This is a genomic window from Comamonas humi (assembly GCF_054782535.1).
Genome location: NZ_BAAGSH010000007.1, coordinates 55,575 through 111,810, shown reverse-complemented (window position 1 = coordinate 111,810; position 56,236 = coordinate 55,575). Strand labels below are relative to the sequence as shown.

General features: G+C 65.3%; 50 protein-coding genes and 9 tRNA genes (2 of these 59 only partly in view). 35 read left to right on the top strand and 24 right to left on the bottom strand.

Translation table 11 applies throughout. The annotated features are described in order from the left end of the window. The 16 genes from pgsA to ACYVKR_RS07590 all read left to right on the top strand — a co-directional run. Window positions 1–205, top strand: the 3' end of a protein-coding gene (gene pgsA, locus ACYVKR_RS07665; RefSeq protein WP_460480672.1) for a CDP-diacylglycerol--glycerol-3-phosphate 3-phosphatidyltransferase. The gene continues 362 nt to the left of window position 1, outside the view; only the last 205 of its 567 coding nucleotides appear in the window; the start codon falls outside the window, past its left edge; it ends in the stop codon at window positions 203–205. Window positions 206–516: 311 nt separating this feature from the next. After that, complete coding sequence (locus tag ACYVKR_RS07660; RefSeq protein WP_021026954.1) at window positions 517–789, top strand: HU family DNA-binding protein; 273 nt, start codon at window positions 517–519, stop codon at window positions 787–789. A 16-nt stretch (window positions 790–805) separates the two neighbouring features. After that, window positions 806–881 (top strand) — tRNA-Val (locus tag ACYVKR_RS07655). 69 nt (window positions 882–950) lie between these two features. After that, window positions 951–2,867, top strand: a complete 1,917-nt coding sequence (locus ACYVKR_RS07650) for a peptidyl-prolyl isomerase family protein (protein ID WP_460480212.1) — start codon at window positions 951–953, stop codon at window positions 2,865–2,867. 65 nt (window positions 2,868–2,932) lie between these two features. Further along, a tRNA-His gene (locus ACYVKR_RS07645) sits at window positions 2,933–3,008 on the top strand. Window positions 3,009–3,331: 323 nt separating this feature from the next. Continuing rightward, window positions 3,332–4,642, top strand: a complete 1,311-nt coding sequence (gene tig / locus ACYVKR_RS07640) for a trigger factor (RefSeq protein WP_460480211.1) — start codon at window positions 3,332–3,334, stop codon at window positions 4,640–4,642. A gap of 118 nt (window positions 4,643–4,760) precedes the next feature. Beyond that, entirely contained in the window at window positions 4,761–5,366 is a 606-nt protein-coding gene (gene clpP / locus ACYVKR_RS07635; RefSeq protein WP_460480210.1) for an ATP-dependent Clp protease proteolytic subunit, read from the top strand. A 96-nt stretch (window positions 5,367–5,462) separates the two neighbouring features. After that, window positions 5,463–6,737: an ATP-dependent Clp protease ATP-binding subunit ClpX gene (gene clpX / locus ACYVKR_RS07630; protein WP_460480209.1), complete on the top strand. Its 1,275-nt coding sequence runs from the start codon at window positions 5,463–5,465 to the stop codon at window positions 6,735–6,737. 159 nt (window positions 6,738–6,896) lie between these two features. Continuing rightward, window positions 6,897–9,341 (top strand): endopeptidase La, encoded by a 2,445-nt coding sequence (gene lon / locus ACYVKR_RS07625; protein ID WP_460480208.1) that lies wholly within the window; start codon window positions 6,897–6,899, stop codon window positions 9,339–9,341. 112 nt (window positions 9,342–9,453) lie between these two features. Continuing rightward, window positions 9,454–9,529: transfer RNA gene (locus ACYVKR_RS07620), tRNA-Gly, on the top strand. A 38-nt stretch (window positions 9,530–9,567) separates the two neighbouring features. After that, window positions 9,568–9,641: transfer RNA gene (locus tag ACYVKR_RS07615), tRNA-Cys, on the top strand. Window positions 9,642–9,689: 48 nt separating this feature from the next. Then, window positions 9,690–9,765, top strand: a tRNA-Gly gene (locus ACYVKR_RS07610). Between the two features lie 37 nt (window positions 9,766–9,802). Then, window positions 9,803–9,878 (top strand) — tRNA-Gly (locus tag ACYVKR_RS07605). Window positions 9,879–9,914: 36 nt separating this feature from the next. Beyond that, window positions 9,915–9,990, top strand: a tRNA-Gly gene (locus tag ACYVKR_RS07600). A 101-nt stretch (window positions 9,991–10,091) separates the two neighbouring features. Next, window positions 10,092–10,184: transfer RNA gene (locus ACYVKR_RS07595), tRNA-Leu, on the top strand. Window positions 10,185–10,245: 61 nt separating this feature from the next. Further along, the gene (locus ACYVKR_RS07590; RefSeq protein WP_460480207.1) at window positions 10,246–10,869 is read left to right on the top strand and encodes a DUF6806 family protein; all 624 of its coding nucleotides are present in this window, start codon (window positions 10,246–10,248) and stop codon (window positions 10,867–10,869) included. Window positions 10,870–10,978: 109 nt separating this feature from the next. Here the strand turns inward: ACYVKR_RS07590 and murI are convergent, their stop codons facing one another. Together murI and ACYVKR_RS07580 are read right to left on the bottom strand one after the other, a co-directional pair. Continuing rightward, window positions 10,979–11,848 carry a glutamate racemase gene (gene murI, locus ACYVKR_RS07585; protein WP_460480206.1) on the bottom strand — a complete coding sequence of 290 codons (870 nt, stop codon included), beginning with the start codon at window positions 11,846–11,848 and terminating at the stop codon, window positions 10,979–10,981. Between the two features lie 294 nt (window positions 11,849–12,142). Continuing rightward, on the bottom strand, window positions 12,143–12,709 hold the full coding sequence (locus ACYVKR_RS07580) for a phasin family protein (RefSeq protein ID WP_460480205.1): 567 nt from the start codon (window positions 12,707–12,709) through the stop codon (window positions 12,143–12,145). Window positions 12,710–13,203: 494 nt separating this feature from the next. On the opposite strand from ACYVKR_RS07580, the gene pncB reads away from it, so the two are divergent. From pncB to ACYVKR_RS07555, 5 genes are all read left to right on the top strand, one after another. Then, window positions 13,204–14,457: a nicotinate phosphoribosyltransferase gene (pncB, locus tag ACYVKR_RS07575; RefSeq protein WP_460480204.1), complete on the top strand. Its 1,254-nt coding sequence runs from the start codon at window positions 13,204–13,206 to the stop codon at window positions 14,455–14,457. Between the two features lie 128 nt (window positions 14,458–14,585). Continuing rightward, on the top strand, window positions 14,586–15,965 hold the full coding sequence (locus ACYVKR_RS07570) for a sodium:proton antiporter (protein ID WP_460480203.1): 1,380 nt from the start codon (window positions 14,586–14,588) through the stop codon (window positions 15,963–15,965). A 16-nt stretch (window positions 15,966–15,981) separates the two neighbouring features. After that, on the top strand, window positions 15,982–16,983 hold the full coding sequence (locus tag ACYVKR_RS07565) for a 2-hydroxyacid dehydrogenase (protein ID WP_460480202.1): 1,002 nt from the start codon (window positions 15,982–15,984) through the stop codon (window positions 16,981–16,983). An 81-nt stretch (window positions 16,984–17,064) separates the two neighbouring features. Beyond that, on the top strand, window positions 17,065–18,399 hold the full coding sequence (locus ACYVKR_RS07560) for a DNA recombination protein RmuC (RefSeq protein WP_460480201.1): 1,335 nt from the start codon (window positions 17,065–17,067) through the stop codon (window positions 18,397–18,399). Then, complete coding sequence (locus ACYVKR_RS07555) at window positions 18,396–19,634, top strand: MFS transporter (protein ID WP_460480200.1); 1,239 nt, start codon at window positions 18,396–18,398, stop codon at window positions 19,632–19,634. Before ACYVKR_RS07560 ends, ACYVKR_RS07555 begins: the two co-directional genes overlap by 4 nt. Before the next feature lie 110 nt (window positions 19,635–19,744). On the opposite strand, the gene ACYVKR_RS07550 is transcribed toward ACYVKR_RS07555, so the two are convergent. From ACYVKR_RS07550 to ACYVKR_RS07465, 18 genes are all read right to left on the bottom strand, one after another. Beyond that, the gene (locus tag ACYVKR_RS07550; protein ID WP_460480199.1) at window positions 19,745–20,602 is read right to left on the bottom strand and encodes an LOG family protein; all 858 of its coding nucleotides are present in this window, start codon (window positions 20,600–20,602) and stop codon (window positions 19,745–19,747) included. A gap of 82 nt (window positions 20,603–20,684) precedes the next feature. Then, window positions 20,685–21,083, bottom strand: coding sequence for a fluoride efflux transporter CrcB (gene crcB, locus ACYVKR_RS07545; protein ID WP_460480198.1), 399 nt, complete (start codon window positions 21,081–21,083; stop codon window positions 20,685–20,687). A gap of 9 nt (window positions 21,084–21,092) precedes the next feature. Then, window positions 21,093–22,886, bottom strand: a complete 1,794-nt coding sequence (locus ACYVKR_RS07540; RefSeq protein ID WP_460480197.1) for a M14 family metallopeptidase — start codon at window positions 22,884–22,886, stop codon at window positions 21,093–21,095. Window positions 22,887–22,892: 6 nt separating this feature from the next. Next, on the bottom strand, window positions 22,893–23,264 hold the full coding sequence (gene mnhG / locus ACYVKR_RS07535; protein ID WP_460480196.1) for a monovalent cation/H(+) antiporter subunit G: 372 nt from the start codon (window positions 23,262–23,264) through the stop codon (window positions 22,893–22,895). Further along, entirely contained in the window at window positions 23,261–23,539 is a 279-nt protein-coding gene (locus ACYVKR_RS07530; RefSeq protein ID WP_460480195.1) for a cation:proton antiporter subunit F, read from the bottom strand. Before ACYVKR_RS07530 ends, mnhG begins: the two co-directional genes overlap by 4 nt. Continuing rightward, complete coding sequence (locus ACYVKR_RS07525) at window positions 23,536–24,027, bottom strand: Na+/H+ antiporter subunit E (protein WP_460480194.1); 492 nt, start codon at window positions 24,025–24,027, stop codon at window positions 23,536–23,538. Before ACYVKR_RS07525 ends, ACYVKR_RS07530 begins: the two co-directional genes overlap by 4 nt. Continuing rightward, a complete protein-coding gene (locus tag ACYVKR_RS07520; protein ID WP_460480193.1) occupies window positions 24,024–25,736 on the bottom strand; it encodes a monovalent cation/H+ antiporter subunit D in 1,713 nt (570 codons plus the stop codon). The genes ACYVKR_RS07525 and ACYVKR_RS07520 overlap by 4 nt, the downstream gene beginning before the upstream one ends. Next, window positions 25,736–26,101 (bottom strand): cation:proton antiporter subunit C, encoded by a 366-nt coding sequence (locus tag ACYVKR_RS07515; protein WP_460480192.1) that lies wholly within the window; start codon window positions 26,099–26,101, stop codon window positions 25,736–25,738. Before ACYVKR_RS07515 ends, ACYVKR_RS07520 begins: the two co-directional genes overlap by 1 nt. Next, entirely contained in the window at window positions 26,101–29,046 is a 2,946-nt protein-coding gene (locus ACYVKR_RS07510; RefSeq protein WP_460480191.1) for a monovalent cation/H+ antiporter subunit A, read from the bottom strand. The genes ACYVKR_RS07515 and ACYVKR_RS07510 overlap by 1 nt, the downstream gene beginning before the upstream one ends. A 179-nt stretch (window positions 29,047–29,225) precedes the next feature. Next, window positions 29,226–29,636, bottom strand: coding sequence for an ExbD/TolR family protein (locus tag ACYVKR_RS07505; RefSeq protein ID WP_460480190.1), 411 nt, complete (start codon window positions 29,634–29,636; stop codon window positions 29,226–29,228). Window positions 29,637–29,638: 2 nt separating this feature from the next. After that, window positions 29,639–30,358 (bottom strand): MotA/TolQ/ExbB proton channel family protein, encoded by a 720-nt coding sequence (locus tag ACYVKR_RS07500; protein ID WP_460480189.1) that lies wholly within the window; start codon window positions 30,356–30,358, stop codon window positions 29,639–29,641. A gap of 15 nt (window positions 30,359–30,373) precedes the next feature. Next, entirely contained in the window at window positions 30,374–31,072 is a 699-nt protein-coding gene (locus ACYVKR_RS07495; RefSeq protein WP_460480188.1) for an energy transducer TonB, read from the bottom strand. A gap of 95 nt (window positions 31,073–31,167) precedes the next feature. After that, window positions 31,168–31,446 (bottom strand): (2Fe-2S)-binding protein, encoded by a 279-nt coding sequence (locus ACYVKR_RS07490; RefSeq protein ID WP_460480187.1) that lies wholly within the window; start codon window positions 31,444–31,446, stop codon window positions 31,168–31,170. A 192-nt stretch (window positions 31,447–31,638) separates the two neighbouring features. After that, window positions 31,639–33,705 carry an IPTL-CTERM sorting domain-containing protein gene (locus ACYVKR_RS07485; RefSeq protein ID WP_460480186.1) on the bottom strand — a complete coding sequence of 689 codons (2,067 nt, stop codon included), beginning with the start codon at window positions 33,703–33,705 and terminating at the stop codon, window positions 31,639–31,641. Between the two features lie 380 nt (window positions 33,706–34,085). Next, on the bottom strand, window positions 34,086–35,207 hold the full coding sequence (locus tag ACYVKR_RS07480; protein ID WP_460480185.1) for an alpha-hydroxy acid oxidase: 1,122 nt from the start codon (window positions 35,205–35,207) through the stop codon (window positions 34,086–34,088). Window positions 35,208–35,356: 149 nt separating this feature from the next. Continuing rightward, complete coding sequence (locus ACYVKR_RS07475) at window positions 35,357–36,046, bottom strand: PKHD-type hydroxylase (RefSeq protein ID WP_460480184.1); 690 nt, start codon at window positions 36,044–36,046, stop codon at window positions 35,357–35,359. A gap of 13 nt (window positions 36,047–36,059) precedes the next feature. Beyond that, on the bottom strand, window positions 36,060–38,198 hold the full coding sequence (locus ACYVKR_RS07470) for a TonB-dependent receptor (RefSeq protein WP_460480671.1): 2,139 nt from the start codon (window positions 38,196–38,198) through the stop codon (window positions 36,060–36,062). A 443-nt stretch (window positions 38,199–38,641) separates the two neighbouring features. Beyond that, on the bottom strand, window positions 38,642–38,929 hold the full coding sequence (locus ACYVKR_RS07465; RefSeq protein WP_460480183.1) for an SWIB/MDM2 domain-containing protein: 288 nt from the start codon (window positions 38,927–38,929) through the stop codon (window positions 38,642–38,644). Window positions 38,930–39,243: 314 nt separating this feature from the next. Here ACYVKR_RS07465 and rraA point away from each other — a divergent pair, with 314 nt between their 5' ends. Beyond that, window positions 39,244–39,744 (top strand): RraA family protein, encoded by a 501-nt coding sequence (rraA, locus tag ACYVKR_RS07460; RefSeq protein ID WP_460480182.1) that lies wholly within the window; start codon window positions 39,244–39,246, stop codon window positions 39,742–39,744. A 12-nt stretch (window positions 39,745–39,756) separates the two neighbouring features. Here rraA and ACYVKR_RS07455 read toward each other — a convergent pair whose 3' ends face one another. Further along, window positions 39,757–40,686: a DMT family transporter gene (locus ACYVKR_RS07455; RefSeq protein ID WP_460480181.1), complete on the bottom strand. Its 930-nt coding sequence runs from the start codon at window positions 40,684–40,686 to the stop codon at window positions 39,757–39,759. 479 nt (window positions 40,687–41,165) lie between these two features. On the opposite strand from ACYVKR_RS07455, the gene aceA reads away from it, so the two are divergent. After that, on the top strand, window positions 41,166–42,497 hold the full coding sequence (gene aceA / locus ACYVKR_RS07450) for an isocitrate lyase (RefSeq protein ID WP_460480180.1): 1,332 nt from the start codon (window positions 41,166–41,168) through the stop codon (window positions 42,495–42,497). 168 nt (window positions 42,498–42,665) lie between these two features. Here aceA and ACYVKR_RS07445 read toward each other — a convergent pair whose 3' ends face one another. Further along, window positions 42,666–43,430 carry a hypothetical protein gene (locus ACYVKR_RS07445; RefSeq protein ID WP_460480179.1) on the bottom strand — a complete coding sequence of 255 codons (765 nt, stop codon included), beginning with the start codon at window positions 43,428–43,430 and terminating at the stop codon, window positions 42,666–42,668. 330 nt (window positions 43,431–43,760) lie between these two features. Between ACYVKR_RS07445 and thrS the strand changes: the two genes are divergently transcribed. The 9 genes from thrS (at window position 43,761) to ACYVKR_RS07400 (ending at window position 51,874) form a co-directional block, all read left to right on the top strand. After that, window positions 43,761–45,692: a threonine--tRNA ligase gene (gene thrS, locus ACYVKR_RS07440; RefSeq protein ID WP_460480178.1), complete on the top strand. Its 1,932-nt coding sequence runs from the start codon at window positions 43,761–43,763 to the stop codon at window positions 45,690–45,692. A 77-nt stretch (window positions 45,693–45,769) separates the two neighbouring features. Further along, entirely contained in the window at window positions 45,770–46,378 is a 609-nt protein-coding gene (infC, locus tag ACYVKR_RS07435; protein WP_460480177.1) for a translation initiation factor IF-3, read from the top strand. A gap of 253 nt (window positions 46,379–46,631) precedes the next feature. After that, window positions 46,632–46,835 carry a large ribosomal subunit protein bL35 gene (rpmI, locus tag ACYVKR_RS07430; RefSeq protein WP_460480176.1) on the top strand — a complete coding sequence of 68 codons (204 nt, stop codon included), beginning with the start codon at window positions 46,632–46,634 and terminating at the stop codon, window positions 46,833–46,835. Window positions 46,836–46,859: 24 nt separating this feature from the next. Then, the gene (gene rplT, locus ACYVKR_RS07425; protein ID WP_460480175.1) at window positions 46,860–47,219 is read left to right on the top strand and encodes a 50S ribosomal protein L20; all 360 of its coding nucleotides are present in this window, start codon (window positions 46,860–46,862) and stop codon (window positions 47,217–47,219) included. A gap of 104 nt (window positions 47,220–47,323) precedes the next feature. After that, entirely contained in the window at window positions 47,324–48,376 is a 1,053-nt protein-coding gene (gene pheS / locus ACYVKR_RS07420) for a phenylalanine--tRNA ligase subunit alpha (protein WP_460480174.1), read from the top strand. Window positions 48,377–48,515: 139 nt separating this feature from the next. Next, entirely contained in the window at window positions 48,516–50,963 is a 2,448-nt protein-coding gene (gene pheT, locus ACYVKR_RS07415) for a phenylalanine--tRNA ligase subunit beta (RefSeq protein ID WP_460480173.1), read from the top strand. A gap of 18 nt (window positions 50,964–50,981) precedes the next feature. Further along, window positions 50,982–51,308 carry an integration host factor subunit alpha gene (locus ACYVKR_RS07410; protein WP_460480172.1) on the top strand — a complete coding sequence of 109 codons (327 nt, stop codon included), beginning with the start codon at window positions 50,982–50,984 and terminating at the stop codon, window positions 51,306–51,308. 70 nt (window positions 51,309–51,378) lie between these two features. Beyond that, window positions 51,379–51,762 carry a MerR family transcriptional regulator gene (locus tag ACYVKR_RS07405; RefSeq protein ID WP_460480171.1) on the top strand — a complete coding sequence of 128 codons (384 nt, stop codon included), beginning with the start codon at window positions 51,379–51,381 and terminating at the stop codon, window positions 51,760–51,762. 35 nt (window positions 51,763–51,797) lie between these two features. After that, window positions 51,798–51,874, top strand: a tRNA-Pro gene (locus ACYVKR_RS07400). Between the two features lie 60 nt (window positions 51,875–51,934). Here ACYVKR_RS07400 and ACYVKR_RS07395 read toward each other — a convergent pair. After that, complete coding sequence (locus ACYVKR_RS07395) at window positions 51,935–53,317, bottom strand: heavy metal sensor histidine kinase (protein WP_460480170.1); 1,383 nt, start codon at window positions 53,315–53,317, stop codon at window positions 51,935–51,937. Window positions 53,318–53,335: 18 nt separating this feature from the next. After that, window positions 53,336–54,019 (bottom strand): response regulator transcription factor, encoded by a 684-nt coding sequence (locus ACYVKR_RS07390; protein ID WP_460480169.1) that lies wholly within the window; start codon window positions 54,017–54,019, stop codon window positions 53,336–53,338. 156 nt (window positions 54,020–54,175) lie between these two features. Here ACYVKR_RS07390 and ACYVKR_RS07385 point away from each other — a divergent pair, with 156 nt between their 5' ends. From ACYVKR_RS07385 to ACYVKR_RS07375, 3 genes are all read left to right on the top strand, one after another. After that, window positions 54,176–54,514: a hypothetical protein gene (locus ACYVKR_RS07385; protein ID WP_460480168.1), complete on the top strand. Its 339-nt coding sequence runs from the start codon at window positions 54,176–54,178 to the stop codon at window positions 54,512–54,514. Next, on the top strand, window positions 54,511–55,890 hold the full coding sequence (locus tag ACYVKR_RS07380) for a TolC family protein (protein WP_460480167.1): 1,380 nt from the start codon (window positions 54,511–54,513) through the stop codon (window positions 55,888–55,890). Before ACYVKR_RS07385 ends, ACYVKR_RS07380 begins: the two co-directional genes overlap by 4 nt. 70 nt (window positions 55,891–55,960) lie before the next feature. After that, window positions 55,961–56,236 carry the beginning of a multicopper oxidase family protein gene (locus ACYVKR_RS07375; RefSeq protein ID WP_460480166.1) on the top strand. The gene runs 1,146 nt beyond the window's last position, so the window shows 276 of its 1,422 coding nt (coding positions 1–276); its start codon is at window positions 55,961–55,963; its stop codon lies off the right edge, out of view.

The following is a 56,236-nucleotide window of genomic DNA, read 5'->3' as shown; positions in this document are numbered from 1 at the left end:
GGCGGTCCATATGCTGGGCAAGCTCAAGACCACGGTGCAGATGGTGGCGATTCCTTTCCTGCTCTACGACGGCAAGATCGCCGGCGTGGACACCGGCGTCTGGGGCATATGGCTGATCTGGCTGGCAGCCGTGCTGACGGTGTGGTCGATGGTGTACTACCTGCAGAAGGCCTTGCCGGAGATCAAAGCTAGGGTTGGTTCGTAGTTGGCCGGCGTATCCGGACGTGTAGACTTCCAAGGTTCTGCGTGACCCAATCGGCTTGTCCCCAAACACCTGTGAGGCGCGCGGACACAGGGCGTGGCGAGGGAATTAGGGTCTGAAAAAATCACAATTTTTCAGAATCCAATTCCAAAAAACGTCTAGAATCCATCCCGTTACTGAGGCATAGAGGTTGCTGCAACCTTTCACTCAGGTCGTGTTGTTTTTCGGATTTTTTGCCCCGGGTGCTAGGCACCATGGCGGAAAGGTCGTACAACATACACTTCCATAACTCTCTTGATTGACAGAGGCTGCTTGTGAATAAAACTGAACTCATTGAGCACATTGCGAATAATGCGGACATCTCCAAGGCGGCAGCTGCTCGCGCGCTGGAGTCCACCATTGATGCAGTGAAGAAGACCCTGAAAAAAGGTGGTACAGTCTCTCTGGTAGGTTTTGGTACTTTTGCTGTTGGTAAGCGTGCAGCTCGTACAGGTCGCAATCCTCGTACCGGTGCAGCTATCAAGATCAAGGCTGCCAAGGTGCCTAAGTTCCGCCCCGGCAAAGCATTGAAGGATGCTTTGAACTGATCAGGTATTGCAGGTTGGGTGCTTAGCTCAGTTGGTAGAGCGGCGCCCTTACAAGGCGTAGGTCAGCGGTTCGACCCCGTTAGCACCCACCACAACCGAATTGAACTGAGAAAAGGCGAACGCAAGTTCGCCTTTTCTTTTTGCGCGAAAGAAAATTGACCATGTTTGAATCGATACGCAAGCACTCCAAAGTGGTGATGATCTTGCTGTTCGTGTTGATCATTCCCTCTTTTATCTTTGTAGGGGTCAATCAGAATTATTTTCAGGAAAAGAGTCCGGTCGTTGCCAAGGTCAATGGGCAGGAGATCACGCAGGCTGATTGGGACAATGCGCACCGCATGGAGTCGGATCGCCTGCGCAGCCAGTCGCCCGACATGGATGCCAAGTTGCTCGATACGCCGCAAGCGCGCTATGCGACGCTGGAGCGACTGGTCCGTGACCGCGTGCTGAATGTGGCCGTGCAGAAGATGCACATGTTTGCCAGCGATGCGGCCCTGGCGACTGCGCTGCAGCAGATTCCGCAGATCGCTGCCTTGAAGAAGCCCGATGGCAGCCTTGATGTGGCGGCCTACCGTGCCTTGGTGGGGGCGCAGGGGCTGACGCCCGAAGGCTTCGAAGCCAACATGCGCCGGGATCTGTCGCTGAGCCAGGTGCTCGGTGGTGTGCTCAACACCGCTTTCGTCACGGATGCCGAAACCAAGATGGCCGTGGATGCGCTGTACCAGCAGCGCGAGATCCAGGTGGCGCGCTTCCCATCCAAGGACTTCGCTTCGAAGGTCGTGGTGTCGGATGCAGATGTCGAGGCCTTCTACAAGGACAACTCGGCGCTGTTCCGCCAGCCGGAGCAGGCCTCCATCGAATATGTGGTGCTGGACAATGCAGCGGTCCGTGCTTCGATCAAGCTCAATGAAGATGATCTGCGCACCTACTACAAGGAAAACCTGAGCCGCTTCATGGACAAGGAGCAGCGCCGTGCGAGCCATATCCTCATCAATGCGTCCAAGTCGGCGTCTGCGGAGGATAGGGCTCAGGCCAAGAAGAGGGCTGAAGCCCTGCTGGCTGAGGTCAAGGCGCAACCCGGTCAATTTGCCGATATCGCCAAGAAGAATTCGCAAGACACCGGTTCTGCCGCTCAGGGGGGTGATCTGAACTTCTTCAGCCGCGGCGATATGGTCAAGCCTTTCGAGGATGCCGCGTTCTCCATGAAGCCGGGTGACATCAGCGACGTGATCGAGTCCGACTACGGCTACCACATCATCAAGCTCACCGACGTGAAGACGCCTCGCACGCCGAGCTTTGAAGAGCTGCGGCCCAAGATCGAGAACGAGCTGCAGCAGCAGCAGGCGCAACGCAAGTATGCGGAGGCGGCCGAGGCATTTTCGAACATGGTCTTCGAGCAGTCCGACAGCCTTAAGCCGGTGGCCGACAAGCTGGGCTTGAAGATCCAGTCTGCTGATCATGTAGGGCGCACGCCTGCCGTGGATGTCACTGGTCCGCTGGCCAATGCCACCTTCCTGGAGGCCTTGTTCTCCAATGATTCGCTGAAGAACCAGCGCAACACCGAGGCGATCGAGGTGGCGCCGAGTACTATGGCTGCGGGGCGGATCGTGAAATACCAGGAGGCCCGCGTGCTGCCGCTGGAAGAGGTCAAGGCCAAGGCCCATGACTTGCTGGTGGCGCAAAAGTCGGCGGAGCTGGCGCGAAAGGACGGCGAAGCCAAGCTGGCGGAGTGGAAAGCGAATGCCGCAGTGGCCTCGCTGCAGGCCCCGGTGGTGGTGTCGCGCCAGAATGCGCAGCAGCAGCCTGCAACACTGTTGAATGCGGTCATGCATGCCAAGGTGGATGCCTCCGCTGTGGCCTGGGTGGGTGTCGATCTGGGGGCGGATGGCTATGCCGTGGCCCGGGTGAACAAGATCGTGCCTCGGGCCGAAGATTCTGCCGAGCTGCGTCTTCGCCAAAAGCAGGAGTTTGAGCGCATCGCCGGCTATGCCGAGGCCACGGCCTACTACGAACTCCTGAAAGAGCGGTACAAGGCGCAGACCCTGGCGCCTCGGCCGGCAGCCCAACTCGGTTCGTGATAAAAAACGGCGCTCGATTCCAAAGGGTGCCAGTTTTGCCGCTATAATTGCGGCTTCACCAAACGGTGGCTGTAGCTCAGTTGGTAGAGTCCAGGATTGTGATTCCTGTCGTCGTGGGTTCGAGTCCCATCAGCCACCCCAGATAAATGAACGCACTAGTGCTATAAAAAGCCTAGTGCGTTTTGCTTTACGCCTCTCTCCTTGGTGGCAGCGCTGGCGAAGTCCTGGACTAAGGTGGGGCGGGAATTTTCAGGGCATGCAGATGCTCAATATATAATCACTGGCTTTGGTCTTTTGGCGGGTGGGTGTGTTGCCTGCTACGCACGTGGCAGTGGCCATGCAGACCAAGGAGATTTGCCGGCGTGCCAAACCCCGTTTGGCCGCGCTTTTAACGGAACCTGGCTGGCAAGCAGGTGCAGAGACCGCACCGGGACAAGCGGGTTCACGTCCAACAAGGAAACACCATGGCCGTTACTGTTGAAACTCTTGAAAAGCTCGAGCGCAAGATCTCGCTGAGCTTGCCGCTCGCTTCCGTGCAAACCGAAGTGGATGCCCGCCTGAAGCGCATGGCCCGCTCGGTGAAGATGGACGGCTTCCGTCCCGGCAAGGTGCCCATGAATGTGGTGGCCCAGCGCTACGGCTACTCGGTGCAGTACGAAGTCCTGAACGAAAAGGTGGGCGAGGCCTTCGCCAAGGCTGCCAACGAAGCCGAACTGCGTGTGGCTGGCCAGCCCAAGATCACCGAGAAGGATGGCGCTCCCGAGGGCGAACTGGCCTTCGACGCCGTGTTTGAAGTGTTCCCGGAAGTCAAGATCGGCGACCTGGCTTCGGCCGAAATCGAAAAGCTGTCGGCTGAGGTCGACGATGGTGCCATCGACAAGACCCTGGACATCCTGCGCAAGCAGCGCCGTACCTTTGCCCAGCGTCCGGCCGATGCGGCCGCCGTGGATGGCGACCGCGTGACCGTGGACTTCGAAGGCAAGATCGACGGCGAACCGTTTGCAGGCGGCAAGGCTGAAGGCTTCCAGTTCCTGGTCGGCGAAGGCCAGATGCTCAAGGAATTTGAAGATGCCGTGCGCGGCATGAAGACGGGCGAGTCCAAGACCTTCCCGCTGGCCTTCCCCGAGGACTACCACGGCAAGGACGTGGCCGGCAAGACCGCCGACTTCCTGGTGACGGTCAAGAAGGTCGAGGCAGCGAACCTGCCCGAAGTGAACGAGGCTCTGGCCAAGTCGCTGGGTATTGCCGATGGCTCCGTGGAAGGCCTGCGCGCCGACATCAAAAAGAACCTGGAGCGCGAAGTCAAGTTCCGCGTGCAGGCTCGCAACAAGCAGGCCGTGATGGATGCCCTGGTGTCCAAGGCCGAACTGGATCTGCCCAAGGCCAGCATCGAGTCCGAGGTGGAGCGTCTGCGCGAAGGCGCCCGTGCCGAGCTGAAGCAGCGCGGCATCAAGGATGCGGAAAAGGCCGAGATCCCCAGCGATGTCTTCCTGCCGCAAGCCGAGCGCCGCGTGCGCCTGGGCCTGGTAGTGGCCGAGTTGGTCAAGGCCAACAACCTGGTCGCCACGCCTGAGCAGATCAAGACCCATGTGGACGAACTGGCCAGCAGCTACGAGAAGCCCGAGGACGTGGTGCGCTGGTACTTCGGTGATCGCCAGCGCCTGGCGGAAGTGGAAGCCGTGGTCATTGAAAACAATGTGACCACCTTCGTGCTGGACAAGGCCAAGGTGACCGACAAGGCCGTGTCGTTCGACGAACTGATGGGCCAGGCCTGATCAAGGGCTGCGCTGGCATGCCGCGCAGCGGCCGCAAGAACTGGGGCTTGTGCTTTGGGGCGCAAGCCCCATTTTCATGGAGTACAGTTCGGAGTCGATTTTCCCGATTGGAGATGTGATGAGCGAAGAAATCAAGAACTTGGGCCTGATCCCCATGGTGATCGAGCAGTCGGGGCGTGGCGAGCGCTCCTTCGACATCTACTCGCGCTTGCTCAAGGATCGCGTGGTGTTCCTGGTGGGCGAGGTCAACGACCAGACCGCCAACCTGGTGGTGGCACAGCTGCTGTTCCTCGAGAGCGAGAACCCCGACAAGGACATTTCCTTGTACATCAACTCCCCGGGCGGCAGCGTCACGGCGGGCATGGCGATCTACGACACCATGCAGTTCATCAAGCCCGAGGTGTCCACGATGTGCCTGGGCTTCGCGGCGAGCATGGGCGCGTTCCTGTTGGCGGCCGGTGCCAAGGGCAAGCGTTTCTCGCTGCCCAACTCCAAGATCATGATCCATCAGGTGCTGGGCGGCGCGCGCGGCCAGGCCACCGACATCGAGATCCATGCCCGCGACATCCTGCGTACCAAAGAACAGATGAACCGCATTCTGGCGGAGCGCACGGGTCAGGACTACGAGAAGATCAAGAACGACACCGAGCGCGACTACTTCATGACGGCGGGAGAGGCCAAGGACTACGGCCTGATCGACACCGTCATCGAAAAGCGCCCCTGACAGCGGCTCTCCGGGCGGCGCTTTCCCCCAGGGGAAGTGCCGTCTTTGATTTGAGTATCATTGTTTTCCGTTCCATCGATTGAAGGCGCAGCCCCCATGGCCGACAAAAAAGGCTCTTCTTCCAGCGAAAAAACCCTGTACTGCTCGTTCTGCGGCAAAAGCCAGCACGAAGTCAAGAAATTGATCGCGGGTCCGTCCGTGTTCATCTGCGACGAGTGCATCAACCTCTGCAACGACATCGTGCGCGACGAGGTGGCTGCGGAGGACAAGGAGGGGAGCCGGGCCGTGGGCAGCGAGCTGCCGACCCCGGCAGACATCAAGAGCAATCTTGACAGCTACGTGATCGGGCAGGAGGCCGCCAAGCGCACGCTGGCCGTCGCGGTCTACAACCACTACAAGCGCCTGCTGCACAAGGACAAGGCTGGCAAGGACGAGGTGGAGCTGTCCAAGAGCAACATCCTGCTGATCGGGCCGACCGGCTCGGGCAAGACGCTGCTGGCCCAGACCCTGGCACGCCAGTTGAACGTGCCCTTTGTGATGGCTGATGCCACGACGTTGACCGAGGCAGGCTATGTGGGCGAGGACGTGGAGAACATCGTCCAGAAGCTGCTGCAAAGCTGCAACTACGACGTCGAACGTGCGCAGCGCGGCATCGTCTACATCGACGAAATCGACAAGATCACCCGCAAGGCCGACAACCCGTCCATCACCCGCGACGTGTCGGGCGAAGGCGTGCAGCAGGCCTTGCTCAAGCTGGTCGAAGGCACCATGGCCAGCATTCCGCCGCAGGGCGGCCGCAAGCATCCCAACCAGGATTTCCTGCAGATCGATACCACGAACATCCTGTTCATCTGCGGCGGCGCGTTTGCGGGGCTGGAGAAGCTCATTGAGAACCGGTCCGAGGCCTCGGGCATCGGCTTTGGCGCCACGGTGCGCAGCAAACAGCAGCGCTCGGTCACCGAGGCGTTCCAGGACATCGAGCCCGAGGACCTGATCAAGTTTGGTCTGATCCCCGAGCTCGTGGGCCGTCTGCCTGTGGTCACGGCGCTGGCTGAGCTGACCGAGGATGCGCTGGTGCAGATCCTCACGCAGCCCAAGAATGCCTTGGTCAAGCAGTACAGCAAGCTGCTGGGCATGGAAGGCGTGGAGCTGGAGGTGCGCCCGGATGCCCTGGCGGCGATCGCCAAGAAGGCCCTCGCGCGCAAGACCGGTGCACGCGGCCTGCGCTCGATCCTCGAGCAGTCGCTGATGGGCACGATGTTCGATTTGCCTACGACCAGCAATGTGGCGAAGGTGGTGGTGGAAGAGGCCACCATCAACGAGGGCAAGCCGCCCTTGCTGGTCTATCGAGAAGCCGCCAAGAAGGCCTGATCCCCCTCAATTGCCCTGCGAATCGCCGGGCAATTTTGCTTGGGAGGCTTGCGCCCGCCGCTAAGCTGTACCGTATGGAAGGCCCGCACATTTCTGCGGGCGACGCCTTGAAAAATGGCTTTTGCGAAGCATCTTCGCAAGAACCTGTAAAGGATTCTCATGTCCGAAAACCCATCCACAGAAGTATTCAATCTGTCCATGCTGCCGCTGCGAGACGTCGTCGTCTTCCCGCACATGGTCATTCCCCTGTTCGTCGGCCGTCCCAAGAGCATCAAGGCCTTGGAGATGGCGATGGAGGGCGAACGCAAAATCATGCTGGTGGCGCAGAAGACAGCCGCCAAGGATGATCCGACCGTGGGAGACATGTTCGCGGTCGGCTGCGTGTCCACCATCCTGCAGATGCTCAAGCTGCCCGACGGGACCGTCAAGGTGCTGGTCGAGGGCCAGCAGCGCGCCAAGGTCGCCCACATCGAAGATGCGGAAACCCACTTCGTGGCCCAGGTCAGCCTGGTGCCTGCGGAGGAGCTGGGCGACAAGGCCAGCGAGATCGAGGCACTGCGCCGCGCCGTGATGCAGCAGTTCGACCAGTACGTCAAGCTCAACAAGAAAATCCCTTCGGAGATCCTGTCGTCGATCGCTGGTATCGAAGATGCGGGCCGCCTGGTGGACACCATTGCCGCGCACTTGCCGCTCAAGCTCGAGGACAAGCAGGCCGTGCTGGAGCTCGAGAGCGTGCAGGACCGCCTGGACAACCTGCTGGGCCAGCTGGAGCGCGAGGTCGACATCCTGAACGTGGACAAGCGCATCCGCGGCCGCGTCAAGAAGCAGATGGAAAAGAGCCAGCGCGACTTCTATCTGAACGAGCAGGTCAAGGCCATCCAGAAGGAGCTTGGCGAAGGCGAGGACGGCGCCGACCTGGAAGAGCTGGAAAAGAAGATCAAGCTTGCCAAGATGCCCGCGGATGCGCGCAAGAAGGCCGAGGCCGAGCTCAAGAAGCTCAAGTTGATGTCGCCCATGTCGGCCGAGGCTTCGGTGGTGCGCAACTACATCGACGGCCTGGTGTCGCTGCCCTGGAGCAAGAAGACCAAGGTCAAGAAGGATCTGGTGGCGGCCGAGGACGTGCTCAACGCCGACCACTACGGTCTTGAGAAGGTCAAGGACCGCATCCTCGAGTACCTCGCTGTACAGCAGCGCGTGGACAAGGTGAAGGCGCCCATCCTGTGCCTGGTGGGGCCGCCGGGCGTGGGCAAGACCTCGTTGGGCCAGTCCATCGCCAAGGCCACGGGCCGCAAGTACGTGCGCATGGCGCTGGGCGGCATGCGCGACGAGGCGGAGATCCGCGGGCACCGCCGCACCTACATCGGCGCCATGCCGGGCAAGGTGCTGCAGAACCTGACCAAGGTCGGCACGCGCAATCCGCTGTTCCTGCTCGACGAGATCGACAAGCTGGGCATGGACTTCCGCGGCGACCCTTCGAGTGCGCTGCTGGAGGTGCTCGACCCCGAGCAGAACAACAAGTTCGGCGACCACTACATCGAGGTGGACTTCGACCTGAGCGACGTGATGTTCGTGGCCACGTCGAACTCGATGAACATCCCGCCGGCACTGCTCGATCGCATGGAAGTCATCCGCCTCGCGGGCTACACCGAGGACGAGAAGACCAACATCGCCATGCGCTACCTGCTGCCCAAGCAGCTGGAGAACAACGGCGTGAAGCCGGGCGAGCTGCGCCTGACCGAAGATGCGGTGCGCGACATCGTGCGCTACTACACCCGCGAGGCCGGCGTGCGTTCGCTCGAGCGCGAGCTGTCCAAGATCTGCCGCAAGGTGGTGAAGAACATCCAGCTGAAGAAGGTCGAGCCGGAGGTCTTGGTCAACGCCGACAACCTGCCCGACTACCTGGGTGTGCGACGCTACACCTACGGCCATGCGGAGCAGCGCAACCAGGTCGGCCAGGTCGTGGGCCTGGCCTGGACCGAGGTGGGTGGCGATCTGCTGACCATCGAGGCGGCGGCCATGCCGGGCAAGGGCGTCATCAACCGCACCGGCTCGCTGGGCGATGTGATGAAGGAATCGGTCGAGGCCGCGCGCACCGTGGTGCGCAGCCGGGCGCATTCGCTGGGCATCCGCGACGATGTGTTCGAGAAGCGAGACATCCATATCCACGTGCCGGACGGCGCTACCCCCAAGGACGGCCCGAGCGCTGGCGCGGCCATGACCACGGCCCTGGTGTCGGTGCTGACCGGCATCCCAGTGCGCGGCGACGTGGCGATGACCGGCGAGATCACCTTGCGCGGCGAAGTCACGGCGATCGGCGGGCTGAAGGAGAAGCTGCTGGCCGCGCTGCGCGGTGGCATCAAGACCGTGCTGATCCCCGAGGAGAACGTCAAGGACCTGGCGGAAATCCCCGACAACGTGAAGAGTGGCCTGGAGATCGTGCCGGTGCGCTGGATCGACAAGGTGCTCGAGATCGCGCTGGAGAGCCTGCCGGTGGCGCTGCCTGCCGACGAGCTTCCCGCGGCAGCGGCGGCTGCGGTGGTTGCCGAAGATGGCGCGTCGGCACCGGCGCGCCGCGCCAGGGCAACTCGGGCGGTCAAGCACTGAGAGCGAAGGGAATGACGAAAAGTCTGGCTTTTCGGAATTCCCTGCGCGAATTTGCATTAGAATAGCGGTCTGTCTGGAGAAAAGCAGCTTATAATGCTTGACTTCGGATTTTGCGGGAATAGCTCAGTTGGTAGAGCGCAACCTTGCCAAGGTTGAGGTCGACGGTTCGAGACCGTTTTCCCGCTCCAGACATCGGGGGTTGGCATGGCCGGCACCCAATAGCCAGGGCGCGATAGCAAAGCGGTTATGCCCCGGATTGCAAATCCGGTTAGACCAGTTCGACTCTGGTTCGCGCCTCCAAACACGTGCTGGTCAGTGCGTTTTGGGAACTGCGAAAGCAGAAAATTTGCGGGAATAGCTCAGTTGGTAGAGCGCAACCTTGCCAAGGTTGAGGTCGACGGTTCGAGACCGTTTTCCCGCTCCAGTTTCAGGCTGGTCAGGCAATGCGTCTGGTCGGCAACGCGGGAATAGCTCAGTTGGTAGAGCGCAACCTTGCCAAGGTTGAGGTCGACGGTTCGAGACCGTTTTCCCGCTCCAGTTCAGGCTGGTCAGGCAATGCGTCTGGTCGGCAACGCGGGAATAGCTCAGTTGGTAGAGCGCAACCTTGCCAAGGTTGAGGTCGACGGTTCGAGACCGTTTTCCCGCTCCATTTTCATGGGAAGCTGCGGCTTCCCATTTGTTTTTCTGCTCCAGGCTGCGATGGCTGTCGAGGTTCGGTGCTCGGGCTAGAATGCCTTGTGCAGCAGAAGCGCCCCGATGGTGAAATTGGTAGACACTGCGGACTTAAAATCCGCCGCTTTCCTGAAAAGGGGCGTGCCGGTTCGACCCCGGCTCGGGGCACCAGTAGTGGTGATGGCCAGCAGCTCATTCTGTTTGGCCGGGCCTAGTTTGTAGAGGTGCGATCATGCCCGGTTTCAATCCCCCCTTCGAGATCCATGTACATGGCCAGGTGCAGCTGCGCGCCGACGTGCGCTTCGAGCAGCTGCAGGAGGCCTTGAAGCCGCTGTGGCAATACGCGGGTGCCCGTTCGCTGGCGGACGGGGCAGAGAGCGCCTACGAGGAAGAGCCGGGCATCCAGTTCGACGCCAAGGAGCGTTTGCTGCAGATGTGCTGGACGGTGCGCGGCGACGAGGACTTCCGCCAGTCGCTGGACGACATGTGCATGAACCTCAACGAGCTGGCCGAGCTGGGCGCTGCCATCGAGGTGACCTTCTACGACGCCGAGTTCGACGAGGAAGACCAGGACCGCGATGCCGAGTCGCGCGATGACTTCCTGATGTTGTTCGTGGGCCCGACGCCGGCCGCCATCATGCAGGTGCAGCGCGACCTGCTGGTGCAGGACGTGATCGCCACGATGGAGCGGCACTTCGACGCGAGCGAACTGGTCGGCGTGGTCGGCGAGATCGACAAGCTGTTCAACCAGCGCTTCGATGCGCTGGTCGATTCGCTGGAGATCGGCAAGCCGCCGCGCGGCGCCGGTGGTGGCAATGCGGGCCACGGCGGCCGCCGCCCGCGGCATCTGCACTAAGAACGGATTTCAAAAAATATAGCTGCCAGCGCTTGCTGCATCAGGGTTTCAGGTAGAAAACTATCGAGAAACCAGGTTCAGCAAGCGCTGGCAGCTATTGTTTTAGGGATCAGACGGTGGTGGCCTGGGCTGCGTCGGCAATACGGGCCTGGGCGCAGGCCGAGGCCGGCAGCTGCAGCCAGGTGCGCGCCGCCTGTGCCAGGGCCGCCACATCGCCGGTGGTGAAGAGTTCCACGCGTTGCGCAGTGCCAGCAGGCGCGAGGGCCTGGGCAGCTGCCAGCAGCTCGCGGGTGCGCCGGGCGACGGGGGCGCCCGTGTCGAGCAGCTGCACATCGGCACCGACGATGGCGCGCAGCATGTCGGCAACGAAGACATAGTGGGTGCAGCCCAGCACCAGCGTGTCGATCTGCTCGGGCTGCGGGCCAAACGGGCCCATCGCGCCCAGGTGCTGGCGGCACAGCGCCTCTATCGCGCGGGCGCTGTCCGCTGCGGGCAGGTCGGGCGAGGTGCTGTCCTCGATGGCGCGGGCCAGGCCGTTGCAGGCCTGCACCACGAATTGCACGTTCTCGCCATGGCGGCGTTGCAGCTGCGCAAAGCGCACGCTGTTCACCGTGCCCTGCGTGGCGATGACGCCGATCCTATGCGTGCGGCTGGCGAGCGCCGCGGGCTTGAGCGCGGGCTCCACGCCGATGATGGGCAGATCCGGATGCTGGCTGCGCAGCGCCTCGACCGCGGCGGCCGTGGCGGTGTTGCAGGCGACGACCAGGGCCTTGATTTGGTGCTGCTCGCGCAGCCACTGGGCGATGGTGGCGGAGCGGGCGATCACATAGGCATCGCCGCGTTCGCCATACGGGGCGTTGGCGCTGTCGGCCAGGTAGACCAGGTGCTCGTGCGGCATCTCCTGCTGCAGCGCCTGCAGCACGCTCAGCCCGCCGATGCCGCTGTCGAAGATACCGATGGGGGGGGAGGGGTCGGGCATGGCGATGGAAGGTGCAGTGGGAGCCAGCGCGCATTGTAGAAAATTGCCGTGGATCCGGCTGTGCCGCAGGGGCAAGCCCGGTGCGCCGCCAGGGCGTTGGGCAAAAAAAAGCCCGGAAGAACCGGGCTTTAAATGGATCCCTGAAACCAGGTTTCGAAAAGATCCAAGGAGACAACTGGTGGGCGCCGAAAGATCCGACGCCATGTGTGCATTCTAGGGTTTACCCTTTTGTTCGTGCAAGCCCTTATTCCATCTTGTTGCGTTGCAGCAACGTATCGGATAAGGGTGCCGGAATTAACGCTTCTTGGCAGCTGCAGCAGCCACGTTGGTTGCGTTGGTAGCAGCCTTCATCACGTTGTTGGTGATGGTGTTGAAGTTGGTTTCGGCCACTTCGCTGGCTTGCTTCACAGCCTTTTGCACGGAGTCGTAGGCGTTGTTGGCGGCAGCAACGGCGGTCTTCATCACGGCCACGGCGCTTTCGGAACCAGCGGGTGCGTTCTTGGCGGCGGTGTCAACGAATTCGTTGAACTTGGCTTGTGCCTGGGTGGTGTTGGACTCGAAAGCCTTGCTGAATTCCAGGCCGGTGGCCGTGGCGATTTCGTACAGGTGACGGCTGTAAGCAGCGGTCTTCTCAGCCATGGGCTGCAGCAGGCCGGCTTGCAGGCTCAGCAGTTCTTGGGCGTTCTTGGCGTCCAGAGCGGCTTGTGCGTTCTTGGCGGCGTCGGTCAGGGCAGCGCGGGTTGCGGCCACGTTCAGTTCGACCAGCTTTTCCACGCCTTCGAAGGCCTTGTTGGTCAGGCCAACCAGGGTTTCCAGATTGGCTTTGTGGGCTGCCAGGATTTGATCAGGGGTGAGTGCCATTTTTTGCTCCGTTCAGTTGAGAGTTACTACCGATGTTGTGACCAGCCTGAGGCCGATCTCGATGTGCACTGCGCTCCTGTGTCGATCACTTATGTTGCACTGCACAATGGTTGTCATTTTAGGCACTATTTTTCTTTTTGCAAGTCTTTTTTGTGCAGTGCAGCAAAATCTTTATTTCCTGCGATTTCAATTGGTTGCGCTGGAAACGACTCAACCCGATCACGCCATGCCGCCAAAGCTCCCCGCCGAGCCTCGGTGCCCTATGGTAGGGGTTGCGGCGTGACGGCTTGATGACGCGGGCGGCTTTCCGTGGACGGCAGCAGGGGCTTGGGCGGCGGGCCAGGGTTGAAGCTAGGCAGGACGCACAGGTGGATCGCCTACACTTGGCCTTCCGCTATCGCTTTTGGGTGCAAGGCTGATGGAGTGACGAACCTGGCGCCTATCGGCCGCGATAGGCGCCGTGGGCGTTGTGGATGGGCTCTTGCACTGCCTTCATGATCATCCAAAGCCTGCTCGACACCGATCTGTACAAATTCACGATGATGCAGGTGGTGTTGCATCAGTTTCCGTGGGCTTCGGTGGAGTACAAGTTCCGCTGCCGCAATCCGGGCGTGCAGCTGGCGCCGCTGGTGGGCGAGATCCGCGAGGAGATCCGCCACCTCTGCAGCCTGCAGTTCCAGGACGCGGAGCTGGCCTACCTGCGTTCGCTGCGCTTCATCAAGAGCGACTTCGTCGATTTCCTGGGCGTCTTCAAGCTCTCCGAGAAATACATCACCGTTTCGCCACTGCCCTCGGGCGAGATCGACATCACGATCCGCGGTCCGTGGCTGCACACCATCTTGTTCGAGATACCGGTGCTGGCCATCGTCAACGAGGTGTACTTCCGCCGCACGCAGCCACAGCCGGACTGGGCCGAGGGCCGCCGGCGCCTCGAAGGCAAGGTGGCTGCCATGCGTGCTGCCGGGCTGGAGGACCTGAAGATCGCCGACTACGGCACGCGCCGGCGCTTCAGCCGCGTCTGGCAGGAGGAGGTGCTGCGCACCCTGTGCCGCGAACTGGGCGTGAGCACGGTGCGCCCGGTGCCAGGCGCGCGGATCGGGCAGCTGGCGGGCACCAGCAACCTGCTGCTGGCGATGAAGCTGGGCCTGACGCCGCTGGGCACCATGGCGCACGAGTACCTGCAGGCCTGCCAGGCGCTGGGGCCGCGGCTGCGCGAGAGCCAGATCTATGGCTTCGAGATGTGGGCCAAGGAGTACCGCGGCGACCTGGGCATTGCGCTGTCCGACGTGTACGGCATGGATGCCTTCCTGCGCGACTTCGACCTGTATTTCTGCAAGCTCTTCGACGGCGCCCGGCACGACAGCGGCGACCCGTTCGCCTGGGGCGAGCGCCTGCTCGCGCACTACCAGCACCACAAGGTCGATCCGCTGACCAAGGTGCTGATCTTCAGCGACGCGCTGACCATCCCGCGCACCATCGCGCTGTACCAGCGCTTCCACGGCCGCTGCCAGCTGGCCTTCGGCGTGGGCACGAACCTGACCAACGACCTGGGCTATGAGCCGTTGCAGATCGTGATCAAGATGACGCGCTGCAACGGCCAGTCGGTGGCCAAGATCTCGGACACGCCGGGCAAGGGCATGTGCGACGACCAGAAATACCTGGCCTACCTGCGCCAGGTGTTCGGCCTGCCGCCGGCCGACAGCGCTTCGGCGGCCAGTGTCGCGCCGGCAGCCGCCAAGGCCGGATAGCCGTAGGTCTGATTTGGTGGTGTAGCTATATAATATGTAGCATTTTTGAACCAGCAAGGAGTCCAGGCATGGCGCAACGCCCAGGGGTAGGCCGCAGGTACGGGTGGGGAGCGGGGGCTGTGGCCGCCATGGCGTTGCTGACACCGGGCTGGTGCGCGGCGGCGGAGCTGGACGGCGCCAGCCTGTCGGTGGCCTGGGGCGTGCCGTTCGCCGGCATCCTGCTGTCGATCGCGCTGCTGCCGCTGCTCGCGCCACATTTTTGGCACCACCACTTCGGCAAGGTGGCCGCAGGCTGGGCGCTGGCATTCCTGGTGCCGTTCGCCGTCGTCTTCGGGCTGCCGTTGGCGGGCGCCAACTTCGTCCACGCGCTGGTGGCCGAGTACATTCCGTTCGTGGTCCTGCTCACGGCGCTGTTCACCGTGTCGGGCGGCATCTATGTCCGGGGCAACCTGCATGGCAGTCCCGGCCTGAACACCGCCATCCTGGCCATAGGCACGGTGCTGGCCAGCTTCATGGGCACGACCGGCGCGTCGATGCTGCTGATCCGCCCGCTGATCCGCGCCAACGACGGCCGCAAGAGCTGCGTGCACGTGGTGGTGTTCTTCATCTTCCTGGTCTCCAACGTGGGCGGCTCGCTGACGCCGCTGGGCGATCCGCCTCTGTTCCTGGGCTTCCTGAAGGGCGTGAGCTTCTTCTGGACCATGGAGCACATCTGGGGCGAAACGCTGCTGCTGTCCATCGCGCTGCTGGTGGTCTTCTACCTGCTGGACAGCTACCTCTTCCGCCGCGATGGCAAGCATCCCCGGCCCGATCCCACGCCAGACACCCACAGCCTGGGCTTCGACGGCAAGCTGAACTTCGTGCTGCTGCTGGGGGTGATCGCGCTGGTGCTGATGAGCGGGCTGTGGAAGTCCGAGGTGGTCTTCGACGTGGTGGGTACACCGGTCGGCCTGCCCGGGCTGGTGCGCGACGTGGGCCTGATCGTGCTCACATTGGCTTCGCTCAAGCTCACGCCCGCCATCGTGCACCAGGCCAACCAGTTCGACTGGGCGCCGATGCAGGAGGTGGCCAAGCTGTTCGCCGGCATCTTCCTGACCATCATCCCCGTCATCGCCATGCTCAAGGCCGGCACGGACGGCCCGTTCGGCGCCATCGTGCGCGCGGTTACGCGCGCCGACGGCAGCCCCGATCCGGCCATGTACTTCTGGGCCACGGGCGTGCTGAGTTCCTTCCTCGACAACGCGCCCACCTACCTGGTGTTCTTCAACACGGCGGGCGGCGACCCTGCCGTGCTGATGACCGCGCTGGCGCCCACGCTGGCCGCGATCTCGGCCGGCGCCGTGTTCATGGGCGCCAATACCTACATCGGCAACGCGCCGAACCTGATGGTCAAGGCCATCGCCGAAAGCCGCGGCGTGCCCATGCCCAGCTTCTTCGGCTACATGGCCTGGTCGTGCGGTGTCCTGCTGCCGCTGCTTGCCATCATCACCTGGATCTTCTTCCGCTAACGAAAGGATGGAGCGCATGCCCCGTGCCAAGATTCTGATTGCCCGAGCCATCTCCCCCGAGGTGGTCGAACGCCTGTCCCAACACTTCGATGTGACCGCCAACCCCGAGGACGCGGCCTGGTCGCCGCAGGAGCTGGCCGCCCGCCTGCAGGGCATGGACGGCGTGCTCACCACCGGCTCGCAGCGCATAGACGCCGAGCTGCTGGCTGCCTGCCCGCAGCTCAAGATCGTGGCCAACATGGCCGTGGGCTACAACAATTTCGACGTGCCGGCGATGACCGCCGCGGGCGTGCAGGGCACGAACGCGCCCGACGTGCTGACCGAGACCACGGCCGACTTCGGTTTCGCGCTGCTGATGGCCACGGCGCGCCGCATCGCCGAGAGCGAGCACTACCTGCGCGCCGGCCTGTGGAAGGACTGGCGCTACGACCTGTTCGCCGGCGCTGAGGTGCACGGCAGCACGCTGGGCATTGTCGGCATGGGCCGCATCGGCCAGGGCATTGCCAAGCGCGGCGCGCACGGCTTCGGCATGAACGTGATCTACCACAACCGCTCGCGCCTGGCGCCCGAGCTGGAAGCCGAGTGCAAGGCCCGCTATGTGGGCAAGGAAGAGCTGCTGAAGACCGCCGACCACGTGGTGCTGGTGCTGCCCTACACGCCGGCCGCGCACCATGCCATCGGCGCGGCCGAGATCGCGCTGATGAAGCCCACGGCCACGCTCATCAACATCGCGCGCGGCGGCATCGTCGACGACGCGGCGCTGGCCCAGGCGCTCAAGAACAAGCGCATCGCCGCCGCGGGGCTGGATGTGTTCGAGGGCGAACCCGCCATCCATCCCGAGCTGCTGACCGTGCCCAACGTGGTGCTTACGCCGCACATCGCCAGCGCCACCATGGCCACGCGCCGCGCCATGGCCGACCTGGCGGCGGACAACCTTGTCGCCTACCTGGCGGGCCAGCCGCCGGTCACGCCGGTGAACCAGCCCGAGCCTGTCGCCCGCGCGAAGCGCGGCGCCTGAGTTTCAGGTCAGAATGGCTGCTTGCGCTGATACCATCGGCGCAAGCAGCTATATTTTTTGTAGTCAGACGGTTCGCCTATCGTGCCTTTGGAAACCATTTTGCTCATTGCCGTCTTGGTGGCAGTGCTCGCGGTATTGCTGGTGCTGCTGCTGCGCCGCCCGGTGGCCACGCTGCCGCCGGAATGGGTGGAGCGCATGCTCCAGCAAGAGCGCCAGCAGCTCGCGGCGCAGCAGCACACGCAGCAGGCGCTGGCGCGCAGCGACGGGGCGCTGGCCCATCTGTCGCACAACCTGCTGCAGCAGATGCGCGACCTGAACCAGACCAGCCAGGGCAGCATGGACGGCTTTCGCCAGGCGCTGGACGGGCGGCTGGTGCATATCGAGGCCTCGCTGGCGCAGCGCTTCGGGGCGCTGGCCGCCACGCACCAGCAGCAGGCCGAGCAACTGCGTGCCACGATGAACGAGCGCCTGGCGCGCATCCAGCAGGACAACCAGGCCCAGCTCGAGGCCATGCGCCGCACGGTGGATGAGAAGCTGCATGCCACGCTGGAACAGCGCCTGGGCGAGTCCTTCAAGCTGGTGAGCGACCGGCTCGAACAGGTGCACCAGGGCCTGGGCGAGATGCAGACGCTGGCCGGCAGCGTGGGCGACCTCAAGCGCGTGATGACCAACGTGAAGACGCGCGGCACCTGGGGCGAGCTGCAGCTGGGCGCGATCATCGACAACGTGCTCACGCCCGACCAGTACGCGAAGAACGTCAAGACCGTGCCGGGCAGCGACGACCTGGTGGAGTTCGCCGTGCGCCTGCCGGGCCGCTCGGGCGATGCGCCGGTGTGGCTGCCCATCGACTCCAAGTACCCGGTGGAGCACTACCAGCGCCTGCTCGACGCGCACGAGGCGGCCGACAAGGCGGCCATTGCGTCGGCCGGCAATGCCTTCGAATCGTCGATCCGGCTGGAGGCGCGCAAGATCCGCAACAAGTACGTCGCGCCGCCGCACACCACCGATTTCGCGCTGCTGTACCTGCCCAGCGAGGGCCTGTTCGCCGAGGCCCTGCGCCGGCCTGGCCTGGCCGAGGCGCTGCAGAACGACTGCCGCGTGATGCTCGCCGGCCCGGCCAACCTGGCGGCCCTGCTCAACAGCCTGCAGATGGGTTTCAAGACGCTGGCCATCGAGAAGCGCTCGTCCGAGGTCTGGGCCGTGCTGGGCCAGGTGAAGACCGAGTTCCACAAGTTCGGCGAGGTGGTGGAGGCCACGCGCAAGTCCATCGATGCGGCAGCCAAGCGCTTCGAGCAGGTGGATGTGCGCACGCGGGCCATCCAGCGCAGGCTCTCGGGCGTGCATGAGTTGCCGGCGCCCGACCAGGCGGAAGACGGCCCCGAAGCCGCTGAAACCCCGAAGGACGGGCCGCAATGACGCGCGAGCTGATACGCCTCATCATCGGCCAGGTGTTCGTGCACGCCACGATGACGGGCATGCGGCTGGCTGCGCCGCTGCTGGCGCTGCGCGAGGGCTACAGCCCCGGCGCGGTGGGCTTTCTGCTCAGCCTGTTCGCGTTGACGCAGGTGTTCCTGTCGCTGCCCGCGGGGCGCTACACCGACCGCCACGGCTTCAAGCGGCCCACGCTGATGGCGATCGCGGCGGCGGGCGTGGGCGCGCTGGTGGCGGTGGCCGTGCCGGCGTTCTGGGGCCTGTGCGTGGCCGCGCTGCTGACCGGCGGCGCCACGGGCGTGTCCATCGTCGCGCTGCAGCGCTATGCGGGCCGGCAGGCGCACGAGGCGAGCGAGCTGCGCGTGATCTTCAGCTGGCTGTCGCTGGGACCGGCGGTGGCCAACTTCATGGGGCCCTTCGTGGCCGGCATGGTGATCGACCACGCGACCAGCGAGGCGGGCAGCACGCTGGCCTACCGCATCGCGTTCGGCGCGCTGGCGGCGATGCCGCTGCTGTCGTGGCTGTGCGTGCGCGGCGCGAAGACCGAGGCGCCGTCGCCGCCGCAGGACGATGGCCAGCCGCACCACGCCTGGGACCTGCTGCAGCAGAAGAACTTCCGCTGGTTGCTGATCGTGAACTGGATGGTCTCGTCGTGCTGGGACGCGCACACTTTCGTCGTGCCGCTGCTGGGCCACGAGAAGGGGCTGTCGGCGTCGCAGATCGGCATGGTGCTGGGCATGTTCGCCATCGCGGCCGCGCTGATCCGGCTGCTGCTGCCGGTGCTGTCGCGCCACTGCAAGGAGATGACGGTGGTGGCCACGGCGATGATGGTCACCTCGTTGGGCTTTGCGCTGTACCCGTTCATGGGCTCGGTGTGGACCATGGTGCTGTGCTCGGTGGTGCTGGGCGCGGCGCTGGGCTCGGTGCAGCCCATGGCGATGAGCATGCTGCACCAGCTCACGCCCGAGGACCGGCACGGCGAGGCCGTGGGCCTGCGCCTGATGCTGATCAACGGATCGAGCGTGGTGATGCCGCTCTTGTTCGGCTCGGCGGGCGCGGCCATCGGCGTGGGCGGCGTGTTCTGGGTGATGGGCGCGCTGGTCGGCTCGGGCTCACGCCTGGCCTGGATGCTGGGCCAGATGCCCATGCCAGACCTGCACCCGCCCCACGAGCCGGCCCGGCTGCCGGCGCCGCGGCAGGACGGCGACGGATCGCGGTAGTTCTAAAAAAGATAGCTGCTGGCGCTTGCTGTGCAATGGTTTTGATGTGAAATCACATCGAAAACCAGTTATGGCAAGCGCTAGCAGCTATTGTTTTATATGCCCGGCGCTCAGCGCTCGTAGAACGACTGGATGATGCGGCAGGCCTCGTGCACGTCGTCGGTGATGTGGAACAGGCCCACGTCGCGCTCCGAGATCGTGCCCATCTCGATCAGCACCTCGAAGTTGATCGCGCGCTTCCAGAAGTCCGCGCCAAACAGCACGATGGGCACGGCCTTGGCCTTGGTGGTCTGCACCAGGGTCAGCACCTCGAACAGCTCGTCCATGGTGCCGAAGCCGCCCGGAAACACCACCAGCGCCTTGGCACGCATCATCAGGTGCATCTTGCGCAGCGCGAAGTAGTGGAACTTGAAGCACAGCTCGGGCGTGATGAAGCGGTTGCCCGACTGCTCGTGCGGCAGCGTGATGTTCAGGCCCACGTTGGGGGCGTGCTCCTCGGATGCGCCGCGGTTCGCTGCCTCCATGATGCCGGGGCCGCCGCCGGTGCAGATATACAGGCGGTCGGCCAGCGGCTGGGTCTCGCTGTACTTGGCGACCAGGCGTGCGAAGCGGCGCGCCGCATCGTAGTAACGGCTGTTGGCCACGCCGCGCTCGGCCAGCGCGATGGCGCGCGCATCGCCGCCGGCCTGGGCGGCCTCGAGCTTGAGCTGGGCGTCCTCGGGCGGCAGGAAGCGCGCGCTGCCGAACACCACCACGGTGTGGTTGATGCCCTGGGCGCGCAGCTCCAGGTCGGGCTTGAGCATCTCGAGCTGGAAGCGGATGCCCCGCGTTTCACGCCGGGTCAGGAATTCGGGATCGGCGAAGGCGAGCCGGTACGAGTCGCGCTCGACAGTGCTGTCCGCGGCTGCTTTCTTGCTGGCAAACAGTTCCCAGTCCTGGGTATCGTTGACTTGGGTGGTGGCGTCCATGGTGTCGCTTTCGGAAGGCTTGAGAGAAAAATACCGTCTGGATCAGTATGCATCAGCGCTGCCAGCTATGAAAGGAATAGCTCTATTTACTCCACAGCAAGGCGCCGGTGGCCAGGCCCGCCGCGGTGAATAGCAGCGATCCGCCCAGGTGCAGCAGGCACTGCAGAACGGCCAGGCCGTAGCGCTGGGCCTGCAGCATCGAGACCGTCTCGGCCGAGAAGGTGGAGAAGGTGGTCAGCGCGCCGAGAAAGCCGGTGATCAGCGTCAGCCGCCAGATCGGATCGAGCTGCGGCATCGCCTGGAACAACGACACCAGCAGGCCGATCACATAGCCGCCCACGAGGTTGGCCGCCAGCGTGCCCCAGGGCAGCAGCGCCGAAGGCTGGTTGAGCCACAGCGCCAGCCGCCAGCGGGCCAGCGCGCCCAGGCAGGAGCCGATGCAGATGCCGAGGATTTGCGCGAGGGTCGAGGGGATGGGCATGGGGTCGCCTCAGGGCAGCGCGATGTGCTGCCAGGCCCGGTAGGCCACCAGCGTGGCGGCCAGCTGTGCCTGGTGCGCGAAGACGAAGGCGTCGCCGGTCACGGTCTCGTCGGGGAACTCGGTGATCAGCGTCATCGCCGCTGGCGAGGCGTGATTCTCCGCCATGGTGTAGGGCGTGCCGTGCAGCAGCGAGAACGGCTGCAGGCCCGAGTGCTGCTGGTACAGCGCGAGCTGGCGCGCGTTGTATTCGGCCAGGCCCGGCACCTGCAGCAGCGCCTGCGTCACGGCTTCGGCCAGCTGCTCGGCCTGGGCCTGCCAGCCGGCGTGGTAGCGCAGGATCAGGAAGAAGCCCTTGGGCAGGGTCCACAGGTCGAAGCCGCGCGGGATGTAGCCGGTGAGCGGGTGCACCCATTCATGCGCCGGGTAGCCATGCAGGTTGATGTGCAGCTGCGCGCCGCTGCCGGCCAGCGCATCCTGGCGCACCACGCGCTCGTACAGCGGCTCGGTCTCGCGGTACTCGATGTCGTCGCCCAGCGCGCTGTAGCGCGCCGCATGGTGCATGTGCTGCGGCGCCTGGCGGCAGTACCACTGGTGCAGCGCATAGCCATCGGGGTTCTCCAGCGGCAGCAGCGCGAAATGGCTGGCGGGCTCTTCGGCCAGCGCCAGGCCGGCGCGCAGCGCGCCGACCACGCCCGAGGTTTCATTGGCATGCTGGCCGCCGCTGATCAGCACCGGCCGGTCGCTGCCCACCTGGTAGGTGGCGCCCACGGCGCGGCCCTGGCGGCTACGGCCCTGCCACAGCAGGCCGTGCTGCTGCACCAGCGGGCTGAAGAAGCCCTGCACCTCGGCGATCGACGGCGCCTGCGCGACATGGGCCAGCGCGCGGGCGGCGTGGTCGGCCGTCAGCGTGTCGTGCGGCTCGTCGCCAGCCGTCTGCAGCGCCTGGGTCTCGACCAGCACCTGGATGTGCTGCAGGGCCAGCGGGTCGGCATCGTCGGCGCAGCGGATGTCCGGCACCATCTGGCCGGGCTGCAGCCGCCGGTCGCCGGCTGGGCGGCCCGAGTGGTGCTGGAAGTGCGCGAGCAGGCCGAAGTACAGCTCCTCGTGCAGCGCCTCGGCGGTGCTCATGGTCTCGCCGGTGCCGGCGATGGCTTGCTCGAAACCGGGCAGGTCGATGCGCAGCAGCAGCCGGCCGAAGTAGGGCTCGGCCTGCGGCCAGGGGTGCTGCTGCACGGCCTGCATCGCGGTCTCGAAGGCCTGGGCGTAGTCGGTGTCCAGCGCTTCGCTGCGAACCTCGTTGCCATCGGCCTGCAGCTGCCGCACCCAGCCGCAGCTGGCCACGGCCTTGCCGCCCCAGGCATCGCTCACCGGGCGGCAGGGCACGGGCACGCTGGCGCTGCGCTGGCGGCCGTCGCGCCACTGCAATTGCACCTGGTAGCGGGGCGCTGTGTCGCCCGGCATGAGATGAAGCTCGGCCTGCGGCAGCATGGCGGCGAGCGGGTAGGTTTCGAGCCGGAAGCGGTTGGCCGGCGCCTCGGGCTGCACCGGGTAGCGCACCTGCACCTGGGCCAGCTGATCCAGGTCTTCCACTTCCTCGAGGAAGAAATGCACCAGCGGCTTGTAGGCGCTGCGGATGCGGGCGGTGACACCCTGCTGGCGCAGCTGCCGCTCGGCCGCCTGGCGCGCCGCCAGGCCCTCGAACAGCCACAGCTCCCACTGCGAGCCGGCGGGTGCCTGCTGCGGCAGCGAATGCAGCCAATGGGTGAGCGTGCGGTCGATCTGGCGGGAGAGCAGGACGGTCATGGGCGGTCAGGCGTCGGGGGTGTCGGTGGTCACGATGCGGCTCAGGCTGGGCGGCACGCTCTTGCCCATGCGCCGGTCGCGGAACAGCGCCGCCCGCATCAGGAAGATGGTGGTGATGGGCGTAGTGACGGCGATGAAGATCGCGATCAGCAGCGCATGCCCGGCGATGGCGCCGGTCTGCAGCGAGAAATACAGCACCGAGCCCCAGACCACGCACCAGCAGCCCAGCGTGGCGATGACGGCCGGCGCATGCACGCGCTGGTAGTAGGTGGGCAGGCGGAACAGGCCGAGCGCGCCCAGCAGCGCGATCACCGCGCCGCACAGCACCAGCGCCGACACGGCGACCTGGGCCCAGACGGGGAGGGCGACCTCGATCATTCGATCACCTCGCCGCGCAGCAGGAACTTGGCCATGGCGGTGGAGCTGACGAAGCCGAACAGCGAGATCAGCAGCGCCGCCTCGAAATAGTTGGCACTGGCGTAGTGGATGCCCAGCACCAGCAGGCCGAGCATGGCCACGAGGTACATGCAGTCCAGCGCCAGCACGCGGTCCTGCGCCTGCGGGCCGCGCAGCAGGCGCACCATGGCGATGCCCATGGCCAGGAACAGGATGAACAGCGCGATCGGGGTGCAGAAGTTCAGGATGGGGTTCATTCGAATATCTCCATCAGCGGGCGTTCGTAGTGGGCCTTGATGTGGTCGATCACCGACTGGGGATCGTCGTCCTGCAGCACATGCAGCAGCAGCATCGAGCGGTCGCGCGCGATCTCGGCCCAGGCCGTGCCCGGGGTGATGCACACGATCATGGCCAGCACGGCCAGGCCGTTGGGGTCGCGCAGCTGCAGCGGCACATGCACGAAGCGGCCGGGGTGAAGTCGGGCCGACGGCGACAGCAGCAGGCGCAGCACGGCCAGGTTGGATTCGGTGGTGTCGCGCACGATGCGCGCAGCCAGCCTCGCGATGACCAGCGGGTGCCGGATGCGCACGGGCAGCGGCCTGAGGCCCCGCGTGAGCAGCGGAATGAACAGCGCGAACACGATGGCCAGCGCCACATGGCCGCTGCTGAGCGAGCGGTTCACCAGCAGCCAGAGCGCGCAGATGAAGAGCGACAGCAGCGGCGCGGGGAAAATGCGCTTGATCATGGCTGGCCTCCTTCGGCGCTGCCCTTGACGGCGCTGGCGCCGGGCGCCGGCACCGGGTGCTTCTGCATCACTGCGCGCACATAGGTGCCGGGCGAGTAGAGGGCATGGGCCGCGCGCTGGGTGAAGCGCATCACGCCGCCGGCCTGGAGCACGAGCCCGACGCAGCAGGCCAGCAGCACGGCGATGGGCAGGCCCTCCAGCACGCGCAGCCGCGGCACGCTGCGGCTGACGCTGGACCAGAACTCGCGGATGCCCACGCGCACCAGCGCGATCGACGCCAGCAGGCCGGTGGCGATCATCGCGGCCATGAAGAGCCAGCCCAGCGCGCCGGGCTGGGTGCCCGACGACGCGCCCAGGCCCAGCGGATTGAGCAGCGCGCTGAGCATGCCGAACTTGCCGACAAAGCCCGACAGCGGCGGCAGGCCGCTGATGACCAGGGTGCACGCCAGGTAGCTCAGGCCGAGGAAGGCCATGGCGGCGGGGATGGCGCGGCCGATCAGCACCTCCTCGTCCTCGTCGAGGTTCAGGCCTTCGCGCGGCATCAGCTCGGGGGTGAGGAAGGGGGCTTCCTCGTCGCCGAAGCGCACGACGCTGCTGCCCTCGGTGCGCCAGCGGTCGATCAGGTCGGTCAGCAGGAACAGCGCAGCCACCGCCCAGGTCGAGCTGGGCAGGTAGTACAGCAGGCTGGCGGTGAGCAGGTTCTGCCCGAAGCCCAGCGCCGCCAGCAGCGTGCCCGAGGACAGCAGCGCCGCATAGCCCGCCAGGTAGCCCAGGCGCTGCGAGCCCAGCATGCCGATGGCACCGAAGGTCATGGTGGCCAGGCCCCCCAGCACCAGCCAGGCGCTGCCGAACAGGGCCGAGTCGCCGGCCTCGCTGCTGAACATCAGCGTCCACAGCCGCAGGATCACGTAGAGGCCTACCTTGGTCATCACCGCGAAGATCGCGCCCACCGGCGCGGTGGACGAGCTGTAGGCCGGCACCAGCCAGAAGTTCAGCGGCCAGACCGCGGCCTTGACCAGGAAGGCCGTGGCCATCAGGCCGGCGGCGGTGTGCAGCAGGCCGCGGTCGGCTTGCTGGATGTGGGGCACGATCTGCGCCATGTCGGCCATGTTCAGCGTGCCGGTGATGCCGTACAGCATGGACACGCCGAGCAGGAATAGCGACGAGGCCACCAGGTTGATGGCGATGTAGTGCAGGCCGTTCTGCACCCGCACCTTGCCCGAGCCGTGCAGCACCAGGCCGTACGACGCGGCCAGCATGATCTCGAAGAACACGAACAGGTTGAACAGGTCGCCGGTGAGGAAGGCGCCGGCCAGCCCCATGAGCTGGAACTGGAACAGCACGTGGAAGTGCACGCCGGCGCGGTGCCAGCGCGCGCCCGAATAGATCACCGCGCAGGTGGCCACGACGCTGGTGGTCAGCAGCATCAGCGCGCTGACCCGGTCGAGCACCAGCGTGATGCCGAAGGGCGCGGCCCAGTTGCCGGCCAGGTAGACCTGGGTGGCCGAGGCCTGGCCGTCGGCGTTGCTCCACTGCAGCAGCACCACCGACACCAGCAGGCCGAGCGCGGTCGAGCCCAGGTTCATCAGCAGCTTGGTGCGCTGGCGCTGCTCGCCCATCAGCAGCATGCAGGCCGCGGTGAACATGGGCAGCAGGATGGGCGCCAGCAGCAGGTGCGGCATGAGGGCCTGGCTCCAGTCAAGCAGCATCAAGGCATCTCCTGCACGTCGTTGGAGCGGCTGCCGTCCACGTGGTCGGTGCCGGTCATGCCGCGCGAGGCCAGCAGCACCACCAGGAACAGCGCGGTCATGGCGAAGCCGATGACGATGGCCGTCAGCACCAGCGCCTGGGGCATGGGATCGGCATAGTGCAGCAGGTCGGTGGGCACGCCGGGCTGCAAGATGGGTTCACGGTCGATGGCCAGGCCCACGCGGCCCATGCTGAACATGAAGAGGTTGACCGCATACGACAGCATGGCCAGGCCCATGATGATCTGGAAGGTACGCGGGCGCAGGATCAGCCAGACACCCGAGCCTGTGAGCACGCCGATGGCGATGGCGAGAATGGTCTCCATCATCCAATCCTTTCGTCGGAGGTGGAGAGGCCGGCCGCGCCGGCGTCTCCGTCATGCAGGGAGGCGTGGTGGCGGAAGCCCCGAACCGATTGGTGGGCGATGCCGGTGAGCAGCAGCATCGTGGAGCCCACCACCAGCGCGAACACGCCGATGTCGAAGAACAGCGCGCTGGCGATGTGCACCTCGCCGAACAGCGGCAGGTGGCCATGCCAGCCATGGCTGGTCATGAAGGGATAGCCGAAGTACCACGAGCCCACGCCGGTGCCCAGCGCAAACAGCAGGCCGACGGCGATCCAGCGGCGCGGAAAGATCGGCAGGTGCGACTCCACCCACTGCGTGCCCGAGACGATGTACTGCAGCAGCAGGCCGATGGACAGCACCAGGCCGGCGACGAAGCCGCCGCCCGGCTCGTTGTGGCCGCGCAGGAAGATGTACATCGAGATCACCGCCGCGAACGGCAGCAGCAGGCGCACCAGCACGGCCGGCACCATCAGGTAGCCCACGGCCGTGTCGGTCGCGGTGCGGGGGGCCAGCAGGTCGGTGTGCAGGTCGGCCGGCAGGAAGCGCTGCTGCTCGGGCAGGTCGAGCGCCTCGGGCGCGGGGCGGAAGCGCCGCAGCAGCGCGTAGACGGTGAGTGCCACGATGCCCAGCACCACGATCTCGCCGAAGGTGTCGAAGCCGCGGAAGTCCACCAGCATCACGTTCACCACGTTGGTGCCGCCGCCCTGCGGCAGCGCCTGCTCCAGGAAAAAGGTGGAGGTGCTTTCGGGGAAGGGGCGGCTCATCATCGCGTAGGCCAGCCAGGCGCTGCCGCCGCCGGCCGCCGCAGCGATCAGCAGGTCGCGCCAGCGGCGCAGCGTGACCAGCACGCCCTGCGCCGATGCCGGCGCCAGGCTCTTGTCGCGCTTGGGCAGCCAGCGCAGGCCCAGCAGCAGCAGCACGGTGGTGACGACCTCGACCACGATCTGCGTGAGCGCCAGGTCGGGCGCCGAGAACCACGAGAAGGTGATGCAGCTCGCCAGGCCGGCGGCGCCCAGCGTGACCAGCGCGGCCAGCCGATGGTACTTGGCCAGGTAGGCGGCCGACAGCGCGCTGGCGATGCCCACGGTCCACAGGATGGCGAAGGCGGGCGACACCGGCTGCATCGCGCGGTTGCCCAGCTTGAGGCCGTGGATGAACAGCGGCAGCGCGGCGGTGATGAGCGCCGTCAGCAGCAGCCACAGCACCTGCCATTGCCAGCGCCGAGTGCCCAGCAGGCGGCGCAGGTGGCGCCCGGTATTGGTGCCCAGCGCCAGCACCCATTCATAGGCACGCTGGCCGTTGAAGCGCTGCGCCACCGGCGCATCGTCCACCAGGCCACGGTTGCGCAGGCGGCGCAGGCCGCTGTACAGCGCGATGCCGCCGCCCAGGGCCACCAGGCTCATGATCAGCGGCTCGTTGAAACCGTGCCAGATCGCCAGGCTGAACTCGGGCAGCTGGCCGCCGACGACCGGCATCGCGGCCGCGTTCAGGAAGCGCCCCACCGACCAGGCCGGGAAGATGCCCACCACCAGGCAGGTCAGCACCAGCAGCTCGACCGGCACCCGCATCCAGTGCGGCGGCTCGTGCGGCGTGTGCGGCAGGTCAGTGGCCGGCGGGCCGAAGAACACATCGGCGGTGAAGCGCAGCGAGTACGCCACGCTGAAGATGCCCGCCAGCGTGGCGGCCACGGGCAGCGCGATGGACAGCAGCGGCGTGGTGTTGATGTACACCGTCTCGGCGAAGAACATCTCCTTCGAGAGGAAGCCGTTGAGCAGCGGCACGCCGGCCATCGCGGCACTGGCCACCATGGCCAGCGTGGCGGTGACCGGCATCATGGTCTTGAGGCCCGACAGGCGCCGGATGTCGCGCGTGCCCGATTCGTGATCCACGATGCCGGCGGCCATGAACAGCGAGGCCTTGAAGGTGGCATGGTTCATGATGTGGAACACCGCGGCCACCGCGGCCAGCGGGCTGTTCAGGCCCAGCAGCAGCGTGATCAGGCCCAGGTGCGAGATCGTCGAATAGGCGAGCAGCCCCTTGAGGTCGTGCTGGAACATGGCGATGTAGCCGCCCAGCAGTAGCGTGATGGCGCCGGCGCCGCCGACGATCCAGAACCACTCGGGCGTGCCGCTCAGCACCGGCCACAGCCGGGCCATCAGGAACACGCCGGCCTTGACCATGGTGGCCGAGTGCAGGTAGGCCGACACCGGCGTGGGCGCCGCCATCGCGCGGGGCAGCCAGAAATGGAAGGGAAACTGCGCGCTCTTGGTGAGCGCGCCCAGCAGGATCAGCACCAGCAGCACCGGGTACAGGGTGCTGTCCCGCACCTGCTGCCCGGCGGCCAGCACCTGGTCGAGCTCGTAGCTGCCCGCGACGTGGCCGAGGATCAGCACGCCCGCCAGCATGCACAGGCCGCCGGTGCCGGTCACCGTGAGCGCCATGCGCGCGCCGCGGCGTGCGTCCTTGCGGTGGTGCCAGTAGCCGATCAGCAGGAAGGAAAAGAGGCTGGTCAGCTCCCAGAAGAACACGAGCTGGATCAGGTTGCCCGACAGCACCACGCCCATCATCGAGCCCATGAAGGCCAGGAAGAACGAGAAGAAGCGCGGCACCGGATCGGCCTGCGACATGTAGTAGCGCGCGTACAGCACGACCAGGCTGCCTATGCCCAGCACCAGCATGGAGAACATCCAGGCGAAGCCGTCCATGCGGTAGTGCAGGTTCAGTCCCAGGTCGCCCAGCCAGGGCGTGTACTGCCGCACCACGCCGCCATCCACCACCTCCGGAAACAGCATCGCCACCTGGTAGGCGCAGAACAGGCTGATCAGCCCGGCGAGCGTGGATTCGGCGTTGCGCGCGTTGGCGGGCAGCAGCCCGGCCACGACGCTGCCGATGAAGGGGAGGAGGACGAGGTAGGAAAGGGCCATGCTCCGATGATTTTACAAATGCACCCGGCGCTTGGTGCTATGGAAACCTGAGCAGTTGCAGGATATTTTTGCTGCCTGGAACGCGGCGGGAGGCCAAAAAATAGATAAAAAAAGCTGCCAGCGCTTATCTGGTAAGCGCTGGCAGCTATCGATTTGGAAGCTGTTTGTGGCGGAAACTATTAGCGGGGCTGGTCGGTGATGAAGCCGATCTTGTGCACGCCGGCGCGCTGGGCCGCGGCCATGGCCTGGGCCACCTTCTCGTAGCGCACGCTCTTGTCGCCGCGGATGTGCAGCTCGGGCGGCGGGGTCTTGGCGGCCTCGGCCTGGAGGCGGCTCTCGAGCTCGTCGTCCGAGATCGGGGTGCTGTTCCAGTTGTAGCTGCCGTCGGCCTGCACCGCGAGCTGGATGGTGTCCGGCTTGGGCTCTTCCGGCGTGGCGGCGGCGCGGGGCAGGTCGATGTTGACGGCCTGCTTCATCACCGGCACGGTGATGATGAAGATGATGAGCAGCACCAGCATGACGTCGACCAGCGGCGTCATGTTGATCTCGTTCATCACCTCGTCGGCTTCGTCCTGGGTTCCGAAGGCCATGGTCAGGCGCCTTTCTTCAGCGGGGTGACGTTGGCGTTGCCTGCGCCCACGTTCAGGCGGGCGCCGGTCACGAAGAAGGCATGCAGGTCATGGGCGAAGCTGTTGAGCTGGCCCAGCACCGACTTGTTGCCGCGCACCAGCGCGTTGTAGCCCAGCACGGCGGGAATGGCCACGGCCAGGCCCAGCGCCGTCATGATCAGCGCCTCGCCGATCGGGCCGGCCACCTTGTCGATGGTGGACTGGCCCGATGCGCCGATCGCCACCAGCGCGTGGTAGATGCCCCAGACGGTGCCGAACAGGCCTATGAACGGCGCGGTGGAGCCCACCGACGCCAGCACGGCCAGGCCCGACTGGATGCGCGCGGTGAATTCGTCGATGCTGTTGCGCAGGCAGCGCGTGACCCAGTCGCTCACGTCCAGCGAGTCGTGCAGGTGCTCGGCCGTCTTGCGGTGGTGGGCGGTGGCCTCGCGGCCTTCCAGCGCGATCTGGCGGAACGGGTTGTCGCTCTGCTGGCCCAGCGCATCCAGGCCGGCGGCGAAGTCCGCGCTGTGCCAGAACTGCTGCGCGCCCCGGGCGTATTTCTTGAAGCGCATGACGTCCAGGGCCTTGACCAGGATGACGATCCACGAGGCCAGCGACATGGCGATCAGGATGATGGCGACGGCCCGGGTAACGAAGTCTCCCTGGGTCCAGACGTGGGAGATGCCGAATTGCGATTCCATGAAAACTCCTGCGATTTATTCGAGTACGAAATTGATGGGAACGTTGTTCCACATGGCCTTGGGCTCGCCGTTGACGGTGCCCGGCTTGAAGCGCCAGCGCCGCACGGCGTCCAGCGCTGCGTTGTCCAGCCGGTCGAAGCCGCTGGACTGCTTGAGCTCGACCTGCTTGGGGTCGCCGTGCTCGTCGACGAAGACGCGCACCAGCACCTTGCCCTGCTCGTTCATGCGACGGCTGATCGCAGGATAGACCGGCGCAGGGTTCTTGAGGTAGGCCGCATTGCTCGACGGCAGCTGCACCGCGGGCGGTGCCGGCGGGGCCGGGGGAGCAGGCGGCGGCGCGGGTGGTGCGGGCGGCGCCGGTGGCGGTGCCGGCGGCTCGGCCGCGACCACGGGCGCATTGGGCGCCGGCGGCGCCTTGGCCACGGGCAGCGGCTTGGGCGCCGGTGCGGGCTTGGGCACGGGCTTGGGCGGCGCGGGCTGCGGTTTCGGCGGCTTGGGCGCGGGAGGCGGCGGTGGCGGCTCGAGCTTGGGCGGCTCGGGCGCGATCAGCTCCACCATCACCGGCTTGGGCTGCGGCAGCTCCATGGCGTGGGTCTTGAGCAGGCCCGAGTTCAAGGCCCACAGGCCGGCCACATGCAGCGTCAGCACCGAGGCGGCGACAGCCAGGTTGCGGCCGGCAGTGTCCTGCGGGGCAAAACGTTCAGGTTGGGACATGGGGAGAAGCTGGGGCAAAGGGCCAGGCCTTTGCCCGCGGTCGGGATCCTTGGCTTATTCTTGAAAAATCCACCAGGCGGAAACGGCCACCAGGATCAGGCTGCCAACAAGCGCGACGAAGAGTTCCATGCTTTGCTTTCAGTGATGACTGTGGCAAGCTGGATCGGCTGAGAGGTGGCCTGGGCCTCGTTGTGCAAGGCGGCCACCGGGCGCGATGCGCTGCACTGTTCGACCACATCGCGGGCGCAGCCTTCGCAGCATCCGCATTGCAGACCGACACCCAGCTCGAACTGGATCTCGTCGAACGTCATCCCGGCATGCGCGTGGCGTGCAATTTCGCGGTCAGAGACGCGGCGGCATACACAGACGATCATGGCGGGTCAAGCAGCGTTGGCTGGCTGGTGAATTACGATGGGGTGATTATAAATAAGAATTCTTCGCATTTGCAATAGCTATTTGGCGGTAGGGCCATTGGGGCGGTTGCGCAGCTTCCCCGCCGGGTGGAAAAGCAACGAGGCCCCCGTTGCAGGAACGAGGGCCTCGATGGGCGGGATGGCAGAAGTCGCTCAGGTTCGCTGTTCCCTGCGGCGGCGCTGGGCCCCTACCAGCAGGGCGAGGCCAGCGGTGAGCGCGGCCAGCATCCAGGCCGACAATGCCGGGATCGGTTTGGCCGGACCAGGGTTCTGCGGCCCGGGAGGCTCGCCCGGAGCCCAGGTCACGCTGTTGTCAGTGCTGGTGGAGGCCAGGCTCTGGCCTCCGCCAAGGTCCACGGCGGCTCCGGCCGGGATGGTGGCGATGACGGTGCCGCCGGTCGTCATGCCCGACACGGCCACGTTGAACGTGAGCGGCCCCCCGGTGACGACCGCCGTGGTGGCTCCGGCCGTGCCGGACAGCTGGACGTCGGCGTCCGTGAATCCCGTCACTTCCTCGCTGAAGGTCACCGTGAAGTTGATGGGCGACGTCGCTGCCGAATCCGCCTGCCCGATGGCCTGGTTGATCGTGACCGTAGGCGGCGGATTGTTGAAGTCCACGCTGTTGTCCGTGCTGGTCGAGGCAATGTTCGTGGTGACGCCATCGGTGGCCACACCTGAAGGGATTGTGGCAATCACGGTTCCATTGCCGGTCATGCCCGATACGGCAATGTTGTAGGTGGTCGGCCCGCCGGTGACCACGGCGGTGGTGGCGCCTGCCGTGCCGGACAGCTGGACATCGGCGTTGGTGAAGCCGGTCACGGAGCGGTCAAACACGGCCGTGAAGTTGATGGGGGAGGTGCTGGTCGGGTCGCTCTGGCCCACGGCCTGATTGATGGTGACCGAGGGGTTGTCGGTGGCACCCTCGAAATTGACCACCTGCAAGCCCACATCGCCACCACCGCCCTGGGGCAGAGCTTCCACCAGCACCTTGAACTTGTAGGCACCTGTCTGCTGGATGCCGAGCAGGAAGCGCAGGTCGATGCTGGCGCCATTCGCGATTGGCGTGGCCAGCGTGACCGTGCCGGCGGACAGCGTGGAGTTGAAGCCGCCGCCGTTCGGCTGGCTGGGCGGCTGTTCCAGCGTCGTGCCATTCACGGTGACATTGCTGGTGCCAGAGCCGCAGGGTGGGCGGTCCACGGTGACGACGACGGCCGATGAGGTGCGCGGCCGCAGGTCGGCGATGCCGCTGGGGGCCGGGAAGGTGGTCAGGTCGATGATGCGGAAGCGCAGGCGGGTGATGTTGCCGCCGGAGTTGTTGATGAAGGTGCGGCGGAAGTCCAGGGTGCCGAAGGTCGAGTTGTTGGGCGGGTCGCTGGTGAAGTCGCGCACCAGGTTGGGGGGCGCTGCCGTGGCCGCGCAGGTATCGAGCAGAGCCGTGGCGAAGCCGCCGACCGGCCGCAGGGTCATCGGGCTGGAGAGGTTGTGCGGCGACGGTGCGCCCAGGCGCTGGCCCGCGCCGGCGCTGGTGCCGTTGGTATCCACGAAGATGAAGTCTGCCGCGTTGTTGTTGGTGTCCATCACCGCGCCATCGCTGGGGCATGGCCCCATGGTGGTGATGCTGCCGCCCTTGCCGCAGCGGTCGCGCACGAAGGCATAGTCGATGGAGAAGGGGACGAGCGCCGGATAGCCCGTGCCTTCCTTGTAGAGCGTATTGGCCTCGGAGGTCGAGCCCACGGCATCGAGGCGGTTGGCCAGCACATAGCTGCCCCCGCCGGTGTTGTTGTTGAAGATCGCGATGCCTGCGTTGTCGGGGATGTCGGTGGTCCAGGTGGCATCGCCGGTGGCCGTCGTGCCGTTGCCTGCGGGATAGGACGCCAGCGAATAGCCCACGCTGTTGACGCCCAGGTAGTAGCCCTGGTTGGGAATCACCGTGCCGTTGGGAATGCTGAAGCGGGTGGTGCCATCCGAGGCGGCCACGCCGTAGCCGGTGCCGCTGGCCGAGGTCACCGTATGGTCGGCCCCGCTCAGGTTCTGGATGACGATGTACTCGTCGTTGGCGCCGTTCGGGCCCCGCACCCGGAACTCGCTGATGACCAACTGCCCGGCCGTGGCGGTCTGGGCCTGCGAAGGCAGTGCGGTCCCGAGCAAGGCCAGACCGAGGACTGCCGGCCAGTGGCGAAGCAAGGGCGCGAGCCGCAAGCGATGAAAAATGGCTCTCATGTCTACCTCTCCCTATAGAAGGAATATGTCTCCAAATTCATGATAAGTCACAATTCGTTGACATTTGAGGGCCGGATTTCTCAACGGTGAAGGGTAGATTCAATGGCAGCGATAGGTGCAGAAAATGACATTGCCATATACCATTGTTTATTAATCAAGTCATTGTTTTTGCTTGATTAATTGCGTGCGCATCGAAATGATATGGTTATTGATATATATGGGATTCCACAAAATACCTGGTCGAAGATAAAGCAGCACTCAATGGTTGGAATGGCTTCGATTGCTGTTGTTTTTGATTTGTTATTCTTATTTTAAATAAGGTATTTTGAAATTTAATTTATGGGCCAGCGCTGCGTCCGAGCCACAGAGGAGCGATGGAGTCAGTCGCGCAGCAGCAGGTCGGCCGAGATATCCGCCAGCGTGCGGCAGCCGGTGAGGGCCATGGCGGCTTCCAGTTCGTCGCGCAGCAGGCGCAGCACATGGGCCACGCCGGCGGCGCCGGCCGTGGCCAGTCCCCAGGCCAGCGGGCGCCCGACCAGCACGGCGCTGGCGCCCAGGGCCAGCGCCTTGAGCACGTCGGTGCCGCGGCGGATGCCGCCGTCCACCAGCACCGGCATATCGCCCTGCACGGCCTGCACCACGGCCGGCAGCAGGCGGGCGGTGGCAGGCATGGTGTCCAGCGTGCGGCCGCCGTGGTTGGAGCAGATGAGGCCCGCCACTTGCAGGCGCTGCGCCTCGCGCGCATCCGCCGGGTGGGTGATGCCCTTGAGCAGCACCGGCAGCCGGGTCTGCTCCTGCAGCCAGGCGATGTCTTCCCAGGTGGGCGCATGGCGCAGCAGGCTGTCGAACAGCGGGCTTTGCTGTGGATTGAGCGCCACGGTTGGCAGTGGCGGCAGCCCTTGCAGGTTGACGGCCGCCATGCCGGGCGGGAGCCTGAACTGTGCGCGCCGCTCACGGTCACGCACGCCGCTGGTGGGCGCATCGACGGTGACGACGACGGCCTCGTAGCCGGCGGCTTCCACGCGCTGCAGCAGCTCGCGGTTGAAGCCGCGGTCATGCTGCAGGTACATCTGAAACCACAACGGCCCGCGCGCGGCGTCCTGCAGGCAGGTGGCGGCGATGGCTTCGAGCGGCAGGCTGGCCTGGGTGCTGGCGACGAGGCCCGCGCCCATCGCGGCGCAGGCGTAGGCCAGGCCGATCTCGCCACTGTCTTCGGCGAGGCGCAGAAAGGCCATGGGCGCGGCGAGGATCGGGTGCAGCAGCTCGCGGCCGAGCAGCGTGGTGCGGGTGTGGCCGCCGGCCAGCGGCCGCAGCACGCGCGGCAGCAGCGCCAGTTGCTGCCAGGCCTGCTGGTTGGCGGCCAGGGTCTGCTCATCGCCCGCGCCGCCGGCAAAGTAGGCCCAGGCGTTGGCGTCGAGCCGCTCGCGGGCGTGGCGCTCGTAGTCAGCGAGGTTGACGATGTCCGCCGGGATGGGCTGCAAGGTGGGGCTGGGGAGCTGCATGCGGCTATGGTAGCGGTACTTCAAAAAAAGTAGCTGCCCGCGCTTGGTGCATATCGGATTTCAATGAAATCTATATTAGGTGTGAGGCCGGGCAAGCGGGGGCAGCTATCAAAAATGAAGTGCCTGGGGGAAGGCAGGGGTGCTGGGCGTCAGCAGTCGGCCCACATGCGCAGCAGGTTGTGGTAGGTGCCCACCAGTGCCAGCACGGAAGGGTCGGCCTCGCCCAGGGTCTGGCGCAGTTGCACCAGGTGCTGGTCCATGTCGAAGAGCAGGCGGCGCTGCTCGAGCGAGCGCACCATGCTTTCGACCCAGAAGAAGCTGGCCAGGCGGGTGCCGCGCGTCACCGGGCGCACCTGGTGGACGGTGGTGCCGGGGTACAGCACCAGGTCGCCGGCGGCCAGCTTGACGCGCTGCGGCGCGAGGCCTTCCTGGATCTCGAGCTCGCCGCCGTCGTACTCGTCGGGTTCGCTCAGGAAGAGGGTGCAGGAGATGTCGGTGCGCACCCATTGCTGGGTGGATTGCGAGCGCAGCACGGCGCCGTCGATGTGCGAGCCGTAATGGTTCGACTCGCCGCCGTAGCGGTTGAACAGCGGGTTGTAGATGCGCTTGGGCAGCGCTGCGGCAAAGAAGACGGGATCGCGCTGGACGGCATTGACGACCAGCGCCTGCAGTTGACGGGACAGCGGGGTGTCCTGCGCCAGCTGCTGGTTGTGCTTCTGTGTCTGGGCCTGCTGGCCTGCACTGCGCGCACCGTCGTTCCACACGGCTTGTTCGGCCAGGGCCGTCCGGATGCCGGACAGCTCCTCGGGAGTCAGGATGTTACGCAGGTGCAGGAACATACAGGGGACGATATCAGAAGCGGGTCTTCAGCGTCAGCTGCACGGCGCGGGGAGCGCCCGGCGAGTAGAAGCCGCGGTACAGCGTGTCGGCGTACAGCTTGTTGCTCAGGTTCTTCACGTTCAGCTGCAGCGTCGTCTTCTGGTCGAAGCGGTACTCGGCCATCGCGTCGAAGGTGGTGAAGCCGGCCGCGGTCAGGTGGCGTGCGCCATCGGGGCTTTGCGCGCCACGGTAGTTCAGGCCGCCGCCCACGCGGATCTGGGGCGTGATGGCGTAGGTGGTCCAGAGGCTGCCGCTCTGCTTGGGCGTCAGGCCGGGGCGGTCGCCCTGGACCTGCGCGCCGGTGCCGGCGGCGTTCAGAGCCACGTTGCTCTCGTCGATCTTGGCTTCAGGAATCCAGGTGTGGTTCCAGAACAGTTCCCACTGCGGCGTGATGCGGCCGGCGAAGTTGAACTCCATGCCCGCGGCGTGGCGCTTGCCGGAGAGCAGCTCCTGCGTGGCGGTGGTGTCGGGGTCGGTGTTGCGCTCGTTGTACTTCTCGCTGTAGAAGGCGGCGACGCCGACCAGCGCACGGCCTTCGGCCAGTTCCCACTTGCCGCCGACTTCGATGTTGCGGCTCTTTTCCGGCGCCGTGTTCACTGCGCGGTTGGTGCCGTTGCTGACGCTGACGCCGTACTGGTAGGTGTCGGCCGAGGTGTTGTACGACTGGCCGTACGACACATAGTACGAGCTGGCGCTGTCAGGCTGGAAGATCAGGCCGACGCGCGGGCTCCACAGGCCGTCCGAGCGTTCGTTGCTCAGCGAGCCGTCCGCATTGCGGTACGAGGCCTTGAAGTGGTCGAAGCGCAGGCCGCCCACCAGCTTCAGGGTCTGGGTCAGCGCCATGGTGTCCTGCAGGTACAGGCCCAGGCTGCGCGCCTTGAAGGTGTTGTAGGCGATGTCGCCGCGGCCGTCCGCCACCCAGTCGCCGTTGTTGGGCGTGCCCACGCTGGTGTTGGGGCGGGACGTGGGGTTGGTGACGTTGTTGTTGCGCTCGGCGTCGTCGTGGTAGAAGTCGAAGCCCGCGATGATGTCGTGCTGCATGCCGCCCAGGTTGAAGCGGTTCGTGTAGTCGCTCTGCAGCTGGGTCATCTCGGTGTAGCCGATGCGGCCCTTGGAGCCACGGGTCAGCACCGTGGAGTCGGTGATGTCCGAGATGACGGTGGGGCGCGTCGCCGCGGCGAAGCCGATGGTGCTGGCCAGCAGGTCACGCGAGTACTTGCCGTAGCGCAGGCGGGTCTTCAGCTCGCCGCCGTCGTCGAAGCGGTGCGTGTGGCCCAGCGTCACGTACTTGGCCGAGGTGTCGAGGTGGTCGCTGTTGAGACCGTAGAAGTTCTTGGCCGGCAGCGTCGGGATGATGCGGCCGTTCTGCGTCAGCCACGGGTGGTTGTAGCTCGGGCGGCCGTCGATGTCGAGGTAGTACAGGCCCACCGAGAACTCGTCGCGCGTGCCGATGCCCCAGGCGAACGTGGGCGCGATGCCGCGCTTGCGCTGGAAGGCGCCGTAGTTGTCGTGGTTCTCCGCCATCACGTTCAGGCGCAGCGCGGCGTTCTCGCCGGTGACGAAGTTGAAGTCACCGGTGGCGCGGTGGTCCTTGCCCGTGCCGAACATGTAGGAAGCCTCGTGCTGGTCAATCAGCAGCGGCGACTTGTTCACCTGGTTGACCACACCGCCAGTGGAGCCCTTGCCGAACAGCATCGAGGCCGATCCCTTGAGCACTTCGACGCGGTCGAGGTTGAAGGTGTCGCGCTCGTACAGCGGCGCATCGCGCATGCCGTCCACGTAGATGTCGCCGGCCTGGCCCAGCGAGAAGCCGCGCAGGCGCACGTCCTCTTCGCCGGTTTCGCCGGCCTGGAAGGTCACGCCCGCGGTGCTGCGCAGCACGTCGCGGAAGTCGTCGTGGTTGCGGTCGCTCATCAGCTTCTCGGTGAACACGGTCACCGACTGGGGGATGTCCTTGATGTCCTGCTCGCCCTTGCCCACCGTGGTTTTCTTGCGCAGCAGCGTGTCCTTGCTCTGGACTTCGGCGGCTTCCTTGACGGTCACCGTGCCCAGCGTGGTTTCGGGTGCGGCCGGGGCGGACTGCGCCCAGCTGCCGACCGAGGCGGCGAGCATCAGCGCGCCCAGCGGAAGGACAGCCTTGTCGGCGACGGGGGAGTGGACCACGGCGCTGGGGCGCGTGGCGCGGCCACGGTGGCGGCTACGGTTTGTCAAGGTGATGCTCCAAGAGAGGAAAGAAATTCGGTGCGGACGGAACGTATCCCGTCGTGGGGGTGCACGGACAAGCCGGACCCGGTCCGGCTTGTCTGGTGATGGTCTCTGTGCGGGGAGCAATAATAAGTCAAATGATAACGATTCGTATTCTTTTGACGTGTATTTGCAACATATTGGACACATTCAGCCCGGTTTTTTCACAAGCCAGGCAGGTGGCGGGGGAGGGGGGCGGGGAGGTGTGGCCCGGCCGCAGCGTGCGGCGGGCGAAAAAAAAAGCCGGCAGAGTGCCAGCTTGGGAGGGAGAACCGCGCGCGGTAGTGTGCGCGCCGTTGCTTGCCTGTAGCTTACTTGACGTGCTTGCCGATCAGGCCGGCCATCTCGAACATCGAGACCTGGGGCTTGCCGAAGACTTCCTTCAGCTTGGCGTCGGCATTGATCATGCGCTTGTTGGCGGCGTCCTGCAGGTTGTGGGCCTTGATGTACGTCCACAGCTTGCTGATGATTTCGGTACGGGGCAGCGGCGCAGCGCCGACCACAGCTGCCAGCGCGGGGCTGGGGGTCAGCGGCTTCATGAAGGCGGCGTTCGGGGTGCGCTTTTTTGCAGGAGCAGTGGTCTTGGATGCAGTTGCCATGGTTGGATTCCTTGTGAACAGTTGTCTCGCCAGGTGGAGAGTCCCTCCGCTGGTTGGACGCATGCTAACGGTAAACCCGGGGGTTTCCAAGGCAGGGAGGCGTTTTTTTGCCTCGAAATGTTGCGTTTGCCGGGCGGCTAACCATTGTTGTCGGATGCCGCAAACTCGGTGTTTTCCCGCAAGCTATTGATTTTTATCCATTGTTTGCCACCAGCTATGCAGCGGGCGCCGCTGCGAGGCAGCGTCGGTGTATCCCCAGCACCTGTAGTGCTTTCCTCCTATGATGGGCCCGCATTCCTTTTTGAAAGCGAGCCATGACGACCCCGAACTTCAGTACCTGCGATCTTTGCGATGCCCAGCTGGCCCGGGTGGGCACCGATTTCCAGGTGCTGCCGCCGGTGTTCCTGCACTGGGGGCTGCGCGCCGCCTTCTGCGGGCCGGTGAGCACGGTGCAGTGCCACGAGGACAACTCCCGCGTGCGCGAGGCCCTGGCCACGCCGGGCGAAGGGCGGGTATTGGTGGTGGACGGCGGCGCTTCGCTGCGCCGCGCGCTGGTGGGCGGCAACATCGCGGTGTCGGCGGTGAAGAACGGCTGGAGCGGCATCGTGGTCAACGGCTGCGTGCGCGACGTGGCCGAGCTGCAGGCCTGCGACATCGGCATCCGTGCGCTCGGCCTGGTGCCGCTGCCCACCGAGAAGCGCGGCGCGGGCCTGCGCGATGTGCCGGTGCAGATTCAGGGCCAGTGGGTCCATCCTGGCGACTGGCTGTACGCCGATGCCGACGGCATCGTGGTCAGCCGCCAGCCGCTGCTCTGAGCGGATTCCTGGTCAGGAGGGCTGGCGCCGCAGCCGGTGCAGCGGCAGGGTCGCCAGCACCAGGCTGGACAGCGCGATGCCGAAGGCCAGCAACTGGTAGCGGTTGAGCGACTCGCCCAGCACCACCACGCCCACCAGCGCCGCGCTGACCGGCAGCATCACCGTGAAGATGCCGCTTTGCGAGGCCGGCACCGAGCGCAGGCCGGTCATCCATAGCCACACCGTCCACACGCAGGCGGCCAGCGAGTAGAACAGCAGCAGCGCCCACAGCGGCGGATGCACCGCCGCAAAGTCGAAATGCCAGGCCAGGTACAGGCCGAAGGGCGTGGTCAGCGTGAAGCCCCAGAGGTTGATCAGTGCGGCGATGCGCTTGGGGCTGACGCTGGCGGTCAGCTTCTTGCCGATGACGGCGTAGCTGGCCTCGCACAGCACGGCGGCGATCAGCAACAGCTGGCCCCAGAAGCTGCCATCCGGCGCCGCATTGCCGGCCGCCGCGCCATGGCTGTCGGGCTTGGCCAGTGCGAACAGCGCGATGCCCAGCACGGCCAGCGCAATGGAGCAGCCTATGCGCGCCGAGATGCGCTCCTTGAGGAACAACCAGCTCAGCAGCGCGATCGCGGCGGGAATGGCCGACATGGTGACGCTGGCCGCCACCGCGCCCGTCATGCTCACGCCGGTGATCATGCAGATGGTGAACAGGAAGTTGCCGAAGAACGACTCCAGGAACAGCAGGCCGCGCGCCTGCCGCGTCAGCGGCGCCTCGCCCGGCGGGCGCCGGAGCCAGCGCGCCATCGCCACCACGCCGATGCCGAAGCGCATCCAGGCCAGCAGCAGCACCGGCAGCGCCGCCGCCAGCGGCTTGGACAGCGCTACGTAGCAGCCCACCAGCGACATGCTGAGCGCCAGAAACAGATAGGCCACCGGCCTGGAAGGTGGATGCATGGAGTGAACAGGTGATGGGTAGGGGCCTGCGCCGGCGTTCCGCGGGTGGCGGGCGGACGGCGTCATCCGGTGGTCATCGGTGGCGATCAAGATCGAAGATCGCCCGCACGAGGGCCGCGCCAGAGTGTAGAGCGTGGCGGGCGGTTGCGGGCGATGGCCTGCAGTCTGCGCGTTGGCGCAAGGCAAGGCGGCTGCATCTGGCATGCCGCCGGGGCCTGTTTTCAGCATCAAAAAAATCAAACCGCATTATGAAAAATATCTTTGTTGCGTTGCCGCAAATTTTCTCAATATGAGAAAACTGTTTCCGTATTGCAATATTTAAATTTCAACTGATTGATTTTTAATGGAAAAGAAATAGTCTTATATAAGACATAAGACGTAAAAGAGACCAGCGAGTGCCGCTACAGTAGAGCCCAAGGACAAGCACTGCACCGCGGTGATGTTCCCCCAGAACCTTCGCACCACTTCAGGAGTTCCACATGCCTCAATCGATCAAAGAACAACTCAGCCGCGAACAACAGATTGCCGCCCTCGAAAAGGACTGGGCGCAGAACCCCCGCTGGAAGGGCGTCAAGCGCGGCTACAGCGCCGCCGACGTGGTGCGCCTGCGCGGCAGCCTGCAGCCCGAGTACACGCTGGCCCAGCGCGGCGCCGAGAAGCTGTGGGAAAAGATCAACGGCGGCGCCAAGAAGGGCTATGTGAACGCCTTCGGCGCGATCACCGCCGGCCAGGCCATGCAGCAGGCCAAGGCAGGCCTGGAGGCCGTGTACCTGTCGGGCTGGCAGGTGGCCGCCGACGGCAACACCAGCGAAACCATGTACCCCGACCAGTCGCTGTACGCCTACGACTCGGTGCCGACCATGGTGCGCCGCATCAACAACACCTTCAAGCGCGCTGACGAAATCCAGTGGGGCCGCGGCATCAACCCCGGCGACAAGGAGTTCATCGACTACTTCCTGCCCATCGTGGCCGATGCGGAAGCCGGCTTCGGCGGCGTGCTGAACGCCTTCGAGCTGATGAAGAACATGATCGCCTCCGGCGCCGCCGGCGTGCACTTCGAAGACCAGCTGGCTGCCGTGAAGAAGTGCGGCCACATGGGCGGCAAGGTGCTGGTGCCGACGCAGGAAGCCTGCGAGAAGCTGATCGCCGCGCGCTTCGCCGCCGACGTGATGGGCGTGCCCACCATCGTGCTGGCCCGCACCGACGCGGAAGCCGCCAACCTGATCACCAGCGACCACGACGCGAACGACAAGCCCTTCCTGACCGGCGAGCGCACGCAAGAAGGCTTCTACCGCGTGAAGAACGGCCTGGAGCAGGCCATCAGCCGCGGCGTGGCCTACGCGCCCTACGCCGACCTGGTGTGGTGCGAAACCGGCGTGCCAGACATCGGCTTTGCCCGCGAATTCGCCCAGGCCGTGCTCGCCGCCAACCCCGGCAAGCTGCTGTCGTACAACTGCTCGCCTTCGTTCAACTGGCGCAAGAACCTGAACGACAAGCAGATCGCCTCGTTCCAGGAAGACCTGTCCGCGCTGGGCTACAAGTACCAGTTCATCACGCTGGCCGGCATCCACAGCAACTGGTACAACACCTTCAAGTTCGCCCACGCCTACGCCGGCGGCGAAGGCATGCGCCACTACGTGGAGATGATCCAGGAGCCCGAATTCGCCGCCCGCGAGCAAGGCTACACCTTCGTTTCGCACCAGCAGGAAGTGGGCGCAGGCTACTTCGACGACGTGACCACCGTGATCCAGGGCGGCTCGTCCAGCGTGAAGGCCCTGACCGGCTCCACTGAAGAAGAGCAGTTCCACTGATCCCGGCGCAGCCGGTATGAAGAAAGCGGCCCAGGTGGCCGCTTTTTTTTGCTTGAGATGGAATAAAAAATAATAGCTGCTGGAGCTTGATGTATATGGGATTTGAATGGTTTTTACATTCAATACAAGATACAGAAAGCGCGAGCAGCTCTCTTTTTTATAGAAGCATCAATTCGCCACCGCCTGCACCGGCAGGAACTGGAACAGCGATCCGCCCGCCAGACCCTGCACATAGCCGATCACCGCGCGGCGGTACTTCTCGGACGTCACCTCGGCCAGCAGGTCGACGCGGGCGATCATCTTGCCGAACTCGCGCTCGAAGCTCAGGTTGCGGTCCTGCGCTGTGATCTCGTTGGTCAGCAGCAGCGGCTGGCCATTGGCCTGGGTGCGGTGCGTCAGCATCCAGTTGGCGATCTCCAGGTTGCGCGCCGCGTTGTACAGCGCCTGCGCGTCCTGCCCGTGGATCAGATAGAAGGTGGTGCGGCCGCCGTGCGCGGTGATCAGCATGTCGGCCGTCGAGTAGATGAAGGCAGCCACGCGGTCGCCGGCAAACTGCGGCGACAGCGACATGCTCATGCCCTGGATGTCGCGCTGGTCCAGCAGTTCCGGCCAGGGCTGGCCGGTCTCGATGGCGCCGCGCACGGCCTTCATCGCCTCGTCGCGGTTGGCGAAGCCGCCTTTCTTCCACTCCTGCGGATTGCGGCGGTAGAGCTTGTCCATCAGCCGGTACAGGCTCTGCAGGTTGGCCTGCATGCCCAGCGTGGCGACGCGGTTCACGTCCGACTGGCCCCATTCCTTGCCCTCCATGTCGCGCTCGGGCAGCTTGCCGCGCGGGGCCGGCGTGCTGCTGCAGCCGGCCGCCAGCAGTGCGGCCGCCAGCACGGCGGGCCAGGCGGGGCGAAGGGACGGCAGGCAGGCAAGGCAACGGCGCATGAAACGGGAAAGGCTGGGTGGGAGCGGGGTTGGTAGCCATTGTGACCGGCACCCAAGACCCCGCAGGCGCGGCAGCGCCGCCGGTTGTGGGAAAATAACGATGTTTACCAATTTTCATAGCACCACAAGAGCGAGAAAGGCAGCACGGGTTATGACACCGCGAACGACTGGCACCCCCAGCTTCTCCGGCCACTGAGGCCGAAGGTTCGCGCCTGCACGCTTTCATCTCCCTCTGACACAAGCAAAGCGCGGACTGGTTCCGCGCTTTGTGCTTTTGCTCTGTGCTTGCGGCCGGCGCGGCTTGCAGATTCAAGAAACAACAGGATGAATATGGTTCAGATTACGCTCCCCGATGGCTCCCAGCGCGACTACCCCGGCCCGGTCACCGTGGCCGAGGTGGCCGCATCGATCGGCGCGGGCCTGGCCAAGGCCGCGCTGGCCGGCAAGGTCGGCCGTGGCGACGACGCCAAGGTCGTGGACACCAGCTACGTGATCGCGCAGGACGCACCGCTGTCCATCATCACCGCCAAGGACGCCGACGGCCTGGAAGTGATCCGCCACTCCACCGCCCACCTGCTGGCCTACGCGGTCAAGGAACTGTTCCCCGAAGCCCAGGTCACCATCGGCCCGGTGATCGAGAACGGCTTCTACTACGACTTCGCCTACAAGCGCCCGTTCACGCCCGAAGACCTGGCAGCCATCGAGAAGAAGATGGGCGAGCTGGCCTCCAAGGACGAGCCGGTGACCCGCCGCGTGCTGCCGCGCGACGAAGCCGTGGCCTACTTCAAGAGCCTGGGCGAGAACTACAAGGCCGAGATCATCGCCAGCATCCCGACCAACGAGGAAGTCAGCCTCTACCGCGAAGGCAGCTTCGAGGACCTGTGCCGCGGCCCGCACGTGCCCAGCACCGGCAAGCTCAAGTTCTTCAAGCTGATGAAGGTGGCCGGCGCCTACTGGCGCGGCGACCATCGCAACGAGATGCTGCAGCGCATCTACGGCACCGCCTGGGCCAGCAAGGACGAGCTGCAGCAGTACCTGACCATGCTGGAAGAGGCCGAGAAGCGCGACCACCGCAAGCTCGGCCGCGAGCTCGACCTGTTCCACATCGACGAGCACTCGCCCGGCACCGTGTTCTGGCACCCCAAGGGCTGGGCGATCTGGCAAGAGGTGGAGCAGTACATGCGCCGCGTCTACCGCGACAACGGCTACCTCGAGGTCAAGGGCCCGCAGATTCTGGACAAGGGCCTGTGGGAGAAGACCGGCCACTGGGACAAGTACCGCGAGAACATGTTCACCACCGAATCGGAAAAGCGCGAGTACGCGCTCAAGCCGATGAACTGCCCCGGCCACATCATCATCTTCAAGCAGGGCATCAAGAGCTACCGCGACCTGCCGCTGCGCTACGGCGAGTTCGGTGCCTGCCACCGCAACGAGCCCACCGGCGGCCTGCACGGCATCATGCGCGTGCGTGGCTTCACCCAGGACGACGGCCACATCTTCTGCACCGAGGACATGATCCAGGCCGAAGTGCAGTCCTTCACCACGCTGCTGCAGAAGGTCTACAAGGACTTTGGCTTCACCGACATCCTGTACAAGCTCTCGACCCGGCCGGAAAAGCGCATCGGCACCGACGAAAGCTGGGATCGCGCCGAAGCCGCGCTGGCCGACGGCCTGCGTGCCTCGGGCTGCGAGTTCGAATACCTGCCGGGCGAAGGGGCTTTCTATGGCCCCAAGATCGAGTACACGCTGCGCGACGCGCTCGGCCGCCAGTGGCAGTGCGGCACCATCCAGGTGGACCCGAACCTGCCCGAGCGCCTGGATGCCGAGTTCGTCGGCGAAGACGGCTCGCGCCACCGCCCGGTCATGCTGCACCGCGCCATCCTGGGCAGCCTGGAGCGCTTCATCGGCATCCTGATCGAGCACCATTCCGGCGCGCTGCCGGCCTGGCTGGCACCGACCCAGATCGCCATCCTGAACATCACCGATGCGCAGGCCGACTACATCAAGGATGTGGCCGCCCAACTGCAGAAAGCCCTTCCGCGCCAGGAGCTGCGGGTGGTCACCGATCTGCGTAACGAGAAGATTACGTATAAAATACGGGAGCATTCCCTGCAGAAGCTGCCCTACATCCTCGTCGCCGGCGACAAGGAGAAGGCAGCAGGTGCCGTGGCAGTGCGCGCCCGGGGTGGCAAAGACCTCGGTGTGATGTCGGTGGGTGAATTCGTCGAACTCATTTCCCGCGACATCGCTTCCAAGGCCTGACGTCGTCTCCATCCCAGCTTTGGACAGCGTGCCTGCTTGACTAGCAGCTACGCTGTCGTAGCTTTTTTAATTTTAGGGTGAAAGCCATAGCTACTGAATTCCGTGATCGCCGCCACCGCGAAGAGCGCAAACACCGTCTGAACCGTGAGATTCAGGCGCCTGAAGTGCGTCTGTCCGGTCCCAACAACGAGCCCATGGGCATCGTGAGCCTGCAGGAAGCCCTGCGCATGGCCGGTGAGCTGGACGTCGACCTGGTCGAAATCGCCGCCACGGCCGTCCCGCCGGTGGTGCGCCTGATGGACTACGGCAAGTTCAAGTACCTCGAGCAGAAGAAGGCGGCCGAAGCCAAGGCGAAGCAGACCGTGATCGAGATCAAGGAAGTCAAATTCCGCCCCGGCACGGATGATGGCGACTACAACGTCAAGATGCGCAATATCCGCCGCTTCCTGGCGGAGGGCGACAAGGTCAAGGTCACGCTGCGCTTCCGCGGCCGCGAGATCACGCACCAGAACCTGGGTCTCGATCTGCTCAACCGCATCCGCGACGAGCTGTCCGACACCATCCTGGTAGAGCAGTTCCCCAAGCTCGAAGGCCGCCAGATGATCATGATGATCGCTCCGGCGCGCAAGAAGCCTGCACCCGCCAAGGCGCCCGACGCCAGCGCGGCGCCGGTGGCTGCGAACTGACCAAGCTTGCGCGAATCGGCGCCGGGTCTGTTGCCTGAAGTGAACGCTTGAACGGGGGCTCCCCCGTGTTTACCCAGGCTTTTTGAATATCCGGTTAGAATAGCGAGTTCCGACAAGCGGCTTTGGCCGCTTTCGGTTTTTCGGCGGGCGGCTTCTTCGGGAGCCAGCCTGCTTCAAAAGTGGCTCGGGGCCCATTCAAGTTCAGCCAGGTTGGCCGAACGCCTCACGAGCACAAATCATAAGGAGCATGAACATGCCCAAAATGAAGACCAAGAGCAGCGCGAAGAAGCGTTTTCGCGTTCGTCCCGGTGGCACCGTCAAGCGCGGCCAAGCCTTCAAGCGTCACATCTTGACCAAGAAGACCACCAAGAACAAGCGTCACCTGCGTGGTGCAGTGAACGTGCATGAGACCAACATGGGTCACATCGCACAGATGCTGCCGTCGGCTGGCCTGTAATACTGACGAACAAGGAGAAAACTCATGCCTCGCGTTAAACGTGGTGTAACGGCACGTGCCCGTCACAAGAAGGTTCTGAAGCTGGCCAAGGGTTTCCGCGGCCGTCGTGGTAACGTCTTCCGCATCGCCAAGCAGGCGGTGATGAAGGCAGGCCAGTACGCCTACCGTGACCGCCGCACCAAGAAGCGTGTGTTCCGCCAGCTGTGGATCGCCCGTATCAATGCCGCTGCCCGTGAACTGGGCCTGACCTACAGCCAGTTCGCCAACGGCCTGAAGAAGGCCGCCATCGAGATCGACCGCAAGATGCTGGCCGACCTCGCGGTGCACGACAAGGCTGCCTTCGGCAGCATCGTTGAACAAGTGAAGGCCAAGCTGGCTGCCTGAGTTCACGATCGGCGGCTACACCCCAAACCGTAGCCGCCGGAGCACAATCAACATGGGCTAGGGCTTGAAAAGGCGCTAGCCCATGTTTTATTTCAAGAGTCGATATGAACGAGTTGGATTCTCTGGTTGAAGGCGCTGCCGCAGCGTTCGCGCAGGCGCAGACCCCGGCGGCGCTGGAAAACGCCAAGGCGCTGTTTCTCGGCAAGTCGGGCCGTGTGACCGAGCTGATGAAGGGCATGGCGCAGCTTTCGGTCGAAGAGAAAAAGTCTCGCGGTGCAGCCATCAACCAGGCCAAGCAGGCCATCGAGGCGGCGCTGAACGCGCGCCGCCAGGCGCTGGCCGATGCCGAGCTGGAAGCCCACCTGAAGTCAGAGGTGCTGGACGTGACCATGCCGGGCCGCCGCCGCGGCGCGGGCGGCCTGCACCCGGTGTCGCTGTCGCTGGAGCGCATCGAGCAGATCTTCGGCTCCATGGGTTTCGATGTGGCCGAGGGCCCCGAGATCGAATCCGACTGGTTCAACTTCACGGCGCTGAACACGCCGGAAGACCATCCCGCGCGCTCCATGCACGATACCTTCTACGTCGAAGGCGGCACGGAGCAGGCGCCCAACCTGCTGCGCACGCACACCAGCCCGATGCAGGTGCGCTACGCCGTGCAGCACGTCAAGAAATACCGCCACCTGATCGACGCCGGCCAGCCGATGCCCGAGATCCGCGTGATCGCGCCGGGCCGCACCTACCGCGTCGACAGCGATGCCACGCACTCGCCGATGTTCCACCAGTGCGAAGGCCTGTGGATCGGCGAGAACGTGAGCTTCAAGGACCTGAAGGTGGTCTTCACCGATTTCTGCAAGACCTTCTTCGAGCAGGACGACCTGGTGCTGCGCTTCCGTCCCAGCTTCTTCCCGTTCACCGAGCCCTCGGCCGAGATCGACATCCAGTTCCAGAGCGGGCCGCTGGCCGGCCGCTGGCTGGAGGTGTCGGGCTCGGGCCAGGTGCACCCCAACGTGGTGCGCAACATGGGGCTTGATCCCGAGAAGTACATCGGCTTCGCCTTCGGCATGGGGCCGGACCGCCTGACCATGCTGCGCTATGGCGTGAACGACCTGCGCCTGTTCTTCGATGGCGACATGCGCTTTCTGTCGCAATTCCAGTGATATAAAAAAGTGAGCTGATAGCGCTTGATTCAAAAGGACTTCAGATGGATTTGTATCTGATTTTGAGCAACAGCAAGCGCCAGCAGCTCCTTTTTCAAGAGCTAAACGCCATACGCCGAGTAGGCCCGAGAATCTGACTATGCAATTCCCCGAATCCTGGTTGCGCGAATTCTGCAACCCCGCAATCTCCACGGCGCAGCTGGCCGATGTGCTGACCATGGCCGGCCTGGAAGTGGAAGAGACCCAGCCGGTGGCGCCGCCGTTCAGCGGCATCGTGGTCGGCGAGATCAAGGAGGCCGTGCAGCATCCTGACGCCGACCGCCTGCGCATCTGCCAGGTCGATGTGGGCGGCCCCGCGCTGCTGAACATCGTCTGCGGCGCGCCCAATGCCCGCGTGGGCATCAAGGTGCCGTGCGCCACGGTGGGCGCCGAGCTGCCGCCCGGCGAAGACGGCAAACCCTTCAAGATCAAGATCGGCAAGCTGCGCGGCGTGGAAAGCTACGGCATGCTGTGCTCGGCCAAGGAACTGAAGATCGCCGACGACCACGGCGGCCTGCTGGAGCTGCCTGCCGACGCACCGCTGGGCCAGAACATCCGCGAGTACCTGCAGCTCGACGACACGCTGTTCACGCTCAAGCTCACGCCCGACCTGGCGCACTGCCTGTCCCTCTACGGCGTGGCGCGCGAAGTCTCGGCGCTGACCGGCGCACCTTTGACGCCGCTGAGCTTCCCGGCCAACGCCGTGCAGCTGCCCGACCAGCTGCCGGTGCGCATCGACGCGCCCGAGCTGTGCGGCCGTTTCTCGGGCCGCATCGTGCGCGGCGTCAATACGCAGGTGCAGACGCCGCAATGGATGGTGGACCGCCTGGCCCGCTGCGGCCAGCGCAGCGTCTCGCCGCTGGTGGACATCTCGAACTACGTGATGTTCGAGCTGGGCCGCCCGTCGCACATCTTCGACCTGGACAAGATCCACGGCGGCCTGCAGGTGCGCTGGGGCCAGCCGGGCGAACAGCTCAAGCTGCTCAACGGCAACACCGTCACCGTCGATGCGCAGGTGGGTGTGATCGCCGACGAGCGCGAGGTTGAGTCGCTGGCCGGCATCATGGGCGGCGACGCCACGGCCGTGTCCGACACCACCAAGAACATCTACATCGAAGCCGCCTTCTGGTGGCCCAAGGCGATTGCCGGCCGTTCGCGCCGCTACAACTTCTCGACCGACGCCGGCCACCGCTTCGAACGCGGCGTCGATCCGCAGCTGACGGTGGAGCACATCGAGCACATCACCGCGCTGGTGCTGCAGATCTGCGGCACGCCCGAGACGCAGTGCGGCCCGGTCACCGACCAGCAGCCGAACGTGCCGGCCGTCCAGCCCGTCACGCTGCGCGTGGCGCGCGCGAGCAAGGTCATCGGCATGCCGCTGAGCCAGCAGCAGTGCGTGGATGCGCTGCGCAGCCTGGGCCTGGAACTGGCCGAGGGCGATGGCACCATCACCGTCACGCCGCCGAGCTACCGCTTCGACCTGACCATCGAGGAAGACCTGATCGAAGAGGTCATCCGCATCATCGGCTACGACAAGCTGCCCACCACGCCGCCGCTCGCGCCCATCACGCCCAAGCTGCGCGCCGAGAACCGCCGCAGCCAGTTCGCCGTGCGCCGTGCGCTGGCCGGACTGGGCTTCCAGGAAACCATCAACTTCAGCTTCGTCGAAGAGGGCTGGGAGCACGAGCTGGCCGGCAACGCCAACCCGATCAAGCTGCTCAACCCCATCGCCAGCCAGCTGAGCGTGATGCGCTCGTCGCTGCTGGGCTCGCTGCTGCAGGTGCTCAAGTTCAACGTGGACCGCAAGGCCGACCGCGTGCGCACCTTCGAGCTGGGCCGTGTGTTCCTGCGCGATGCCTCGGTGCTCAGCAGCGACACCACGGTGCAGGGCTTTGACCAGCCCATGCGCGTGGCCGGCCTGGCCTATGGCCCGGCGGACCAGCTGCAGTGGGGCGAGGCCGAGCGCAACGTCGATTTCTTCGATGTGAAGGGCGACGTCGAGGCGCTGCTGGCGCCGCTGGCGGCCGAGTTCCGGCCCGCCGAGCATCCGGCCATGCACCCCGGCCGCTGCGCCCAGGTGTTCGTCGGCGGCCGCGCGATCGGCCATGTGGGCGAGCTGCATCCCAAGTGGCGCCAGTCGTGGGACCTGCCGCACGCGCCCGTGCTGTTCGAGCTGGAGCTCGATGCCGTGCTGCAGCGCCCGGTGCCGCAGTTCGCCTCGGTGGCCAAGCACCAGGCCGTGGAGCGCGACATCGCCGTGGTCGTGGCCGAAGCCGTGACGCATGCGCAGGTGATGGAGGCGGTGCACGCCTCCGCCGCCGATGCCGCCAAGAGCGCGCTGCGCTCGGCCGTGCTGTTCGACGTCTACCGTCCCAAGGTCGGCAAGGACGGCGAAGTGAGCGGCGGCCTGGCCGTGGGCGAGAAGAGCCTGGCCATCCGCCTGACGCTGTTCAGCGACACCGGCGGCCTGACCGACGTGCTCATCGACAGCTCGGTGCAGGCCGCGCTCGATCAACTCAAGCAACGGGTAGGCGCCCGTCTGCGCTAGGGAATCAGAGGCATAGCAATGGAATTCTCGGTAGAAAGCCTGGAGCAACCGGCGCTGACCAAGGCGCAGCTGGCCGACCTGCTGTTCGACAGCATCGGCCTGAACAAGCGCGAAGCCAAGGACATGGTGGACGCGTTCTTCGACCTGATCTCGCAAAGCCTGATCGACGGCCAGGACGTGAAGCTGTCGAGCTTCGGCAACTTCCAGGTGCGCGTGAAGGCGGCCCGCCCGGGACGCAACCCGCGCACCGGCGAAGAGGTGCCCATCGAGGCGCGCCGCGTCGTGACCTTCCACGCCAGCGGCAAGCTCAAGGACTCGGTGCAGGCGCCTGCTGACAAGCTTTGACAAACGGCGCAGGCGCCACGCGGCATACTCGACCGCCTGGCGCTGAAAGCGCCTGCCTACAATCAAAGCCATGGACCAACAGCTTCCTCCCATCCCGGCCAAGCGCTACTTCACCATCGGTGAGGTAGCCGTGCTGTGCGATGTGAAGCCGCATGTGCTGCGCTACTGGGAGCAGGAGTTCACCCAGTTGCGTCCGGTCAAGCGCCGCGGCAATCGGCGCTATTACCAGCACCACGAGGTGCTGATGATCCGCCGCATCCGTGAGCTGTTGTACGGCCAGGGCTTCACCATCAGCGGTGCGCGCAACCAGTTGCTCAGCGGCGCGGGGCATGGCGGCGATGCGCCCCTGCACGCCGGCGACGACGACGCGCTGGAGCACCTGGCGGAGCCCACGCCGCTGAGCTGGGAAGAGGTTGCGATCGAATTAGAAGAAATTCGTGGACTACTTTCCTAAAAGGCGAAAAATCCAGTATATAATTTCTTTCTGTTCGGCGTGTAGCGCAGCCTGGTAGCGCACTTGCATGGGGTGCAAGGGGTCGCGAGTTCGAATCCCGCCACGCCGACCATCTATAACGATCTACGGGTCACATCCAAAAGATGTGACCCGTTTTTCTTTGCGCGTCAGGTCAGGGCGCTTCGCGCTGCCGAGGAAATCTCAGCACGAAGCTGGTTCTCCCCTGGGCGGAGGCCGCGGTAACGCTACCGCCATGGGCCTCGGCGATGGCGCGGGTGATGGCCAGGCCCAGCCCGCTGCCATCGGAGTCCGGATGTGCCCTGGACGCATCAGCGCGGTAGAAGCGGTCGAACAGCCGCGGCAAGGCTTTGGCATCGATGTCCTGGCCGGTGTTTTCCACCGCCACGGTGGTGGCCGAGGCCATGGTCGAGATGCGAACCGTGACGCTGCCGCCGTCGGGCGTGTAGCGCAGGGCATTGGAGAGCAGGTTGCTCACGGCACGGCGAAACATCAGGCGGTCGCCGGTGATGCTGCCATCGCCCTCCAGCAGGAGCTGGATGTGCTTTTCTTCAGCCACGGCGTCGTAGAACTCCAGCAGGGCCTGGGCTTCCTGGCGCGCGGAAAACCGTTCCTTGTGCGGCAGATCGACGCCGCGCTCGGTTTTGGCGAGGAACAGCATGTCGGAAACCATGCGCGCCAGGCGCTGGAACTCTTCGGCATTCGAGGCCAGGATGTCCCAGTAGGTGGCGGCATCGCGCTTGGTGGCCAGCGCTACCTGCGTCTGCGTGAGTAGGTTGCTGATGGGTGTGCGCAGCTCGTGAGCGAGGTCGGACGAAAAATCGGCCAGCCGCTGAAAGTCGTCCTGCAGGCGATCCAGCATGCGGTTGAGTTCCTGCGCCAGGTCGGCCATTTCCACCGGCACGGCCTCCACCGGCATGCGCTCGGTCAGCCGCTGGCCCGTCACCGCGGCTGCACGCGATTTCATTTCGCGCAAGGGGGCCAAACCTTGGCGTGCGGCAAACCATGACAGCAGCCCGCACACCAGGATGGCGGCCAGCACATAGATCACCAGGCTGCGGCGCAGGCCATCGAGGAACTGGTGGTGGTGCCTGGTGTCCACCGCAATCAAGACCCGCAAGGGCGATGCGGGATAGGCGGGGAGGGCATCGAAACCCAGGGTATGGAACTCGGTGCCCTGGTGGTGCCAGACCCCGAAGTCCCCGTGCCGGTCGGCCAGCAGCACGTCGCCGCCTGCCTGGAGCCCGGATGCCGGGGATTGAAAGATGATCTTGCCCTCGCTGTCCTTCACCAGGGCCTGGAGGTCATGGTGGTAGTTCAGCGACTCGTTCAGGCGCCGGCGCGCATCGTCCTGCGAGTCGGCATTGCGCAGGATTTCCTCGATCAGATGGCGCTTGTCCTGCAGCACCATCTGGTCGAGTTCCACGAAGTGCCGCCCAGTTTCCCGCAGGAACAGCGCTCCCAGCCCGAGCACCACCATGGCCGCCACTACGGTGAAGAACAAGGTCAGGCGCCGGGTCAGCGAGAGTTTGCCCATGCGTGAAGCCGGCCGCATCTACGCTTCTCCGGGCACGTCCAGCACATAGCCCATGCCGCGCACGGTCTGGATCAGCTTGACGGGATGGCCTTCGTCGATCTTCACGCGCAGCCGGCGCATGGCGACCTCGATCACATTGGTGTCGCTGTCGAAGTTCATGTCCCAGACCTGCGAGGCGATCAGCGAGCGGGGTAGCACCTCGCCATGGCGGCGCATCAGCAGCTCCAGCAGGCCGAACTCCTTGGCGGTCAGGTCGACGCGCCGGCCGTTGCGCGATACGCGGCGGCGCAGCAGGTCGAGCTCGAGATCGGCCACCTGCAGCGTGGTGGTCTCGGTGCGGGCATGGCCGCGCCGCAGGATGATGCGCACCCGGGCCAGCAGTTCCGCGAACGAGAAGGGCTTGACCAGGTAGTCGTCGGCCCCGAGCTCCAGCCCCTTGACGCGGTCCTCGACCTGGTCCCTGGCCGTCAGGAACAGCACTGGCATTTGCAGGCCCCGGTCGCGCAGGGACTGCAGCACCTGCCAGCCGTTCAGGCCCGGCAGCATCACGTCCAGGATCACCAGGTCATAGTCGCCCTGCAGGGCCAGGTGCACGCCATCCACGCCATTGGTGACGAGGTCGCAGAGGTAGCCGGCCTCGGTGAGCCCCTGGCGCAGGTATCCGCCCGTCTTGGGCTCGTCTTCCACGATCAGGATCTTCATAGGTGCACTTCACTCCTTGCTGTGGCGAGAGTGTGCCGGCTTTGGAGCGGCGCGGCATCAAGATAATAAAACTGTAATGTTCGGCACATCTGAGCGACAGGGGCTGGGCGCCAGAATTTCTCCATCGTGACAACCGAGATGCTGGAAGAGGAGCCCATGGCCATTTTCAAACAGTTGCCGTCCTGCAAGGCCGTGTGGCCCTGGACCTTGGCGTTTTTCGTCGGAGCCGCCTTCGCGCAGGCCCCGGCGGACGCCAAGGCCCCTGCGCTGCCAACTGCACTGCAGTACACCCCTGCCATTGCTTCCTACCAGGCCTACCAGGATGAGCCGGTGCAGTCCTGGCGCGAGGCCAATGACCGCGTGGGGCAGATCGGCGGCTGGAAGGCTTATGCCAAGGAGGCGCGCGAAAAGCAGCAACCCCAGGCCAAGCCGGTCAACGACGCTGCGCCCGCCAAGGACCCGCATGCGGGCCACGACATGGGGGGCAAGCCATGATGCGCTTGCCAATCCGCTCTGCGAAGCTGGGCTTGTCTGCGCTGGCCCTGGCCGTGCTGACCGGCTGTGCCAGCGCCAGCTTGGACCAGAGCGTCAGCCGCGTCAATGATGAGGCGGCCGGTTTCACCTCGGGCCAGTTGTCGATGGCGCTCAGCCCGCAGGAGCGCGAGCAGCGTGCACAAGTGGCGCAGGAACTGCTCGCCAAACCCCTCGGGCAGAAGGATGCGGTGCAACTGGCGCTGGTGTACAGCCCGGCCATGCAGGCGCTGGTGGCCCAGGGCTGGGCCGAGTCGGCCGATGCCGCGCAGACGGGGCGCATCGCCAATCCGCTGTTCAGCTTTTCGCGCACGCTGGAGGGCAACGGGCTGGACATTGGCCGCTCCCTGTCGTTCGGCCTGCTGGACCTGCTGACCCTGCCCGCGCGCCAGGGGGCCGCCGCGCGGCGCATCGAGCAGTCGCAGCTGCGCCTGACGGCCGACGTGGTCGGCCAGGTCACCAGCGTGCGCCAGGCTTGGGTGCGGGCGGTGACGGCCGAGCAAAGCCTGCGCTACGCGAAGCAGGTCTATGCAAGCGCGGAGGCCGGCGCCGAGCTGGCCCGGCGCATGCAGGCCGTGGGCAACTTCAACCGCATCACCCGGGCGCGCGAGCAGGTGTTCTATGCCGAGGCCGCGACCAGTTTGACCGCCGCCCAGCACCAGGCGGCATCCAACCGTGAAGAGCTGGTGCGCCTGCTGGGGCTGGACGAAGCCCAGGCCCAGGCGCTGCAACTGCCCGAGCGACTGCCGGACCTGCCCAGGCAGGCGCTGGAGCCGCAGGCCGTGGCCTCCATGGCGACCCGGGCGCGGCTCGATATCCGCATGGCGCAGGCCAGTTGGGACGCGGCCGCCAAGGCCCAGGGCGTGACGGCGGTCAGCAGCCTGACCGACATCGAGCTGGGGGGTAGCCGCGGCACCAGCTTTGACCGCGACCTGGGCCGGCAGTCCAGCTCGCGTGGCTGGGACATCGGCTTGCGCCTGCCCGTCTTCGACTGGGGCGGCATGCAGCGCGACGCGATGAATGCGCGCACGCTGGCCGCGGCCAACCAGCTGGAGGCGACGGTGCGCTCGGCCGGCTCCGGCCTGCGCGAGAGCTACTCGTCCTACCGCATGAACTACGAGCTGGCGCGCCACCACCGCGACGAGGTGGTGCCGCTGCGCCAGGTGATCTCGGAGGAGAACCAACTGCTCTACAACGGCATGTTCATCAGCGTCTTCGAGCTGCTGGCCGATGCGCGCGAGCAGGTCCGGGCCGTGACGGCAGCCATCGAGGCGCAGCAGCAGTTCTGGCTGGCCGACGCCGCCCTGCAGGCGGCCGTGATCGGACGCCCCACCAACTAACACCGGCTTTGCCCCTGGCGCTGGCGCAGCAGCCGGCGTGGGGCTGAACCTTGACGCAGAGACGATGGCTATGAATTCCAGAAGAGATTTTTTCAAGTACGCCGGTATCGCCGGCGGTGCCGTGGCGGCCAGCAGCGTCAGCCGCGTGGCCATGGCGGCCTTGCCCGAGCCGGTCATCCAGACCAGCCCCGACACCATGGCACCGCTGGTGCCGAACACGGGCCGGCCCTACAACCCGGTGGTCACGCTCAATGGCTGGACCCTGCCGTGGCGCATGAACCAGGGCGTCAAGGAATTCCACCTGGTGGCCGAGCCGGTGGTGCGCGAGATGGCGCCGGGCATGAAG

Coding starts and splice junctions, on each gene's coding strand:
- ACYVKR_RS07385 (WP_460480168.1), top strand. CDS start 54,176: ATGGCCATTTTCAAACAGTTGCCGTCCTGCAAGGCCGTGTGGCCCTGG.
- mnhG (WP_460480196.1), bottom strand. CDS start 23,264: ATGATCGAGGTCGCCCTCCCCGTCTGGGCCCAGGTCGCCGTGTCGGCG.
- ACYVKR_RS07510 (WP_460480191.1), bottom strand. CDS start 29,046: ATGGCCCTTTCCTACCTCGTCCTCCTCCCCTTCATCGGCAGCGTCGTG.
- rplT (WP_460480175.1), top strand. CDS start 46,860: ATGCCTCGCGTTAAACGTGGTGTAACGGCACGTGCCCGTCACAAGAAG.
- ACYVKR_RS07520 (WP_460480193.1), bottom strand. CDS start 25,736: ATGCTGCTTGACTGGAGCCAGGCCCTCATGCCGCACCTGCTGCTGGCG.
- clpP (WP_460480210.1), top strand. CDS start 4,761: ATGAGCGAAGAAATCAAGAACTTGGGCCTGATCCCCATGGTGATCGAG.
- lon (WP_460480208.1), top strand. CDS start 6,897: ATGTCCGAAAACCCATCCACAGAAGTATTCAATCTGTCCATGCTGCCG.
- ACYVKR_RS07390 (WP_460480169.1), bottom strand. CDS start 54,019: ATGAAGATCCTGATCGTGGAAGACGAGCCCAAGACGGGCGGATACCTG.
- murI (WP_460480206.1), bottom strand. CDS start 11,848: ATGCCCGACCCCTCCCCCCCCATCGGTATCTTCGACAGCGGCATCGGC.
- pncB (WP_460480204.1), top strand. CDS start 13,204: ATGATCATCCAAAGCCTGCTCGACACCGATCTGTACAAATTCACGATG.
- ACYVKR_RS07395 (WP_460480170.1), bottom strand. CDS start 53,317: ATGGGCAAACTCTCGCTGACCCGGCGCCTGACCTTGTTCTTCACCGTA.
- ACYVKR_RS07480 (WP_460480185.1), bottom strand. CDS start 35,207: ATGCAGCTCCCCAGCCCCACCTTGCAGCCCATCCCGGCGGACATCGTC.
- ACYVKR_RS07490 (WP_460480187.1), bottom strand. CDS start 31,446: ATGATCGTCTGTGTATGCCGCCGCGTCTCTGACCGCGAAATTGCACGC.
- rraA (WP_460480182.1), top strand. CDS start 39,244: ATGACGACCCCGAACTTCAGTACCTGCGATCTTTGCGATGCCCAGCTG.
- aceA (WP_460480180.1), top strand. CDS start 41,166: ATGCCTCAATCGATCAAAGAACAACTCAGCCGCGAACAACAGATTGCC.
- ACYVKR_RS07380 (WP_460480167.1), top strand. CDS start 54,511: ATGATGCGCTTGCCAATCCGCTCTGCGAAGCTGGGCTTGTCTGCGCTG.
- ACYVKR_RS07550 (WP_460480199.1), bottom strand. CDS start 20,602: ATGGACGCCACCACCCAAGTCAACGATACCCAGGACTGGGAACTGTTT.
- ACYVKR_RS07565 (WP_460480202.1), top strand. CDS start 15,982: ATGCCCCGTGCCAAGATTCTGATTGCCCGAGCCATCTCCCCCGAGGTG.
- ACYVKR_RS07445 (WP_460480179.1), bottom strand. CDS start 43,430: ATGCGCCGTTGCCTTGCCTGCCTGCCGTCCCTTCGCCCCGCCTGGCCC.
- ACYVKR_RS07540 (WP_460480197.1), bottom strand. CDS start 22,886: ATGACCGTCCTGCTCTCCCGCCAGATCGACCGCACGCTCACCCATTGG.
- ACYVKR_RS07455 (WP_460480181.1), bottom strand. CDS start 40,686: ATGCATCCACCTTCCAGGCCGGTGGCCTATCTGTTTCTGGCGCTCAGC.
- ACYVKR_RS07405 (WP_460480171.1), top strand. CDS start 51,379: ATGGACCAACAGCTTCCTCCCATCCCGGCCAAGCGCTACTTCACCATC.
- ACYVKR_RS07475 (WP_460480184.1), bottom strand. CDS start 36,046: ATGTTCCTGCACCTGCGTAACATCCTGACTCCCGAGGAGCTGTCCGGC.
- ACYVKR_RS07525 (WP_460480194.1), bottom strand. CDS start 24,027: ATGATCAAGCGCATTTTCCCCGCGCCGCTGCTGTCGCTCTTCATCTGC.
- ACYVKR_RS07505 (WP_460480190.1), bottom strand. CDS start 29,636: ATGGCCTTCGGAACCCAGGACGAAGCCGACGAGGTGATGAACGAGATC.
- rpmI (WP_460480176.1), top strand. CDS start 46,632: ATGCCCAAAATGAAGACCAAGAGCAGCGCGAAGAAGCGTTTTCGCGTT.
- pheT (WP_460480173.1), top strand. CDS start 48,516: ATGCAATTCCCCGAATCCTGGTTGCGCGAATTCTGCAACCCCGCAATC.
- ACYVKR_RS07590 (WP_460480207.1), top strand. CDS start 10,246: ATGCCCGGTTTCAATCCCCCCTTCGAGATCCATGTACATGGCCAGGTG.
- ACYVKR_RS07555 (WP_460480200.1), top strand. CDS start 18,396: ATGACGCGCGAGCTGATACGCCTCATCATCGGCCAGGTGTTCGTGCAC.
- ACYVKR_RS07515 (WP_460480192.1), bottom strand. CDS start 26,101: ATGGAGACCATTCTCGCCATCGCCATCGGCGTGCTCACAGGCTCGGGT.
- ACYVKR_RS07495 (WP_460480188.1), bottom strand. CDS start 31,072: ATGTCCCAACCTGAACGTTTTGCCCCGCAGGACACTGCCGGCCGCAAC.
- ACYVKR_RS07570 (WP_460480203.1), top strand. CDS start 14,586: ATGGCGTTGCTGACACCGGGCTGGTGCGCGGCGGCGGAGCTGGACGGC.
- ACYVKR_RS07580 (WP_460480205.1), bottom strand. CDS start 12,709: ATGGCACTCACCCCTGATCAAATCCTGGCAGCCCACAAAGCCAATCTG.
- ACYVKR_RS07410 (WP_460480172.1), top strand. CDS start 50,982: ATGGAATTCTCGGTAGAAAGCCTGGAGCAACCGGCGCTGACCAAGGCG.
- ACYVKR_RS07500 (WP_460480189.1), bottom strand. CDS start 30,358: ATGGAATCGCAATTCGGCATCTCCCACGTCTGGACCCAGGGAGACTTC.
- thrS (WP_460480178.1), top strand. CDS start 43,761: ATGGTTCAGATTACGCTCCCCGATGGCTCCCAGCGCGACTACCCCGGC.
- clpX (WP_460480209.1), top strand. CDS start 5,463: ATGGCCGACAAAAAAGGCTCTTCTTCCAGCGAAAAAACCCTGTACTGC.
- ACYVKR_RS07530 (WP_460480195.1), bottom strand. CDS start 23,539: ATGAACCCCATCCTGAACTTCTGCACCCCGATCGCGCTGTTCATCCTG.
- tig (WP_460480211.1), top strand. CDS start 3,332: ATGGCCGTTACTGTTGAAACTCTTGAAAAGCTCGAGCGCAAGATCTCG.
- ACYVKR_RS07485 (WP_460480186.1), bottom strand. CDS start 33,705: ATGAGAGCCATTTTTCATCGCTTGCGGCTCGCGCCCTTGCTTCGCCAC.
- ACYVKR_RS07465 (WP_460480183.1), bottom strand. CDS start 38,929: ATGGCAACTGCATCCAAGACCACTGCTCCTGCAAAAAAGCGCACCCCG.
- pheS (WP_460480174.1), top strand. CDS start 47,324: ATGAACGAGTTGGATTCTCTGGTTGAAGGCGCTGCCGCAGCGTTCGCG.
- ACYVKR_RS07650 (WP_460480212.1), top strand. CDS start 951: ATGTTTGAATCGATACGCAAGCACTCCAAAGTGGTGATGATCTTGCTG.
- ACYVKR_RS07470 (WP_460480671.1), bottom strand. CDS start 38,198: ATGCTCGCCGCCTCGGTCGGCAGCTGGGCGCAGTCCGCCCCGGCCGCA.
- crcB (WP_460480198.1), bottom strand. CDS start 21,083: ATGCCCATCCCCTCGACCCTCGCGCAAATCCTCGGCATCTGCATCGGC.